We start from the raw sequence: 55,823 nt of genomic DNA on the forward strand, positions 1-55,823 counted from the left end.
GGCTACGTCGGCAACGGGGCGACGCTCGCGGTCAACGGAGTCACGGGCGGGGTGGCGAGCTTCCGCATCGCGTACGCCTCGGCTGTCGCCCGGACCGCGACGGTCAAGGTCGACAACGGCACGGCCACGTCGGTCAGCTTCCCGGCGACCGCGGACTGGAACACCGTCGGCACGGTGACGGTGAACGTGGCCATCCCATCCGGCTCCGGGCACACGATCACCATCGCCAACCCGACGGGATGGGCACCTGACATCGATCGGATCACCACCGGCTGACAGCCACGACGGCCTCGGGGAGTGCGCTCGCATCCCCGGGGCCGTCGTCGTTCAACCGCGGAGCAGCGCCTGCGTCTCCGACGGGTTCGGGAACGACTCGCGCTCGCGCACGGCTCCGTCGAGCACAGCGGCGAGGTGGTCGGCCGCCAGGCTGATGCCGCCCATCGCGACCGCCTCGGAGCCGAGCGTGGAGGCGACGACGGTCGGGGCAAGCGGCACGATCGACCGCAGCGATTCTTTGAGCCGTGGCAGGAAGACGTCGGCGCTCGGAGAGCTTCCGCCGCCGACGATCAGGAGTTCGGGATCGATCGCCAGCGTCATCGCGGCCGCGCCGGTGGCCAGGTCGTCGGCGAACTCCCGGACGGCCTCGACCGCCGCGGGGTCGCCCGAGCGCGCCAGGTCGAAGATCTGCTCCCGGCTGGGTCGCGGGCTGCCCAGCACCGCGGCTCCGTACTGCTCGTTGAGCTCCGCCCAGCGCAGTTCCGGCATCTCGCCGACGATTCCCGCCGCGCCGTGGACGCCGCGGTGGACCCGCCCGTTCACGATGGAGGCGCCACTCGTGCGGGCGCCGCAGAGGATGTAGACGACGTCCGTATGACCGCGGGCGGCTCCGATCGCGAGCTCCGCCTGGGCGCCGAGGGCGACATCCCCCTCGACCAGCACGGCCGCGTCGTACTCGCGCCGGAAACGCTCGCGCAGGTCGAGCCCGATCCACCCCGGCATGCCGGTGCCGCCGAAGTGAAGCACCTGGCCCGCCGTGCTGATGGCACCGGGGGAGCCGATGGTGACCGCCCACAGGTCGGCTCGCGTGAGGCCGAGCCCGTCGAGCAGGTCGTCTCCGACCTGGAGTGCCGTCGCGATCCGCTTCTCGGCGGCGTCCGACTCTGCCGTCGCCGTTGTGCGGTGGCCGCGCACCTGCCCGGTCAAGTCGGTGACGACGGCGTAGATGTGGTTGGCGCCGATGTCGAGCGCGAGGAAGTGCCCGAGTCCGGGTGCCGGGCGATACGTGGCCGCCGGGCGCCCCAGACGGCCGGCGGGGGAGCTGTCCGACGCGACGACCCAGCCGGCGTCCGTCAGGTCGGTGATGATCGCGTCGATGGCCGTGCGGGACAGCCCGGAGTCCGCCGCGAGGTCGCGCATCGTCTGCGGACGCTCGAGCACCGCGCGCAGGATGCCCCACGAGTTCATCCGCCGCAGCAGGGAGCGGCTGCCGACGGCGGGTTCGACACCGCGGATAAGGGCCTCTCGAGCCATGTGATCCTCACTCTTGCGCTTTATAACGGCAACTTGCATAATTAACCCGTCCACCCGACTTTACCGCGGATAGACGAACCAGCGGCCAGCGAATCGCTCGCAGGCCGATCCACCCGAATCGCGCCAACGACGGCAGCACGTCCGCGGCGCCGAGAGGATGCCATGACAGCCCTGCTCCCGAGAGCCGCGCACCGGACGGGCGGCGCGCCGACGGTACGCCGCCGGCGGGACGACCGCAGAGTCGCCTGGCTCTTCATCGCGCCGGTCCTGATCGGCTTCGCGGTCTTCTACCTCTACCCGACGGTCCGCGGAGTGTGGTGGTCGTTCACCGACTACAGCCTGCTGGGCGACCCGACGTTCGTCGGCATCGAGAACTACACCGCCGTTCTCCAGGACAAGGAGTTCTGGAACTCGATGGGCGTGACGCTCTACTACGTGATCGTCAACGTCACGACGCAGACCGTCCTCGCACTGCTCCTCGCGGCGCTCATGCACCGCCTCACCCGTTCGGTGATGCTGCGGACCACCCTGCTGCTGCCGTGGCTGGTTCCCAACGTCACCGTCGGCCTGGTCTGGCTGTGGCTGCTCGACACCAACCTCGGCTTCGTGAACCACCTGATCACGTCGATGGGCTTCCCCGCGGTCGGCTTCTTCACCAACCCGGCGCTCGGCATCCCTACCATCTCGATCGTCAACACGTGGGCCTTCACCGGCTACACGGCGCTCCTGTTCTACGCGGGGATGCTGCAGATCCCGGCCGATCTGTACGAGAGCGCCTCGCTCGACGGAGCGGGGGAGTGGCGCCTGTTCACCCGCATCACGCTCCCGCTGCTCCGCCCGGTGATGGCCCTCGTGCTCGTGGTCTCGCTGATCGGCTCGTTCCAGATCTTCGACACCGTGGCGATCACGACGAAGGGAGGCCCGGTCAACGCGACACGGGTCATCTACTACTACATCTACCAACAGGCCTTCAACTTCTTCCACATGGGCTACGCCGCGACCATGGCGATCGTCCTGGTGGTCATCCTCGGCGTTCTCACGGCCGTCCAGCTGCGCCTCCTCCGCGCCTCCGAATCCCAGCTCGCCTAGGACCACACCATGACCATGACACGACCCGTGACACCCGTCCTCACTCCCGGCGCGGAGCAGCCCTCCCGTCCCGCGCGCGACACCATCCGCCGCCGCTTTTCGATCGGTCGCGCCCTCGGCTGGGCGGTCCTGATCATCTCGCTCGTCCTGACCCTGTTCCCCTTCTACTGGATGCTGAAGACGGCGCTCACGCCCGCCGCGGACGTCATCCGGGATTCCGGTTCGCTCTTCCCCGGCAGCCCGACCCTGATCAACTTCGCGCGCGTGCTCGGCTTCCTGACGCCGGCGCAGGACCAGGCCGCCGGCGGATCCGGCGCGTCGATCAACTTCCTCCTGTACCTGTGGAACTCGATCATCTACTGCTCCCTCATCGGGTTCTTCCAGACGCTGTTCTGCGCAATGGGAGGGTACGCGTTCGCGCGGCTCCGGTTCCCCGGCCGCAACGCGCTGTTCGCCGTGCTCATCGCCGCGCTCATGGTCCCCGGCATCTTCACGCTGCTGCCGAACTTCGTCCTCGTCCGCGACCTGGGCCTCCTCAACAACATCTTCGGGATGGTCGCGCCGAGCCTGCTGATGACCCCGTTCGCGCTCTTCTTCCTGCGCCAGTTCTTCCTCAACATCCCCGTGGATGTGGAGGAGGCGGCGATGCTCGACGGCGCGGGCAAGGCTCGCGTGTTCTGGCGCATCGCCCTCCCGATGAGCCGCGGTCCGCTCATCACGATCGGCCTCATCACCGTCGTCTGGGCGTGGAAGGACTACCTCTGGCCGCTCCTGATCGGACGCGACGAGAGCGTCCGCACCATGACCGTCGCCCTCGGTGTGTACCTGCAGCAGTCGCCCAACACCCAGCCCGACTGGACGGGACTGATGGCCGGCTCGACGCTGTCCGTCATCCCCGTGCTCATCCTGCTCATCTTCCTCGGCCGGCGGATCGTCGAGTCGCTCAACTTCACCGGCATCAAATGACCAGCCCCACCTTCTGAACCCCCATCCCGATGCACCACCCACACAGAGAGAGAAACCAATGACCAAGGTCCGTCGCGTCGCCGCCATAGCCGTCGCCGCCGCACTGCTCACCGGAGTCACCGCGTGTTCGTCCAGCGGGTCCGGCTCGAACGACAAGGTGACCCTGCAGTACTGGATGTGGGACGACACGCAGGTGCCGGCCTACCAGCAGTGCGCCGAGCAGTTCACCAAGGAGAACCCCAACATCACCATCAAGATCAGCCAGTCGGCCTGGGGCCAGTACTGGACGAATCTCTCCACCCAGATTGCGGCGGGCAGCGCCCCGGACGTGTGGGTGGACCAGGCCTCGTACTATCCGCAGTTCGTGCAGGACAAGCAGATCGTCGACATCCAGCCGATGGTCGAGAAGGACACGGTCGACCTCAGCCAGTACGTCGACGGCCTCGCCGACCTCTGGAAGGTCGGGGACGCCCGCTACGGTCTGCCGAAGGACTGGGACACGATGGGCCTCGTCTACAACAAGGCCGATCTGAAGGCCGCGGGCATCGATGAGGCATCCCTGGCCGACCTCACCTGGAACCCGCAGGACGGCGGCACGTTCGAGCAGACCATCGCCAAGCTGACCGTCGACAAGAACGGCCACAACGGACTCGACCCCGCCTTCGACAAGAACAACGTCAAGGTCTACGGCTTCCTGCCGGAGTGGGCCGACGGCTCGCAGGGCCAGAACGGCTGGGGCAACTTCGCCTACTCCAACGGCTGGACCTACGCGAACAAGAACCCCTTCGGCACGAAGTTCCACTACGACGACTCCAAGCTCACCGAGACCGTCCAGTGGCTCGCCGACCTCTCCGACAAGGGGTACGCCCCGAAGCTCGACGTGCAGTCGACGCTGGCCCGGTCCGAGGTGCTCGCCAACAACGGCGGCGCTCTGACCACCCTCGGCTCATTCAACCTGTCGTCGTACAAGGGCAAGACCGACCAGTTCGGTTTCGCGCCGCTCCCGATCGGGCCCGAGGGCCGGAAGTCCGCGATCAACGGACTCTCCGACGCCATCTACGCGGGGAGCAAGCACAAGGACGAGGCCTGGAAGTGGGTCAAGTACCTCGCCTCGGCGGACTGCCAGAACACCGTCGCGGCCACCGGAGTCGTCTTCCCGGCCATCAAGGAGGCCTCGGAGAAGTCGGCGGAGGTGCGCGAGAAGGACGGCCTGAACGCCAAGGTCTTCCTCGACGAGCAGCAGGCGAAGGACGGCACGTTCATCATCCCGATCAGCTATCACGGCACCGAGATCAGCCAGATCGTTCAGGACGCGATCCAGAGCGTCGCCCTCGGCCAGCAGGACGCGAAGTCCGCGCTGGGCAAGGCGAACGACCAGGTCAACGCGCTGTTCAAGTAGCGCACGGACGGGGCGGCCACCGGGCCGCCCCGCTCCCTCCGACCGGCCCCAGGGCCCTTCCCCAGAAAGCAGAGCATGCTGTACACCTTCGACTTCGCCGGCCTCCGCATCCCGGCCAACGTTTCGGGGCAACCGGAGGCGGTGCCGGGCGGCTTCGTCGTGCCGTCCGGTCCCGTGGCGCTCCTGCATCCTTTCGGCGACACCGAGTTCTACCGGCACGGCTGGAACTCCTGGAGCCCGTCCGGATGGGCGCGAACCGACGGCGAGACCATCGGCATCAAGGACAGCCCGAACAGGCTGCTGACCGCGGACGACGCAGCGAACGAGACCCCGCACAGCCACTCGGGTGCGGCGGTCGGAGCGGTCGCGGGCAGCGACGGTGACGTCCTGCTGCTCGGGGCGCTCGGCCTCGGATCCCCGCGTGTCGGAGCCGACCGCAACGTGCTCTGGGGGCGCGCCGAGGATGACACCGCCGACTGGTTCGTCGCCTACGGTCCCGAGCGGCAGGTGTTCGCCGACTACGCCGATCTGGTGTCGCAGCGCCTCGGCCGGCGGACCGGCCGCGCCGGGACGGTGTGGAGCAGCTGGTACTCCTACTTCGAGGGGATCGACGAGGAGCTCGTCGCCCGGACGGTCACCGACCTCGCCGGGTACCCGTTCGACGTCTTCCAGCTCGACGACGGCTGGGAGCCGATCGTCGGCGACTGGACCGCCGGCCCCAAGTTCCCGTCCGGGATGGGCGCGACCGCCCGCACGATCGCCGACGCCGGATTCACGCCAGGACTCTGGCTGGCGCCGCTGATCGCGCTGCCCGGATCTGAGCTCGCCCGCAGCCGTCCCGACCTGCTCGTGCAGGGGGAGGACGGGCATCCGCTCGTCACCGGCTATAACTGGGGCTCGCACTACTACTCCCTCGACACGACGCAGGACGAGGTCAAGGACCACCTGCGCGAGGTGTTCGAGAGGGTCGTCGGCTGGGGCTACCGCTACCTCAAACTCGACTTCATGTACGCCGGCGCGGTGGCAGGACGGCGCAGCCTTCCGCTTCACCGGGAGGCCGTCTACCGGGAGGCGGTCCAGCACATCCGCTCGGTGGTCGGCGACTCGGTGTACCTGCTGGGATGCGGCGTGCCGATGATCCCGAGCGTCGGCGTCTTCGATGGCGCGCGGGTCGGGCCGGACGTCGGCGCGTTCTGGGACAACGCGGAGCGGGTCGGCGATCCCTCCGGAGTGGGCGCCCGCAATTCGATCGTGTCATCCATCAACCGCACGTGGATGAAGCGGCTCTACGAGGTCGACCCCGACGCCGTGTACTTCCGCAGCATCCGGAGCCTGCTCGACGACGCCGAGCGGCGGGCGCTGCGCGACACGGCCGCCATCCTGGAGTTCCGATCGACCTCCGACCCGATCGCCTGGCTGAACGAGAGCGAACGGGAGCAGCTGACCCGGTACATGCAGGAGACCTCCGTCATCGAGCAGACCGGCAGGTACTCGTTCCGCATCGACGGACGCGATGTGGACCTGACCCCGATCGTGACGGGCACGGCCGTGACCGACGCGGCCTCGCTCGTCGTCTAGACGTGGAGGCACGGCGCCCCTCACTTCCGCCGTGCCTCCACTGCACCCGGCGTGCTTCGCCCACGCCGAATCCGCCCGCGGGGGCTACCGTGGGACAGTGACCACGCAAGATTCCGCGAACAGCGGCCCCGAAACCGTCGACGACGCTCCGACCTTCTCGTCGCTAGGGCTGGACGGGCCCGTCCTGAAGGCACTGAAGGATGTCGGCTACGAGACGCCGTCCGCCATCCAGGCCGCGACCATCCCGCTGCTGCTGGAGGGCCGCGATGTCGTGGGCCTCGCTCAGACGGGAACCGGCAAGACGGCCGCCTTCGCGCTGCCGATCCTTTCGCGCCTGGACCTGACGCAGAAGAGCCCGCAGGCGCTCGTCCTCGCCCCCACGCGTGAGCTCGCGCTGCAGGTGGCGGAGGCGTTCGAGAGCTACGCGACGCACATGAAGGGCGTTCACCTGCTGCCGGTCTACGGCGGGCAGGGATACGGGGTGCAGCTGTCCGCGCTGCGCCGCGGCGTCCACATCGTCGTCGGAACGCCCGGCCGCATCATGGACCACCTGGAGAAGGGGACCCTCGACCTCTCCCAGCTGAAGTACCTGGTGCTGGACGAGGCCGACGAGATGCTGAAGATGGGCTTCGCGGAGGACGTGGAGACCATCCTCGCCGACACGCCGGACGACAAGCAGGTCGCCCTCTTCTCGGCGACGATGCCCGCGCAGATCCGGCGCATCTCCAAGAAGTACCTGCACGACCCCGAAGAGATCACCGTCAAGTCCAAGACGACCACCTCGGCGAACACGACGCAGCGCTACCTCGTCGTCTCGTACTCGCAGAAGGTCGACGCGCTCACGCGCATCCTCGAGGTGGAGAACTTCGAGGGGATGATCATCTTCGTCCGCACCAAGAACGAGACCGAGACGCTCGCGGAGCGGCTTCGTGCCCGCGGCTACTCGGCCGCGGCCATCAACGGCGACGTCGCGCAGGCCCAGCGGGAGCGCACGGTCGACCAGCTCAAATCGGGCAAGCTGGACATCCTGGTCGCCACCGATGTCGCGGCTCGCGGCCTCGACGTCGAGCGCATCAGCCATGTCGTCAACTTCGACATCCCGGTCGACACCGAGTCGTACGTGCACCGCATCGGCCGCACCGGGCGCGCCGGCCGGAGCGGCGCGGCGATCAGCTTCGTGACGCCCCGCGAACGCCGACTCCTGACCGCGATCGAGAAGGCTACCCGTCAGCCGCTCACGCAGATGCAGCTGCCCAGCGTCGACGACGTGAACGTCACGCGCCTCGCCCGTTTCGACGACGCCATCACCCAGGCGCTCGCCCAGGAGGAGCGGATCTCGCGCTTCCGCGACATCATCGCCCACTACGTCGAGCACCACGACGTGCCAGAAGCGGATGTGGCGGCGGCGCTCGCCGTGGTCGCGCAGGGCGACGAGCCGCTGCTGCTCAGCGAACGCGACGAGTTGTCGCAGCCGGTGGAGCGCGAGTCGCGCGGCGACCGGGCCGGCGGCGCCGACCGCGCGGGCGGCCGGGGCGCTCGCGGCGACCGTTCCGACCGTCCGGGGCGCCGGGAGCGGAACGACACGCCCATGGCGCCGTACCGCCTCGAGGTGGGCAAGCGTCAGAAGGTGGAGCCGCGCCAGATCGTCGGTGCGCTCGCCAACGAGGGCGGCCTGAGCCGCGAGGACTTCGGGCACATCCGGATCATGCCCGAGTTCTCCATCGTCGAGCTGCCGGCCGACCTCCCGGGCGACACCCTGTCGCGGCTCTCGGGCACGCGGATCGGCGGCAAGCTCATCCAGCTCCGTCCCGATCGCGGGCGAGGCGCCAGTCGGGCCGGCTCGTGGCAGGACGACGCCCGGCCGCCGCGCAAACCGCGGCGCGGCTGAGAGACGCTAAGGAGCGCCCGCCGCCCTCTTCGGCATAGGATGTCCGTCGCTCGATGCAGGGCGGAAGGCGAGGCGGGTCGGTGGGCGATGAGCGGGTGACGATCGTCGACGTCGCGAACAAGGCCGGCGTCGCGATCAGCTCCGTCTCGAGCGCGCTCAACGGGCGGCCCGGGGTCTCGGACGTCACGCGCGAGCGCATCATCCGGATCGCGTCGGAACTCGGCTTCGTCCCCTCGCTCCGGGCCAAGAGCCTGTCCGGGCGGCGCGCGTTCACCGTCGGGCTCGTCCTGCACCGGGATCCGGATGTGCTCGAGCTCGACCCGTTCTTCGGCGGGTTCATCGGCGGCATCGAGGATGCGATCGATCCCCGCGGGTACGCGCTCGTCCTCCAGATCAGCGCCGAATCCGACAAGGTGCTCCAGCGGTACGAGAAGCTCGCGGCCGACCGTCGCGTCGACGGCGTGTTCATCAACGACCTGGAGGTCGACGACCCGCGCATCGCGTTGGTCCAGCGGCTCGGGCTGCCCGCCGTCGCCATCAACCCGGGCAGCGGCTTCCCGATCCCCGCAGTACGCGAGGACCCCGATGCCGGGATCCGGGCCACCCTCCGGCACCTGGTCGACCTCGGGCACCGGCGCATCGCCTACGTCAGCGGCCGCCCGAACATGACGCACTCGGTGGAGCGCGAGAACTCCTGGCGTGCAGGCCTGCGCGAGCTGGGACTGGAGCCCGGACCGGTGGTCCCCGGCGAGTTCACCTACCTCGGCGGGGCGGCTGCCGCATCCATCCTGCTCGACTCGGCCGACCCTCCCACCGCGGTGATGTGCGCGAACGACCTGTCTGCCATCGGCCTGATCGCCCAGGCGCAGCACCTCGGCGTGGATGTGCCGGGGCAGCTGTCGGTCGCCGGCTTCGACGACATCCGGCTCGGCACCTACGTGCGGCCGTCCCTCACCACGGTGCACACCTCGCCGCGGACGCTGGGAAGGGAGTCGGGCAGGATGCTCGTCGATCTGATCGAGGAGGGCGTCGTCGACGACGTCCGGATCCCCGACGCCGAGATGATCGTCCGCGATTCGACGGGGCCCGCGCGCTCGCAGCGCTGATCGCGATACGGGCGGTCTGCCCGGGCGGCTTGCATTTGCATGCTGTGGCGTGCCACCATGTCGTCACCGAAACGTTTCGGTGATCTGCGGTCGCAGAACCGAAACGTTTTTGTAACCCGAATCACCTGCATACACATCCCGGACTCGACGAGGAGACAACACATGGCAACGAAGAGGTTGCGCGGCGCGACCCTGGGCCGGCGGCTGATCGCCGGCGCGGTCGCCGCCGCCACGATCGGCGCACTCGCCGCCTGCTCCAGCGGCGGCGGATCGACAGATGGAGAGCCGAGCGGGAAGCTGCAGCTTCTCGTCTCAAGCAGCGACGCCACGGACGCCGGCTTCCGGGCGATCAACGAGGCCTTCGAGAAGCAGTACCCGAAGGTGGACGTCGTCTTCTCCACCGTCTCGAACGACAACTACCCCGCGACCAAGTCGTCGCGGCTCACGGCGGGCAACCTCGACCTCTTCGTCGTGAAGGGCCTGATGGAGACGCCGTCGTACGCGAAGGACGCGGCCACCGATGACGCTCGTCTCGCCAAGGCGGGCGGCCTGGTCGACCTCACGGCCGAGTCGTTCCTCAAGCAGTACACGCCGACCCTGCTCGAGACGCAGGCGATCGACGGCAAGCAGTACGCGGTCCCGACCGGCGTCAGCTATTACACCGGCGTCTTCTACAACAAGAAGATCTTCGCCGACAACGGGCTCACCATCCCGACGACCTGGAGCGAGTTCACCGCTGTGGTCGACGCGCTCAAGGCCAAGGGCGTCACGCCGTTCGGCATGGGCGGAAAGGACAGCTGGCCCGCCGGGCTGCCGATGCTCGCCTCCGTCACGGCGAACTACCCGACCCTTGCCGACAAGCAGCAGCTGGCGAAGGACCTCTGGACGAACAAGGCCAAGCTCACGGATCCGACCGAGGTCAAGGTGCTGAAGCAGACCGAGTACGTGCTGCAGAACTCGCAGGAGGGAGCGGCGGGAGCCGACTACACATCCATCCCGTCGGGCTTCGCTGCAGGTGACTTCGCCATGACCGTCGACGGCACCTGGGACCAGCCGACCATCGACGCGGCCGTCGCCAAGAAGTTCGACTACGGGTACTTCCCGTTCCCGGGCTCCGACGACGCGGCGGACAACGCGCTGCTCAACGGCAAGACGGAGCTCCAGCTCGCCGTCCCGACCTCGGCGAAGAACAAGACGGCGGCGCTCGCATGGCTGAAGTTCTTCTCCGACAAGAAGAACTACGAGCTGTTCCTGCAGAAGTCGGGCTTCTCATCGGCCCAGCCCGGAATCTCCACCAGCGCGTTCCTCCAGTCGATCGGCGGCTACACCAAGTCGTACGAGCCCGCCTGGGACCAGGTCTGGTTCGCCAACAACAAGGCGGGCCAGGACGCGGTCTTCCCGTTCAACTACCCGGCGCTGAGCCCGCTCGGCTCCGCAACGCCCGAGCAGGCCGCCGAGGCCGCGCAGAAGGCGTGGTCGGCCGCCGGCTGACCCTCTGCCGGGAGGGTGGCCGACCACGGGCCGGCCACCCTCCCGGGAGTCGAGAGACACATGACTGAATCGTTCCCCTTCCCCCGTCGCACGCCGGTCCGCGTCACCTTCGGGCTCGGGATGCTGCTGCTCGGCATCTTCGGCTTCGTTCCGGCGGTCGGCGTGCTGATCGCCTCGCTCACCGACCTGCGCGGCCTCCCCGGCCTCCCGATCAACTTCGTCGGCCTGCAGAACTACGTCGACTTCTTCTCGCCCGCCAAGTGGGCGGACAGCGCGAACGCCCTGCGCAACACGATCATCTTCGCCGTCGTGAGCACGGCGCTGCAGATCGTCGTCGCCCTGGCCGTCGCGGTGCTCCTCAACCGCCGGCTGAAGGGCCGCGACTTCTACCGGGCCGTGGTGTTCATGCCCACGATCCTGGGCGTGACGGTCACTGGGCTGGTCTGGTCGCTGATCTTCAACGTGAGCGGCGGACCGGCCGCATCCGTGCTCGGCCTCTTCGGCGGCCATTCCGCGTTCTTCGGCGACCCGAAGCTGGCGCTTGCCCTGGTGATCCTCGTCCAGGTGTGGATGGTGCTCGGCGTCTCGGTCATCATCTTCCTGTCCGGCCTCCAGGCCGTTCCGGAGGAGCTCAACGAGGCGGCGGAGATCGACGGGGCGAGCGGCTGGCAGCGCTTCCGCAGCATCACCATCCCCCTGCTGGCGCCGTCCATCACCGCGAACGTCCTGCTGGGCATCGTCAACGCGCTCCAGAGCTACCAGCTCATCTACGTGCTCAGCGGTCCGAACAACCGCTCCACCCAGGTGCTCTCCCTGCTCGTCTACGTGCAGGGCTTCGGCGGCGCCTCGGGGACGACGCTGTCGCAGTCGCAGGGCTATGCGGCGGCCGTGTCGATGGTCCAGTTCTTCCTGGTGGCCATCGTCTCGATCATCGCTCTGCTGATTCTCCGCCGACGGGAGGCGAGACTGTGACGACCACCACCGAACAGGTGACGACCCCGACGACCGAGTCGCTGCAGGAGGCATCCGGCCCACACCGCACCACGGTGTCGCGCCGTCGCCGGCGCCGGCCGATCGGCGCGTACATCTGCGCGCTGATCCTCATGGTCGTGTTCCTCTTCCCGCTGCTGTACCTGCTCAACACCGCGCTGAAGTCGCAGGCCGAGTTCGTCGCGAACCCGGTCGGGATCGTCTCCAACCCGCAGTGGGGCAACTTCGCGACCGCGTGGGAGAAGGGCGATTTCGGCGCGTACATACTGAACAGCGTCCTCTATACGGCGGCCGGGTCGGCGATCGGCACCCTCCTCACCCTGGTGCTGGCGTTCCCCGTCGCACGCGGGTACGTCCGCGGCGCGAAGTACTGGTCCATCGTCTTCGTGCTGGTGCTGTTCCTGCCCAACGCCCTGATCACCCAGTTCCAGCTGCTGCTTCGGCTCGGGCTCTACGACACGCAGCTCGGTTACATCCTGCTGGTCGGTGTGGGTGTCGGCGTCGGGCCCCTGCTGCTGAGCGGGTTCGTGAAGTCCATCCCGCGCGAACTCGATGAGGCGGCCGCGATGGACGGCGTCGGCTACTGGCGCTACCTCTTCACGTTCATCCTGCCGCTGGCCCGTCCGGCGCTGGTGACCGTGTTCATCCTGCAGGCCGTGTGGATCTGGAACGAGATCATCCTCGCGACCGTCCTGCTCGCCGACCCCACCAAGTTCCCGGTGACCGTCGGGCTCTACGCCTTCAAGGGGACGTACGGCAACCAGTGGCCGCTGCTCGCGGCCGCGACTTTCATCGTCGCCGCCCCGCTGATCGTCGGTTACATCTTCATCCAGCGCTACCTGGTCAACGGCGTCGTCGGCGCCGTCAAGGGCTGACCCCGTCCACGCATCACCCCATCCGCTAGAGAGGTCCTGTTGTCCACCACCACCCCCGCCACCGCCGTCGCCATCCCCTATGCACTGGAGCGCATCGGCATCGTCATGGAGCCCGACCCGGCCGACCCGCGCCAGGTCGAGGGTGTGCTGAACCCCGCGACCGTGCAGGACCCGGACGGCACGGTGCACCTCTTCCCGCGGCTGGTCGCCGAGCACAACGTGTCGCGGATCGGGCGGGCGCGCGTCGTCGTGACGGACGGTGTGCCGACCGGCGTCGCGGACCTCGAGATCGCCCTCCAGGCGCAGCGGGGATGGGAGCACGGCACGGCCCACGGCGGCGTGGAGGACCCGCGCATCACCCCGCTGAACGACCTCGGCGTCCACGTGATGAGCTACGTCGCGTTCGGGCCGCTCGGACCGAAGCCGGCTCTCGCCGTGTCGACCGACGGCCGCGAGTGGAGGCGGCTCGGCCCCATCCAGTTCGCCTACGACGACGCCCTCGACACCGACCTCAACCTCTTTCCGAACAAGGACGTCGTGTTCTTCCCGGAGGTCGTGCCCGACCCGGAGGGCCGCCCGAGCTTCGCCATGCTGCACCGGCCCATGTGGGACTTCGGGTTCGTCCGGCCGGACGAGCAGCCGCCGCTTCCGGCGGGCGTGACGGACGACCGGGCGAGCATCTGGATCTCGTACGTGCCGGTGGACGACGCCGTGCAGGACATCACGGCGCTCACCCGTCCCGGCGGCCACCGCTTCGTCGCAGGCCCCGAATACGAGTGGGAGGCCCTGAAGATCGGCGCCGGCCCCGCTCCGCTGCGGGTACCCGAGGGCTGGCTGCTGCTCCACCACGGCGTCACCGGCACCCTGCCGGGCGGATCGTTCGTGCCCCAGGCGTTCACCGTCCGCTACGTGGTCGGCGCCATGCTCCTCGACGCCGACGACCCCTCGCGCGTGCTCGCCCGCACGAGCGAGCCCCTGATGGCCCCGGAGACCGCGGACGAGACCGCGGGAACCGTGGCGAACGTCCTGTTCCCCACGGCGATCGAGAAGATCGACGGAGAGCATGTCGTCTTCTACGGCGCAGCCGACACGCGGATCTGCGTCGCCCGGCTCGTCCGCATCCCCTGACCCACCCCCAGCGAACAAGGAGTCCAACGCAATGACGCGTCATCCCGAAGACCCGAACGCTCCACGTCCAACGCTCCTCCGCCGCTCGCGCCTCTCCGCGTTCGTGGCCTTCCTCGTCGCCGCCCTCCTGAGCGCGGCCGGTTTCGCAGCCCCCGCCCAGGCGGCGGACCTGCAGACAGACGTCTCCACGATCGTCACCCGGCTGCAGGACTACTACCTGAGCCAGGGGGATGAGGTGCAGATCGCCAACGGCATCTACCTGGCGCAGACCAGCAACGCGCTCGATTACGTCGCCTCGCAGAACGCGGACGGCTCGTGGTCCGACGTGAACTACCAGGACACGACGAGTTCGGCGAACGGCAAGACGTGGGATGCCTACAAGGCGCTCTACCGGATGGTCGCCATCGCGCAGGCCTACCGCGAGTCGTCGGCGAAGGGCTACCACGACCCCGCGCTGATCGCCGCTGAGGAGCGCGCGCTCGCGTACTGGGATCAGGCGAACCCGGGGAACACCAACTGGTGGGAGACCGAGATCGGCGAGTCGATCGCGATGGGCCGCATCTCGATCTTCGTCGGCGACGAGCTGAGCGCCGATGCCGCAGCCCTGGCGATCAAGCACAACCAGGGCAGGCTGGACCCGGCCGGGGCGAACGGCGCCTGGCGCACCTCCGACTACCTGTACAAGGCGCTCGCCACCCGCGACGCCGCCGCGATCACGGCGGGATTCGCCACGATGGTGCAGACGGTGGCGGTCGACGACTCCGGCACGGTGCAGGAGGCGGTGCAGCCTGATGCGACGTTCTGGGCGCACGGCGCGCAGCTCTACAGCGAGGGCTACGGGATGGCCCTGTTCACCATGGTGGCGATGTGGGCGGACTCCGCCCGCGGCACGAGCCTGGCCTTCACCCGCGACCAGCTGGACACGATCGCGTTCTACATCGTCGACGGCACCCGCTGGCTGATCCGCGGCGAGATCGAGATGCTGTACCTCCTCTACCGGCCGGCGACCACGGTCGACGGGGTGACCAGCTACGGCGCCGTGTTCCTCGATCCGCTCGACCGGATGGCGCGCACCGACCCGCTCTACGCGACGGCATACCGGCAGATGGCCGACAACATCCGCGGGAAGACGGCCGGCAATGGCGTCACCGGCGACAAGTACTTCTGGCGCTCCGAGTTCTCCTCGCACCAGCGGGCCGACTACGGCATCGTGACCGGTCTGAACTCGAGCCGGACCGTGGGAAGCGAGTACCGCTCCACCCTCCGCAAGGACGTCGGCAACGAGATCGTCTGGAATCGCACGGGCACGACGGCGATCCAGGTGACGAACAAGGAGTACACCGACCTCGGACCGGCGTTCGACTGGTACCACTACCCCGGCACGACCGTGCCCTACGTGAAGGAGACCACGCTCGGCAAGGACGGCCGCTCCGCCAACGGCGGCGCGTTCACCGGCGGCGTCTCCGACGGCACCTACGGCGCGAGCGTGGAGAGCCTCGACCGCGCGGGAACGCAGGCGCAGAAGAGCTACTACTACTTCGACGACGAGATGGTGGCGCTCGGCGCGGGCATCCAGTCGTCCTCGACCGCGCCCATCCACACCACGGTCAACCAGGTCGCCGCGAAGGACAACGCCTCGGTCGACGGCCAGAAGGTCGCTCCCGGCACCGACGGGAAGGTCGTCGCCGATCCGTCGTGGGCGTACAACGACAAGGTCGGGTACGTGTTCCCGTCCGACCAGGCTGTGACCGTGTCCGACAAGACGCAGACGGGCAGTTACTACGGCGACCAGCCGGAGAGCCACGACGCGTTCACGCTGTACTTCGATCACGGGACGAAGCCGAGCGCCGCCGGATACCAGTACATCGTGCTGCCGGCGAAGTCGGCCGCGCAGACCCAGGCCTACGCGGCGAACCCGGCCGTGAAGATCCTCCGCAACGACACCTCGGTGCAGGCGGTGCAGCATCCCGGGCTCAAGCGGACGATGGCGACGTTCTACCGCGCCGGCTCGCTCGACCTCGGCGACGGCCGCACGCTCTCGGTGAGCCAGCCGAGCATCGTGATGCTCGACGAGTCCACCGGCACCCCGGTCCTGAGTCTGTCGAACCCCAGTCAGCCCGGCCTGCTCGTGGATGTGGCGCTGAGCGGAAGCGCGTCGGCGTCGCGCGGCACCTTCGTGCTCGGCGCCGGTGCGAACCTCGGAAAGACCGTCACGGAGCCGCTGGTGGCGGACGACTCGGACGGCTCGCCCTACACGGCGAGCGGTTCGGTCGCGGGCCACGGCCCCTCGCGTGCGGGTGACGCCGACCAGACGACCGCGTGGCAGTCGTCCGGTGCGGCGCCATGGCTGAGCCAGCGGCTCGCCGCCGGCACCTACGCCATGGGCGCGGACATCGACTGGGGCGCCGACTACGCCACGCGCTTCCTCATCCAGACCTCTCTGGACGGGACGACCTGGACCGACCAGTCGCTGGTGCAGAACGGCACGGGAGGACACCAGCACGTCGACTTCCCGGCGGTCGCGGCGAACTTCGTCCGCATCCTGCCCTTGGACGGACCGGGAGGCGGCTCCTACACGGTGACCGAGTTCTCCGCGTTCGCCCGCGCGAACCTCGCGCTCGGCGCGCCGACTACCGCCTCGGACGGGACGAGTCCGGCGAGCGCGACCGACGGGAACGCGACCACCCGCTGGATCGCCGACAGGACCGGATCGCCGGATACCTCGTGGCTCCAGGTCGACCTCGGCAGCGTCCGGAAGATCGGCGCGGTCAGGTTGTTCTGGGAGGCGTCCTACGCCAGCCAGTACAAGATCCAGGTCTCGGATGACGGCAGCACCTGGCGCGACGCCTACACGACGCCGGCCGCCGGAAGCGATGGCGGCACGGACCTCGTCGCGCTCAACGCGACAGGACTCTACGTCCGGATGCAGACCGTGAAGCGGGCGCTCACCACCTACGGCGTCTCGGTGTGGGAGTTCGAGGTGTTCGGCGACAGTGCCATCACCACCGCACCGGTGACCACGGGGCGCGTGAACCTCGCTCTCGGGAAGCCCACCACCGCCGACAGCGTGTACAACAACCTCGCGAACGTGCAGGCGCCGGCGGCGACGGACGGCTCGAAGACCACCAAGTGGTCTTCCGCCCGGCCCTCCGGCACGGCGCCGTACACCAACCGCAACTGGCTGCAGGTCGACCTGGGCACGGTCCGTCCGGTGTCTCAGGCGGTCGTCGAGTGGGAGAGCGGCAACTCCACCGACTACCAGCTCGAGGGATCGGTGAACGGCAGCGACTGGACGCCGCTGGCGCGCGTGCAGAACACCGGCACCGCCGACCACCGCCGCGACAGCACCTCGTTCCGGACGGCAGAGGCACGGTACGTCCGCGTCATCGGGTCGCCGGCGACCAAGTACGGACTCAACATCTGGGAGTTCGAGGTCTACGGCGGATACAGCCTGGCGTGCCCGGCGCCGGTGAACGCGGACAGGGACAGCACCGCCACCCTCGCCGCGACCGTCACCCCGCTCGTCGACGGCGACTCCTTCACGGCGTACTCGCTCGACCCGTCCGTCGCGGCGGTGGCGTCCGCACCCCAGGCGGCCGCCGATGGGACGGTCTCCGTCGGCCTGAAGACCGGGGCGCCCGGCAGCACGTCCATCGTGCTCGTGCACAGTGCAGGGGACGAGTTCGTCCGCTGCCCGGTCACGGTGGCGGTCGACAAGAGCGCACTGCAGGCACAGGTGGATCGGGCAAACGGTCTCGACAGCACGGTGTACACGCCGGCCACCTGGTCGCCCGTGCTGCCCGCGCTGGAGGCTGCGAAGGCGACGCTCACGGCCGCTGACGCCACCCAGCCCGCGATCGACGCGAGCACCGCTGCGCTGAAGGCGGCTCTCGACGGTCTGCGCGCCACCGCCGTCGTCAGCGCACCCGCTGTCAGCACGACGTGGGGGACGGCGGCGACGGTCACCGTCACGGTCACGTCACCGCTCCCGGTGACCGGAAAGGTCGCTCTCACCGAGGGCGACAAGGACCGTGGGGTCGCATCCCTGACGGGCGGGGTCGCCACGTTCACCCTGCCGCCCGGTCTCGCAGCGGGTGACCACGTGCTGACCGCGACCTACAGCGGGAGTGACACGGTCGCCGGTGCCAGCACGACACTCACCGTCACGGTGGTACTGCCTGCCGCCTGGAGCAAGACGACGTCGTACAAGACGGGCGACATCGTCAGCTACAAGGGTTCCGTCTACAAGGCGGGGTGGTCCACGAGGGGCGAGCAGCCCGGGCTCAGCAACACCGGAGCCTGGCAGGAACTGGCGATGACCGAGAGCGGAGCCGCCGCGTGGACGCCGTCCCGCGTCTTCGCCGCAGGCGACACCGTCGTGTACCAGGGCAAGACCTTCCTGGCCGGCTGGTACAGCCGCGGCGATGTCCCCGGGTCGGTGACGGGACCCTGGCAGGAGATGGCCACCGCACCGGACGGCACCGCGCTGTGGACGCCGTCGCGCATCTTCTCCGCGGGAGACCGGGCCACCTATAAAGGCGTCGTCTATGTCGCGAAGTGGTGGACCCGCAACCAGGCTCCGGGTGATGCCAACGGCCCGTGGGCCGTGGCGCGGTAACGGAGGGGGCGCCGAGGTGGGAGCCGGTTCGGGTCCGGATCCCGCCTCGGGTGCCGTCCCCGTTCCGGGTGAGCGGCGCATCACCATCGCCGACGTCGCAGCCCGGGCCGGCGTCTCCAAGAGCGCCGTCTCGTTCGTCTTCAACGGTCGAAGCGGGCTCAGCCAGGTGACGACCGACCGCATCGTCCGGGCGGCGCGAGAGCTCGGCTGGCGTCCGAACTCCCGCGCCCGGGCGCTCTCGACGCGCCGGCCGCGGAGTGCGGGCGTGGTGATCCGCACAGACAGTTCGGGAGCGGACGCCGATCTGGCCGGGTTCCTCTACGGGCTCGGGGATGCGCTCGCCGCGACCGGCGCCGTCCTCGTCGTCCGCGTCGTCACGGCGGGCGTGGAGGAGCAGGAGGTCTACTCCGCCTTCGCGCGTGACTCCCAGGTCGACGTCGCCCTTCTCCTCGGCATGCGGATCGGCGACGAGCGTCCGGACGTTCTGACGGCTCTCGGTCTGCCGTTCGTGGTGGCCGACGATGCGGGGGAGCCCGAGGCCGACGCGGAGGGGATGCGGCTGGCGATCCGTCACCTGCACGAGCTGGGCCACCGGCGGATCGCTCTGGTCGCCGACGGGTCGCTCGCCCGCTCGGTCCGACGGACAGCCGCATTCGCCGAGGAGTCCTGCCTCCTCGGCCTGGACGCCCGCGTGGTTCGTGCCGACTCGTCGCCGCCCTCGGTGGCGGTCGCCACAGTGCGTCTCCTCGATGGAGGGGCCGCGCCGACCGCCATCCTCTATGAGAGCGGCATCCTCGCCGTCGGCGGGATGCAGGCTGCCCAACGTCGGGGCATCGCCGTCCCGCAGGAGCTGTCGGTCGTCGCGCTCGACGACGGCCCGATCGCCCTCGCGACCACGCCCTCCCTCTCGGCCGTGCGCAACGACGCCGAGGCCTGGGGCCGGGCGTGCGGACGCCTCCTGGCCGACCGCATCGGCGGTGGAGAACCCCACGAACCCACGCTTCTTCCCCGGGAACTCGTCGCGCGGGGGAGTACCGGCCCGCCACCCCATCCACTCGACCACGAAAGGTCCCGCTGATGCCCCGTCTCGTCGCCTTCGATCTAGACGACACCCTCGCCCCGTCGAAGTCGCCCGTCCACCCGCGGATGGCCGCGCTGCTCGGACACCTCCTCGAGGTGAAGGAGGTGTGCGTGATCTCCGGAGGCCGGTTCGAGCAGTTCCGGGACCAACTGCTGTCCCGCCTGCCCGCGTCGGCGCCGCTGGAACGCCTCCACCTCATGCCGACCTGCGGTACGCGCTACCTGAACTGGGACGGAGCCCGCTGGCGCCTCCGGTACGCCGAGAACCTGAGCGACGCCGAACGGGAGGAAGCGCTTGCCGTCGTCGAGGAGGAGGCGTCCCGCCTCGGATTGTGGGAGGCGGGCACGTGGGGGCCGGTCATGGAGGACCGCGGCTCGCAGATCACGTTCTCCGCGCTTGGCCAGTTCGCCCCCGTCGCCGAGAAGTCCGCCTGGGATCCGGCCGGAATGCGGCGCAGCAGTCTGCGCACGGCAGTGCAGTCCCGGCTGCCCGGACTCGAGGTGCGCGCGGGCGGTTCGACCAGCATCGACATCACGCGCCGTGGCGTGGACAAGGCCTACGGGATGAGGAGGCTCGCGGCGATCACGCACATCCCGTTCTCGGACATGCTCTTCGTCGGGGACCGTCTCGACCCGGACGGCAACGACTACCCGGTGCTCGCGCTCGGCATCCCGACGCGTGCCGTGAGGGACTGGACGGAGACCGCGGCGCTCATCGAGGAGGTGATCGCCGCGGCGTGATTGGCGGGGCGCCCTCAGGCCGGCTCCACCGCCCCGGCGGCCGAGAGGTAGGCTTCGCCGTCGAAGTCGTCGAAGAGCACGCTCTGGGTGACATAGCCCTGCAGCATCCCGACGTAGAGCGGCGCGAACCGGCGGGCCAGCGCGGCCGCGTCGTCGTCGCCGAGCCCGCGAGTGCGGGCGTACCAGGCGGTGAGATGCGAGGTGAACAGCTCCCTGGCGCGGTGCCCGATGGTGCGCGCGACGCCGCCCAGCTCGGGATTGACCGGGACCTGGCCCCAGATCTGCACCAGGAGCTGGAGCTCCCCGACCTGGGAGGTGAGCCCGCCGATCACGGTGCGGAGGACGTCGCCGGGGGACGGCAGGTGGCCGGTCGCGCGCTCCTGCGCCAGCTCGAGGAAGCGCGCGTCGAGGATCTCGCTGACGGCGATCTCGATCAGCTCGTCCTTGCTCTTGTAGTGGCCGTAGATCGCGCCGGCGGAGAGCCCTGACTCCTCGATGATGTCGGCCATCGAGGTGGCTGCGAATCCGGTCTGCGCGAAACGGCGGAGCGCAGCCTGAACGATCTGCTTCTTGCGCGCCGCCCGGTGTTCTTCCGTGACCTTCGGCATGCCACCCTCCTCGACCAAAACGAATGCTCGTTCTTGACACTATCGAACGCTGCTCCTCATAATAAAGAACGATCATTCGCTTTTTTTGGAGCCGCTCATGTCGCACAGCACGCTGACCACACCGCCCGACCTCGCGCCACCCACGCCTCCGTCGTCGACTCCTTCCGTCATCCCGCACACCCCTTGGGCGCGATCCGTCCTTCTCGCTCTCGGCGCGGCGGCAGCGGTGGTCGTCGTGCTGCTCGCCTTCCTGTGGCCGACCATCACCTCGTCCGTGAGGGACCTCCCCATCGCCGTGACCGGTGACTCCGCTCAGACGGCTCAGGTGGAGAAGCAGCTCGAGACGGCGGGAGACGGCGCGTTCTCGGTCACCACGACAGCATCGCGTGACGAGGCGGTGCGGCTCATCAAGAGCCGTGAGTTGTACGGCGCGATCGTGCTCGGATCGAAGCCGGAGGTCCTGACCGCGAGCGCGGCCGGCGCTGCGCCCGCGCAGATCATGAGCCAGCTGGCCGCGAACCTCCAGAAGCAGGCGAATGCGCAGGCCCAGGCCGCGGTGCAGAAGGCGATCGCCGCGGGCACGGCGCCCGCGGGCACGACCGCTCCGGAGATCACGGTGACGGTGACCGACGTCGTCCCTCTGCCTGCGGGTGACCCCCGGGGACTCGGGATCACGGCAGCCTCGTTCCCCCTCGTCCTCGGCGGGGTGCTCGGCGGCGTGCTGATCTCGCTCCTGGTCGCCGGGAGCTGGCGGCGCCTCGTCGCCGTCGTCGTCTACTCGGCGGCGGCCGGACTCGGCGTCGCCGCGATCATGCAGAGCTGGTTCGGTGTGCTCCAGGGCGACTTCGGTCTGAATGCGCTCGCCATCGCACTCTCGATGTTCGCCACGGCGGCGTTCATCGTGGGGATGAACGCCCTGATCGGCAGGGCGGGGATCGCCGTCGGGGCCGTGCTCACGATGCTCGTAGGGAATCCGCTCTCGGCGGCCACCCAGCCCGTGCAGTTCCTCGCCGGGCCGTGGGGCGCCATCGGTCAGTGGTTCGTGCCGGGAGCCTCCGCAACGTTGGTGCGCGACCTGAGCTACTTCCCCGACGCGGACGCCTCGTTCCCGTGGCTGGTGCTCGTCGGCTGGGCCGCAGCCGGACTCATCGCGATGCTCGCCGGTCACTTCCGCAATCAGGAGGTCACCGAGGCGGCTGCCTGAGCAACGTTCGCGGGGGACACGGGACCGGCCTGGTCGCTATCCTCGACGCATGACCGCCCGGATCGCGAACGTGACGTTCTTCGCCGAGAATCCCACCGAGCTGGCGCGCTTCTGGAGCGCCGTGATGGGCTACCCGGAACCCACCGGCTGGGATCCGGAGGACGTGGCAGAGCTCAAGGCCTCCGGGATGACCGACGAGGAGATCGCGGATCGCGCCGAAGCGTGGGATCAGAATCCGGCGCATCAGCGGTTCTACTTCAGCCGGTATCGGCACGAGCGACGGCAGCGCAACCGCGTGCACCTCGACATCACGCCGTTCGACGACCGCCGCGCGTCGCGTAAGGAGCTGGAAGCGGAGCGCGATCGCCTGATCGCCCTCGGCGCCACCAAGGAGAAGACGCTCCTCGGGTACTGGGGTCCCTACGAGGAGTTCGTGATCATGATGCGCGACCCGGAGGGCAACGAGTTCTGCCTGCAGTAGTTCCGCGTCGGTGAGTCGAGCTGCGCTTACGGGCGCACCGGCGTGGCCGCGTCGTTTCCGACGACGGTGCGCCAGGGGCGGGCGGTCCACGATCGGACGACGCCCTCCGTGACGTACGGATCGACGGCGGCGAAGGAGCGCGCGGTCTCGAGCGCGTCCTCGCCGGTGAAGATCAGGAGGCCGGTGAACGGACCATCCCCGGCGGCGCCTCCGAGCAGAAGCTCTCCGCGCTCGACGGCGGCCCACGCTGCTGCGAGATGAGCCGAGCGGTGCGCCTCCCGGGCGGTCAGGTAGTCGTCGCCGTAGGTGTACTCGAGCACGGCATGCATACGTCTCTTCCTCTCTGCCCACGGTCGGCTGCTGCGATCGAGCCTATCGAGGCGAGGTCGCAGAGAATCGAATCAGGAGCCGCTCCGACGGTCGCCGACGTACGCCGTCATGCGAATGGAGACCAGCACGTCGGGGATCACGGCGCCGAGTTTCGCCGCATACCGAGCGGGCGGCTCGCTCGGGAACCACGATCGGTACTCCTCGTTCATGCCGGCGAAGTCGGCCGGGTCGCTGAGGAGGATCCCCACTTCGACGACGTCGTCCAAGGTGGCATCGGCCGCCGCGAGAACGGCGCGACAGTTGGCGAGAGCCTGCCGCGTCTGCTCCTGGATCGTGGGGCCGGCGGGTCTCCCGGTGTTCACGTCGACCCCAACCAGGCCCGAGATGTAGATGAGGCTCCCCGCCTTCACGCCTTGGCTGTAGAACGGGGAGCTCGGTGCATGCGGGGTGCTGATCAGTTCGCGCATGCGCTCACTATGGCTCGTGGCGCCCGCGGCGGCCAGGGGGAGACGAGCGCCCCGGCGGGATGGCCGGGGCGCTCGTCTCGGATGGGCGGTCGCCTTACTTCAGCGGGCCGTAGAGCGGCGCGGTCGCCCGCGCGTGCGTCGCCTGCTCGAACGCGTAGGCCAGGCCGATGATGCCGCTCTCGTCGTAGTCGCGCCCGAGGAACTCGAGGTTGACGTTGGCGCCGACGACGGGGTTCGTTCCGTCGGTGGCGACGGCCTGCCCCATCGGCACCGTGATGGCGGGCATCCCGGTGTTGGGGCTGAGACGCATGTTCGTGCTGATGGTGCTGTACGGGGATCCGCTCGGATACACCAGCGAGTCCAGCGCGTTGTCGTTCATCAGCTGCGTCACGGTCGCGTTGCCGGTGGCGATCGCCGCGGTGTGCGTGCCGGTCGGGCCCGCCCACGCCTGGTACTGCGCGTCGGTCACGTTGTTGCGCGAGGTGTAGATGCTGTTGCGGGAGGTGACGTTGCGCCCGCTGGCCAGGATGTCGTCGATCGACCGCGCGGTGACGTTCGGGGCCAGGTGGTTCTGGATGTAGACGTTCAGGTCGTGCTTGAACTCGTTGGTGCTGCCGCTTCCCTCGTTCAGCGTCGCCGTGAAGGCGGCGGGAACGGTGGAGATCTCGACGACCGTCGCCCCCTGCGCTTCCAACTTCGCCTTCGCGTCCGCCCAGAGCCGGAGGACCGTCGCATTGCTGCCGAGCATGGAGGTGACGATGCCGATCCGCTTGCCCTTCAGCGCCGTCGGGTCGAGCGCCGCGGTGTACGAGGCCGGCACGTGGCCCTGCTGCTCCGCCGTGATCGGGTCGGCCGCGTCCACTCCGGTGACGGCGTCGAGCGCGACCGCCGCGTCGGTGACGCTGCGGGCGATCGGGCCGCCGGTGTCCTGGCTGAGGGCGAGCGGGATGATGCCGTCACGGCTGGTGAGGCCGACGGTGGGGCGGATGCCGACCAGCGAGTTGTAGGTCGACGGCACACGGATCGAGCCTCCCGTGTCGGTGCCGAAGCCGATGCCCGCCAGGTTCGCCGCGATAGCCGCGCCCGTCCCGCCGCTGGAGCCTCCGGCGGTCTTCGTGGTGTTCAGGGGGCTGGCGACGAGCAGCGTCTTGCCCGGGTCCTGGAACGAGGAGAACTCGGAGACGAACCCGTACGCGAACTCGTCCAGGCTGGCCTTCGCGAGGATGACGGCCCCTGCCGAGCGGAGGTTCTTCACCATGGTCGCGTCGTCGCTCGTCTGGTTGGCGTCCCAGCAGCCGCATCCACCGGTCGTGGGCATGTCGGCGGTGTCGTAGTTGTCCTTGACGGCGATCGGGACGCCCAGCAGCATGCTCGTCATCCCCCTCTGCGCACGGGTGGCGTCGGCCTGCGCCGCGATCGTCAGCGCCTGCGCGTTCGTCGAGATGATCGAGTTGAGCGCTCGCCCGCCGGCCCCCGGGTCGACCACGGTCCGGTCGAGCGCGGCGATCCGGTCGAGGTACTCCTGCGTGATCTTCACGGAGGTGGTGACGCCGGCGTTCATGGCGGCCTGCATGTCGAGAGCGGAGGCCTCGACCAACTCGAACGGTCCGTCGTCGTAGATCATCCGCTGCGACAGGGCCACGACGTCCTTGACGGTGATGACGCCGTCCGTGTCGGAGTCGGCAACCGCGACGGTGGACCAGCTCGCCGATGCAGGAGTGGCGCCGAGGTGGTCGGTCAGCACGTCGAGGTCGGCCTTCGTGACCTGCTTGTCCCCGGTCAGGTCGAGAGCCGTGTAGTACGGCGCCAGGAACGGCTCGGCGGCGCTCGCCGCGGGGGCCGCTGCGGCAGGTGCGACGACGGCGCCGGTGGCGACGAGGGCGGCCAGGGCAGCGGCCGCGCCGACGGTGGTCGTGGCGCGGCGGGCAGTGGTTCGGGTGTGCATGGCGGAGGCGCTCCTCTGGGCGGTACGGCGGGCGATCATCGGGCTTCTCCCGCACGGCGGCGGCGGACTGCGATCAGGACGACGGCCGCCCCGAGCGCGACCAGCACGGTGCCGGCGATCAGGTACGGAGCGACATCGGAGCCGGTCGAGGCCAGGTCATCCGCGGAGGTGGATGCGGACGAGCTCGTCGCCGCGCCCGAGCCGGAGCCCGAGCCCGAACCAGGCGAGGACCCGGTCGACGGACCGCCGCCTGTGGGCGGCCCCGGGACAGAGGCGGGCGAGACGACAACGGCTGGGCTCACGGCGGCGTTCGACAGCGGCGTCACGGCCGATGCGGGGTCCACCAGCGAGAGCGAGCGGAGCGTGAACGCCGTCGAGCCCGCGGCCTTCGCGGTGAACGTCAGGGTGTACGCGATGGTGCCGGAGAGCGCGGGGGAGGTGCCGAGCCGCGTGTAGACGACATCGACGGTGCCCGAGGAGGTGGTGACGGCGTCGTATCCTCCGGCCGGGACGACCGCGCTGCCGTCGACATACGCGACAACGGCGGGGTCGAACGCGAGCACCGCTTCGTAGCCGAAGACGTCGGTCGCGCCGGTCAGGGTCACGGTCACGGTGAACGAGTCGCCGGCCGTGACGGCGGACGGCGCGGAGACCGTTACGCCGGTCACCGCGGGTGCCGCGACAGCGGGCGCCGCAGCGCCGACCGCGAGGCCGAGGCCGGCGAGCGCGGCCGCCGCGACGGCGAGGAGGCGCACGAGTCGCCTGGGGGTGTGATGCATCGGGATGGTGCCTTCCTGAGCGGGCGAGGGGAGTCGCGGGCGGGTGGGGTCGGCGATGCGACCGCCGTCAGCGGCAGGAAGGGGAGACTCGCGGCGTCGAGGAGCACCACCGGCGAACGGTCCAGTGCCGGCCTCGGGGGTGGGCCGGCGGCTGAGAGAGCGGCGCCATCGACAGGGTCGACGCTAGGGGGCCGCTGTTTCGCGGAGCGGGCGAACGTGTTTCTGAACGATTACACAGAGTGGGATTCGTGCACGGCGGCGGCTCCCGACGGGAGCAGCCGGCCCGCGAGGTAGTCGTCGAGCGTCTTCCGTCGCTCCCGGAGGCGATGCTCCTGTTGGAGGAGGTCGTCGCGGACCGCCGTCACGCGGGCGAGGAGGTCCTCGGGCGGGGAGGCGGTCCCGCCCTCGGCGACGCACGGGATGATGTCGCGGAGCAGCCGCGATGGGAGGCCGACGGCGAAGAGGTCTTGGACGAACAGCACGACCTCCACGGTCTGCGGGCCGTAGTCCCGGTAGCCGTTCGGCATCCGGCGACTGTGGATGAGGCCCTGCTCCTCGTAGTAGCGCAGCGCTCGCGTGCTGACGCCGGTCCGTGAGCTCAACTCGCCGATCCGCACGATCCACCTCCGCTTGACCTTGACGTTGACGTCAATGTTTAGGTTAGCCTTCATGACATCACTGACGCAGCTGAAGGATCGACATGCCCTGGTCACGGGCGGCTCGACGGGGATCGGCGCGGCCATCGCCGCTGAACTCGCACGCAACGGGATCCACCTGGTCCTCGTCGCCCGGGATGCGCGCCAGCTGGAGGCCACGGCCGCCGATCTGCAGACGCGATTCGGCGTCGCCGTGCTCGCGATCGCCCTCGACCTCGCCGAGCCGGGGGCGGTCGCCCACCTGCTGGAGGCCGTTGAAGACGCCGGCATCGAGATCGAGCTCCTGGTCAACAGCGCGGGAATGAGCTCGCGGGGATTCGTGGCGGACTCGGATCCCGCGGTCCTCCGCCGCCTCGTCGAACTCAACGTCGGCGCGCTCACCGAACTCACCGCGTCGCTCGATGGCGGGATGGTGGAGCGCGGGCACGGAGCGGTCGTCAACATCGCGAGCACGGGCGCCTATGCTCCCGCGCCCGTCCTGGCGGCGTACGCCGCATCCAAGGCCTATGTGCTCTCCTTCACCCAGGCGCTGTGGGCGGAGACGAAGGACGCCGGGGTGCGGGTGGTCGCCGTCAGCCCGGGACCGACGCGGACGCCGATGAACTCCGCGCAGAGGAAGGGGATGCGGCAGCCCGCCGAGGTGGCGCGCACCGTCCTGCGGGCGCTGGAGGGCACGGGCCCTGCCGTGGTGGATGGCGCCGCGAACGCCGTGACCGTCGCCGCCATCCGGCTGCTCCCGGCCCGCGTCATCACGGCGATCGCCCGACGTGCGATGGGCGCCTAGCCGAGCCCGGTGGCCTCCTGCCCGTCCGTGAGGAGCCGGAGGGCGGCGGCCAGGGCGGCGCGCTGGCTCTCGTCGAGGGGTGCGAAGAGATCCTCGAGCACGCCGGCGGCGACGCGGCGCCCCGCGCGCAGCGCATCCCTCCCGGCCTCCGTGAGCGAGTGCTCGATGCGTCGCCCGCGCCCGGCGTTCCGCGTGATGAGACCCCGTTCGACCAGGCGGTTCGCCAGCGTGCCGAACGCCTGATCGCTCTGGAAGGTCGTCACGGCGAGGTCGTGGCCGGACGCGCCGGGCATCCGCTCGATGGCCCGCAGCGCGTCCCATTGCACCAGGCTCACGCCGACGTCGCGCAGGGCGGCGTCCATCGTCCGGTGGTTGCGATACTGCGCGCGCTTGATCGCCAGGCCGAGCTGTTCCAGATCCGTGGTCACGGTGCTACTGTATCAATATTCGTAGATAAACATGTTTAGATAGGCGCATCATGAATCCCACACTTCCCGAAGACCTGCCCACCACCGAGGCCGGCGACCCCGGCGGTCGCTCCGCGTTGGTGCTCCATGGCGGAGGCGGCCCGCTGACCGTCGCCCCGATCGTCGCGCATCTCAGCGCAACCATGCACGCCTCCGCGCCGACCCATCCGGGCTGGGAGGGCACCGTGCGCCCGGAGGACATCGCGTCGATCCGCGACCTCGCCTCCGCGTACCTCGCGCGTCTCCTCCACGACGGCGAGCACGGCGTCGTCCTCGTCGGATCGTCGATCGGCGGCTGGATCGCTCTCGAGATGGCCATTCAGGCCGCGGCCGACGAACGCTATGCGGGAGTCATCGGCGCCGTGATCGACATCGACGGCGTCGGCGCGGTCGTCGAGGGCGAGCCGGTCGCCGACTTCTTCGCCCTCGACGCCCGCGGACTGGCCGAGGCCGCATGGCACGATCCGGACCGCGGATACCGCGACCCGGCGCAGTTCACGGACGAGCAGCGCGCCGTGCAGCTCTCCAACGGCCGGACCATGGCCGCCATCGCCGGGGCGAGCATGAGCGATCCGACGCTCGTCGATCGGCTCTCGACGATCGCCGTGCCGACTCTCGTCGTGTTCGGCGAGAGCGACCGCATCGTCACGCCCGCCTATGGCCGTGCGGTCGCCGGTGCGATCCCCGGCGCGGAGTTCGCCGAAGTCCCTGCGGCCGGGCACCTCCCGCACCTCGAAGCGCCGGATGCGACCTGGGCCGTCATCGACCCGTTCCTCGCGCGCGCGCGGTGAGACGCCGGGCGGCCCTCGTCTAGCCGAGCGCGAGCAGCCAGCGGTTGCCGGTTCCGTCGAGCGTGTCGTGCTCGAAGCGGTCCACGAGCATGGTCACCAGCGCGAGGCCGCGGCCGGACTCTGCGAGGTCCTCCGCCTCCGGCATGGTCGGGTCGGCCACATCCACGTCGGCGGGAGGCGCGTCATCCGTGATGATCGCCTCCAGGCCACCCTCCGTGGTGCGGATCACGAGCTCCACCCGGACCGGCCGGTCGTCTCTGCTGTGCGTGACGACATTCGTCACCACTTCGACGACGGCGAGTTCGAAGGCGCCGCGGACCTGCGCGGAGAGATCCGGCCGCTGCTCCGCGAGGCGCTCGAAGGTCTCATGGACGCGCTCGATGGTCTCCAGATCGGCCGGTGCCCGGAACGCATCCCGGAACGGCTCAGTCACGGTACGCGTCATCCGGCGACGGGTAGACGCGCAGGATGCGGTCGAGGTTGGTCAGCTGCAGCACGCTGGTGACCTGCTCGGTCGCGGCGGCGAGCCGCAGATCGCCGCCGGCGGTGCGGGCGGTCTTCAGGCCGCTGATGAGGGCGCCGAGCCCGGACGAGTCGATGAACTCGACGGCGCTGAGGTCGACGGCGACGCGGGCGCTGCCGTCGTCGACGGCGCTCTGCACGGCACGCCGGAGGTCCGGAGCGCTGACGAGGTTGATCCGCCCCTCCACCGCGAGGACGGCGACGCCGTCGTCGCGGAGTGTCGTCGTGATGTTCATCGCGGGGAGTTCTCCTTCCTCGCCGCGTCGGCGGCGGGGCCTCGGTACAGGGCGGCGCGGGGGATGATGCTGAGCACGACCAGGTCGTACACGACCCACACCGTGTTGACCAGTGTCCCGACGCCGTCGGCCGTTCCCGCGATGACGCGCAGGATTCCGACGATCGCGGCGATGACGAGCAGCACCATCGCCGTCAGCTGGGGCCAGATCTCGCGCCACGGGACGGGTGCACGGCCGTTGCGCTCCTTCGGCGTCACGACGAAGCCGAGGGGACGCTTGAACCAGACGTTGGCCGCGGAGGTCCAGCACGCCTTGATCCACAGCGGGAACAGGGCGAGCGCGTACTGCTGGCCGCGCCACGTGCGGATGCCGTGCGCGCCGATCAGGAACATCAGCTGGCTCAGCACGAAGTACGGGATGAAGCGGGCGAAGAAGTCGACGCTCCAGGCGGTCACCGGCATCACGCCCGCCAGCAGGTAGATCGCGGGTGCCGCCAGGTAGACGATCGCGGCGAAGCCGGCCAGGTAGCTCCACATCGTCGCGAAGTACATGAGCCGCTGCCCGGCGTCGAGCCCGCGCTTGAAGAGCGGGTTGTCCTTGAGCATGACCTGGAGCGTGCCCTGTGCCCAGCGCAGGCGCTGCTTCAGCATCGTCCCGAGGTCCTCCGGGGCGAGCCCGGTCGCGAGCAGCTCGTGGTGGTAGACGCTGCGCCAGCCGTTGGCGTGCAGCTGCATCGCTGTCGCCATGTCCTCCGTGACGGAGATCGTCGCCATCGGCATGACCGGCTGCGCCTGGTCCGGGCGGTCGACGGCGAGGGCCTCGGTGATGCTCTGCACCGACTCGATGGCTCCGAGGGGCGACCAGTCGCGCTCCGCCAGGCGGTCGAGCGCGACCTCGTCGACGACGAACGCCGGCAGTTCGGAGTCGGCCTGGACGGGCAGCTGCGCGATCGCCGCGAGGTCCGCCTCGACCGAGGTCAGGTGGCCGCGGACGGCGGCGCGCGAGACCGCCTCCACCTGCTCCCGGAGCCGGAAGGTCACCTCACCGACGCTCTGTCCGGCGCGCAGGCTCTCGCTCGCCTCGTGCACGTGTCCGCGCAGTTCGCCGACGAGGGCGGCGGCCTCCGGGTCGAGGTGGGAGGCGCGCTCGGTCTTGCTGAGCATCCGCTCGGCGGCGCGCAGCGATGTCCGCACGGTCCGCTCGACGTCACGGACGTAGCCGGAGATGCCCAGTTGCATCAGGGCGTCGCGGCGTAGCACGGCGTTCGACCCGCAGAAGAAGGCCGCGTTCCAGCCGTCCTTTCCCTGCTGGATCGGGCCGTAGAACAGGGGTGCCTGATTGCCGAGCAGGTCGGCGTCGTCGACGTTCGAGAAGTACTGCGGCGTCTGCACCAGCGCGACCCTCGGGTCGGCGAAGTAGCCGAGCGTCCGCTCCAGGATCGCCGGCTCGGGGATCTGGTCGGCGTCGAGGATGAGGAGGAACTCGCCGTCCGTCTGCAGCAGGGCGTTGTTCAGGTTGCCGGCCTTCGCGTGGCGCGGTTTGTCGGTCCAGTCCTCGGTGCGCGTGATGTAGCCGACGCCTTCCCGAGCCGCGGCGGCGCGCATCTCCGGCCGGTCGCCGTCGTCGAGCACCCAGGTGGTGTGCGGGTATTGGATGCGCCGGGCCGCCGCCGCTGTCGTCATGACCAGGTCGACCGGCTCGTCGTAGGTGGTGATGAACACGTCGACGGTTCCGGCGGCCGGGGCGTCCGGACCGTTCCGGATGCGGATGCGCCACATGGTGAGCGCGAAGAAGAAGGTGTCGACCAGGCTGTACGTCTCGGCGATGACCAGCGGGACGGCGATCCACCACGCCTCCCAGTTGACCGACGCGAGCCACCGCCAGACCACGTAGTTCACGCCCGCGAGGACGGCGAGCAGCGCGACGACGCGCAGCAGCACCGGCCTCACCGGTCGCTCCGACGCACCACCACGGCCGTCATGTCGTCGATCGGAATGCCGGCCCGTGCGGCGCTGAGGATGCGCGAGACGGCGCCCGCCGCGGTGGCAGACCCGCGCACGATGGCCTCCAGCCGGGTCAACGCCTGGTCGCCGCCGAGCGCGTCGAGGATGCCATCGCTGACGCAGAGGAGGGCGTCGCGCGGGCCCAGCTGGATGCGTCCCGGCGTCCGCGGCTCGAACACCGGCAGGCCGAGCGGCAGGGATCCGGCGGTCAGTCGCTCGAACCTCCCGGTGTGCCGCACGACGATGGCCAGGCCGTGGCCCGCGTCCAGGTAGTCGATGGCGCCGTCGGGATGCACCCGCGCGTGGAACAGGGTGACGAACGTCGCCAGCTGGTCGAGGTCCTCCTCGACGACGCGCGAGGCCGCCTCGACGGACGCCTGCAGGTCGGCGAGGTCCATCGCGCTGCGGAGCGCAGTACGCACGGACGCGGCGACGATCGCGGCGGCAATGCCCTTGCCCATGACGTCCGCGACCGAGACGCAGAAGTCGTCGTCGACGTCGTACCAGTCGTAGAAGTCGCCGGAGACGCCGCGCGACGGTTCGCAGGCCGCGGCGACGTCGAAGCCGGGTGCGCGAGGCTGGCGCCGGGGGAGGAGCCCCTTCTGCGCGATGGCCGCGCGGTCCAACTCGTCGTCGCGGTCGAGCTCCGCCTGCACCCAGTCCGCCAGGTCGCGCAGCACCCGCTCCTGCTCGGGGGTCAGCTCCCGCGGCACCGTGTCGAGCACGCACAGCGTGCCGACGGCGTCGCCGCCCGGGGCGTGCAGCGGCTCGCCCGCGTAGAAGCGCAGGTGCGGGTCGCCCAGCACGAACGGGTTCTCACTGAACCGCTCGTCGACGGAGGCGTCGCTCACGATGAGCGCGGCATCCTGCCGCACGGTGACGTCGCAGAACGCGCCCTCGCGCGGCGCCTCGGGGCCGAGGCCGAGCTGCGACTTGCGCCACTGGCGGTTCTGGTCGATGAGCGTGATGCTCACCATTGGCACGTCGAAGAGCTGCTGGGCCAACCGCGTGATGCGATCGAACCGCGCCTCCGGCCCCGAGTCGAGGATGCCGAGACCGGCGAGCGCTCGCTGTCGTCGGAACTCCGCCTGCTGCACCGACTCCGTATCGACGACCATGCCCCCATCGTACCGAGCGGTCTACCCGGCGCCAGGCCTGCGGCCGAAGTCGATCGACGTCCGGTCTCGGCCGCGGGCCGGCGGGCTCAGGCCGTCCAGCCGCCGTCGATCGTCACCGCGGAGCCGGTCATGTAGCCCGCGGCGTCGGACGCGATCCACGACACCAGCTCGCCGACGTCGGAGCTGTGGCCGAAGCGGCCGAACGCCGTGAAGCCGGCGAGGTAGTCGCCGGACTCGCCGGAGGCCGGGTTCCCGTCGGTGTCGATCGGACCCGGCTGGACCACGTTGGCCGTGATGCCGCGCGCGGCGAGGTCACGTGCCAGACCCTTGGTGAAGCCGACCATCGCGGCCTTCGTGAGCCCATACACCGCACCCCCGGCGAACGGGATCCGCTCGGCGTTGACGCTGCCGATCGTGATGATGCGCCCGCCGTCGGGCAGGCTCTCGAGCGCCGCCTGCGTCGTGTACACGGTGCCGCGAACGTTGAGGTCGATGGTGTGCTCGATGTGCTCGTCCGGCGTCTCGGTGAACGGCTCGAACCATCCGCCTCCCGCGTTGTTGACCAGGATGTCGAGGCCGCCCAGCGCCTCGACGGCGTCGCGCACCCCCTGACGGGCCGCAGCGGCGTCTCCGTTGTTCGCACGGACCGCGACGGCCGTGCCTCCCGCGGCGGTGACCTCGTCGACCAGGGCCGTCGCGCGCTCGGGCGACGACCAGTAGGTGATGGCGACCTCGGCGCCGTGTGCGGCGAGCGAGCGGGCGATGCCGGCGCCGATGCCGCGGGAGCCACCGGTGACGAGGGCTCGCTTGCCGGCGAGGGTGAGGGGCGTGGTCGGTGCTGCGGTGGTGGATGCGGTGCTCATGATGTCCTCCGGTTCTCTGTCCTGGATTCTGTTCCAGTTGGTACAGAAAACCACCGGGTTGCCCCAGTATTCCGTCTGAGCGATAATTTTTCCAGCTCAGTACAGAAAGGGGCCGCAGATGACGGCGACGCGCGGACGCCCCCGGGGATTCGACACCGATGACGCCCTCGATCGCGCGATCGAGGTGTTCTGGCGTCAGGGGTACGAGGGGACGACGCTCGACGATCTGACCGGCGCCATGGGCATCAACCGGCCCAGCCTCTATGCGGCCTTCGGCAACAAGGAGGCCACGTTCCGTCGCGCGGTCGAGCGCTACTCCGCGGTGGACATGGCGTATGTCTCCGACGCGCTGGCCCAGCCGACGGCGCGGGCCGTCGCCGAGCACTACCTCCGCAGCAACGTCGTGGCGATCACCCGACCCGGCAAGCCGGCGGGGTGCCTCTCGGTGCAGGGCGGCCTCGCGGGCAGTCCGGAGGACGAGCGGATCGTGCGCTTCCTCGCCGACAGCAGAGCAGCAGGCGAGCGGAGGTTCGCCGAGCGTTTCCGGCGCGCGCGGTCGGAGGGCGACCTTCCGCCGGGGGAGAGCCCGACCGAGCTCGCGCGCTACCTCTCGACCGTGAGCGCCGGCCTCGCGGTGCGGGCCGCCGCGGGTGCATCCCGCCGCGCACTCATGGCGGTCGCGGAGCGCGCGCTCCGGGCTTTTCCTGGCGGCTCGGCGTGACGTCACCCTCGGCTCCGCCCTCATGCCGATCACGGCGTTGATCGACACGCCGCGGACGGAGCTCTTCGCGAGCTGAGCCGGGCGTCGCTGCTCGCCCTACGCGTTCCGCAGCCCTCGAACGACGAGGTCGAGCAGGCGCTCGACCTGCGCGGCGTCCGTCGCTTCGGCGGTGGTGAGGAAGACGCCGACCATGGCCGCGGTCACGTCGTCGGCCGTCACGTCGTCGCGGAAGAGGCCCTGCTCGATGCCGGCGGTGAGGAACGGCTGTACCGCCGTGTCGACCCGCTGCCGCGTCTGCGCTGAGGCGGCGGCGGCGCGGGCGCCTCCCGCACGGAGCGACTCGGCCATCCCGCGCTTGGTGGCGATGAACCCGGAGTACAGGCGCATGAACTCGCGGAGTGCGATATCCGGCTGGTCCGTCGGCAGCAGCGAGGCGCCGCGGTCGAGGACGGCGTTCAGTTCGTTCTCGTACACCGCGGCGACCAGGTCCTCGCGGGTCGGGAAGTTGCGGTAGAGCGTCCCGATGCCGACCCCGGCCGCGCGGGCGATGGCTTCGAGGGACGCGTCGGGGCCGTCGGTCGTGAGCGCCACTCGAGCAGCCTGGAGGATGGCCGACCGGTTGCGTGCCGCGTCGGCGCGCGGTCTGCGCGCGGCAGTCGATGTGGGATCGGCGCTCAAAGTGGAGGTGCCTCCGGTTTAGGTGGTAGCGTCACGACAGCGGAGGAGCCTCCGCTTCTGATCAGTCTAGGAGGAGACATGACCGACACGACGATCCGACCCGGGGGAACGTTCCTTCTCGGCGCCCGAGAGGTCGCCCGCGTGGGTTACGGCGCGATGTCCCTGGAGCGCTACGAGGACGACCGCGCGGCGGGCGTCGCCCTGCTCCGCCGTGCGGCCGAACTCGGCATCGACCACGTCGACACCGCCGACTTCTACGGCGCCAGCGTCTCGAACGACATCATCCGCCGCGCCTTCGGAGACTCCGACGCGGTCGCGATCGCCACCAAAGTGGGTGCCGTGCGAGTGGATGCGCCCGTGCCCCTTGCGCTCGCCCAGCGACCCGCGGAGCTGCGCGCCCAGGTCGAGGACAACCTCCGCACGCTCGGGCGGAGCAGGCTCGACGTGGTCAACCTGCGCCGCCCGGAGGTCGGGCCGGGTCTCACGGTGCCGGTCGACGAACTGGTCGACCTGGACGACCAGCTCGCCGAACTCATCGCGCTGCGAGACGACGGCCTGATCGGCGCGATCGGACTCAGCGCTGTCGGCGCGTCGACCCTGCGCCGCGCCCTCCCGGCCGGGATCGGCTGCGTGCAGAACGCCTACTCTCTGCTCAGCCGGGAGCACGAGGACCTCCTCGCGCTCTGTCTCGCCGAAGGGATCGCCTGGGTGCCGTTCTTCCCGCTCGGCAGCGGCTTCGCGCAGTACCCGAAGGTCGCCGACGACCCCGCGGTCCGGCGCATCGCGGCGGAGACGGAGACCACGCCGGCGCAGGTGGGCCTCGCGTGGCTGCTCGCGCACGCGGCGAACGTCCTGCTCATCCCGGGCACGGCGAGCATCGCGCATCTGGAGGAGAACGTCGCGGCCGGCGCGCTGGAGCTGACCGAGGAGCAACTGGCCGAACTGGACGCCGTGGCCGGAGCGACGGCCGGTCCGTCGGATTCCGCCCGGCGTTAGATCCGACGTCAGAGCACGCCGTCGAGCACCCGCGCCGCCGCCTCACGAGGCGTGAGCCGGCTCGTGTCCACCACCGGACCGGGGATGCGGGCCGCGTCGACCACCCCATCCAACTCTCCGAAGCGGTGCAGGTGCCAGGCGGCCGCTGCGTCGTCGTCCCGGTGCCGGGCGCGCAACCGGGCCTCGCCGATCGCCGGGTCGACCGTGAGGCGGACGACCGTGAGGGGGAGTCCGCCGAGTGCGTCGCGATAGCGCGGCACGTCCCGGGCGTCCTCGATGACGCCGGGGAGGATGAGGATCTGCGCGCCCGCGGCACGGTGGTTGGCCGCGACCGGGCGGAGGTTCGCGAGCTCCAGCGCGGAGTTGAACGGGTCGCCGTCCGGGGCCGGCCAGCCGGCACGGAGCGCATCCAGGTCGATGATCGCGTGCGGGATGCCGCGCTCGATCAGGAGCGCGCTGACCGCATCCGCCGTCGTGCTCTTGCCGACACCGACCGTGCCGTTGAGGAAGAGTGCCTGCTCGCGCATGGGATCAGTCAACCGCACGCGCTAGGCGAGCCACTCGAAGTAGAAGGACCCGACTCCCACGGCGATCAGCACGCCCGCGATGATCCAGAACCGCACGACGATCGTGACCTCGGGCCATCCCTTCAGTTCGAAGCTGTGGTGGATCGGCGTCATCGGGAAGAGACGCTTGCCGTGGGTCGCCTTGAAGTACGCGCGCTGCACGATGACCGACCCCGCCTCGATGACGAAGAGGCCGCCGATCAGGATCAGGAGCAGCTCGGTGTGGGTGAGGATCGCGAGAGCGCTCAGCGCTCCGCCGAGACCGAGCGCGCCTGTGTCTCCCATGATGATCTTGGCGGGACTGGTGTTCCACCAGAGGAACCCGACCAGAGCGCCGCAGATCGCCGCGGCGACGATCGCCAGCGACAGCGGGTCGCTCGTCGGATGGCACTTTGCCACGTTCGCCGGGTTGATGTTGGGGTTGAAGCAGGACTGGTTGAACTGCCAGAAGCCGATGAGTGTGTACGAGCCGATCGCGAGGACCGATGCGCCCGTCGCGAGGCCGTCGAGGCCGTCCGCGAGGTTCACGCCGTTGGTGGTCGCCGACGCCAGGAGGTTGATCCAGACCAGGTAGAGGACGAAGCCGATCACGGGCACCGCTGTGACGATCCGGGCGAAGTCGAGCGCAGGGATGTCGCGGATCGCCGAGACGGCCATGGACGCCGGCGTCGTGCCGTCGGCGGTGGGGAACTGGAGTGCGAGCACGGCGAAAACGGTCGCGACGATCGCCTGCCCGGCGATCTTCGCCCATCCGCCGAGTCCGAGGCTGCGCTGGTGGTGCACCTTCAGGAAGTCGTCGACGAACCCGACCGCCGCCATGCCGATGAACATCAGCAGCACCAGGAGCGACGACGGGGAGATGCCGTCTCCGCCGTTGAGGAGGGCGGACACGAAGAACCCGAACAGTGTCGCCAGGATGAAGACGATGCCGCCCATCGTCGGTGTTCCGCGCTTGACGTGATGCGACTGGGGGCCGTCGTCCCGGATGAACTGCCCCCACTCCAGCCGCCGGAACAACCGGATGAAGAGCGGAGTCAGGAAGAGCGAGAAGGCGAGGGCGAGACCGCCGGCCGTAAGTAAGGTCCCCACGACAGCGAGTCTGGCAGGCAGCGGCCCACCGGGCGTAATCCGCGCCGACCGCCCGAGGGCGACGCACCCGGGAGGGGCGACGGCGGCCCGATCGCCGTCGCCCCGGTCGGATGGGCTACTGGATGCCCTCGCGCACCAGCCGCCACTGCTGCGTCGCACTGCCGTCGGCGGTGCGCTGCTGGGCGAACGCACCGTCGGCCGTCGACGACCCGGCGATCTCGAGCGGCTTGCCGCTGTTCGCATTCGTCAGCGTCCACCAGCCGCCCGAGATGCTCGGCGACCACACCTGGGTGGCGTTGCCGGTCGGGCCCCACTGCGCCGCCCGCACACCGTCTGCGGTCTGAGCGCCGGGGATCTCGAGCAGCTTGCCGCTGTTCACGTTGAACAGCTGGAGGCCGTTCGACACCGGGTGCACGTTCCAGACCTGGCACGCGTTGCCGGTGTCGCCCCACTGACCGGCGCCCGCGCCGTCCGCCAGGGACGCACTCGCGATCTCGAGGTACTTGCCGCTATTGCGGTTCACGATGCGGAACTGCGGATCCAGCGCCGTCCCGGGCTTGTACAGCTGGATGGCGTCGAGCTCGGCGAACGAGGTGCCCTTCGTGAACGCGATCGTGTTCGTACCCGCGTTCAGTGTGACCGTCTTCTGCACCCAGCCGTAGCGTCCCCAGTTCACCGTCGCCGGGTAGCTGAGGGTGGATGCGGTGCCGCCGTTGACGCTGACGTTGTGCGTCGACGCCGCGCCGGTTCCGTTGTCGTAGCGGACGTTCATCGTGTACGAGCCGGCCGACGGGACCCGTACGGTGAAGGTCACCGAGCTGGTCGTGTTGTTGATGTTGCCGACCTTGCTGCCGTTGGAGGCATCCGGATCCGTGACGAGGGAGGTGTCCGACGTGCGGGCGGCTTTCTCGGCCTCGTACTGCTGGGCGTCCAGCGGAATGGAGCCGACACGGATGTCGTTGTAGGTGGTCGTGAGGTTCTCGACGTTGGTCGCCTGGTAGAGCGTGCGGCCGTCCACCGAGTAGTCGATGCTCTGCGCGAAGCCGCTGAAGGTGCCGCCTTCGGCGTCCGGTCCGTCGTACGTGACGGCCATCGGCAGTCGCTCCCACGGCCCGTCGCCGAGGTTGTAGTTGACGTAGAAGTTCTGACCGCCGTCGATGGTGCCCGTGGCGTCCAGCGACCACTTGGATGCGACGACGACCATGCCCTTCGGTCCGCCGCCCGGCACCCACTTCACGTACGGCGACGATCCGATGCCGCGACCGTTGGCGAGGGTGATGGGCGTGCCGATGCTGGTCGTCGGCGACCAGTTCAGGCCGTCGGGCGACGTCTTGAAGTACACCGGCGCGGTGTTCTTGCTCTGCGACGGGCGGTTGACCACCTCGAACGTGGCCAGGTAGCGGCCGTCGGGAAGCTTGGTCACCGTGATCATGCCGGGCCGGTCGGACTGGTTGTTCGGAGCCGACACGTTCGACTCGGCACCCCACGTCGCACCGCCGTCGGTGGACCGCCGATACGACACCGCCTGAAGCACGCCGTTCGCCTTCTGCCGCTCGTCCGAGAAGTAGGCGACCAGGCCGCCCTGACCGTCGATGGCCAGCGACGGCTCCCACACGGTCGAGGTGGTGGAGGTCGGGCTCGGGTCGTATACGGCCGGCCCGCCGGTGTCGATGGTGCTCAGGTACGACCACGACGTGCCCTGATTCGCGCTCTTGTAGACGACGAGGCGGCTGCTCGAGCGGTCCTCCGGCATGATCATCCCGGCGAGCAGGATGGTGCCGGCGGCCAGACCGCCCGTCGCCTGCGAGACCTCGAACAGGAACGGCTGGGAGGTGCGGGTCAGCGTCGGGAAGGTGGCGCTCGGCACGACGTCCGTGACGTGCGTCCAGCTGGTGCCGTCGTCGGTGCTGCGGTAGATCGGGTAGACCTGCACGCCGTTCACGAGCACCAGCTGGTCGTAGGTGACCAGCTGGGTGCCGTTCGCCGCCCCGCTGTTCTTGAGCACGATGTTCTTCGCGTACGTCGTTCCGGCCGCGCGGCCGCCCTCCGGGTTGAACGACGTCCCGGCGGCGGGGGAGTAGACGAGCGATCCGTTGCCGGTGGTCACGGCGGAGGCGGGCGCTGCGGTCAGCGTCGCCGCGACGAGGGCGCCGGCGACGAGCCCGATGGGGTGCGTGATGGAAACATTGTCGGTTCCTTCTCTCACTGGTGACCCGTCCGCGGGCGCGGGCGGGCCGTCACGACGTCGGGCTCGTCGTCACGTCTTGACGTCAGCTCAGCAGGATCTCCGTCCAGGAGATGGCCGGGAGCTCCACGATCAGGAGTGAGCCGTCGCGGCGCACCGGCAGCGCACGTGGAGCGACGCGCTCGGGGTCCTCCCGGGTGTTGGCGGCGTCCGGATCGGGGTCGCTGAGTGTCGTGGCCGTCGCGGTCAGGGAGGCGGCGTCGTCGCCGAGCACGGCCAGGTCGACGACCAGTTCCGTCGGCTGCTCGACGGAGCGGTTCACCGCGAAGAGCGCGTAGCGGCCGGCCTCCGCGTCATGAGTGGCCACGGCATCCACCAGGGGCACCGCCCCGAAGCGCTCGGTGTCGTACGTACCGCCGGCGACATCGACCCGGAGGGCGGTGCCGCGTCCGTGCGCGGCGGTGGCGGCGAACGGGAAGAACGTCGTCTGCTTCCACGCCGGGCCGCCGGGCTCGGTCATGATCGGGGCGATCACGTTGACCAGCTGGGCGAGGGATGCGCTCTTCACCCGGTCGGCGTGCTTCAGCAGGGTGATGAGGAGGCTGCCGAAGACGACGGCGTCGGAGACGGTGTACGTGTCCTCCAGCAGCCGGGGTGCGATCGGCCAGTTGTCGGTCCCGGTGATTCGGTCGACGTTCTCGAACCGGGTGTTGTACCAGATGTTCCACTCGTCGAAGGAGATGTCGATCGTCTTCGCGCTGCCGCGCACGGCCTTCACGCTGTCGGCGGTGGCGACGACGCTGCGGATGAAGTAGTCCATGTCGACCCCGGAGGCCAGGAAGCTGCCCAGGTCGCCGGTGTTCTCGTAGTACGCGTGGCACGAGATGAACTCCACGTCGTCGTAGGTGTGCGTGAGGGTCACACGCTCCCACTCGCCGAACGTGGGCATCGACGAGCTGGAGGAGCCGCACACGACGAGCTGCAGGTCGGGGTCGTACATCTTCATGGCCTGCGCGGTCTTCGCCGCGAGGCGTCCGTACTCCTCCGGCGAGCTGTGGCCGAGCTGCCACGGGCCGTCCAGCTCGTTGCCCAGGCACCACATCCTGACGCCGAACGGCTCGGTGCGGCCGTTCGCGATCCGCCGCTCGGAGAGCGTGGAGCCGCCCCGGTGATTGGTGTATTCGAGCAGGTCGAGCGCCTCCGCGACGCCGCGGGTGCCCAGGTTGACCGCGAGCATCAACTCGCCGCCGACCTTGTCGAGCCACCCCTGGAACTCGTGCAACCCGACCTCGTTGGTCTCAGTCGAGTGCCAGGCGAGGTCGAGCCGCTGCGGGCGCTGGTCGCGCGGCCCGACGGAGTCCTCCCAGCGGAAACCGGAGACGAAATTGCCGCCCGGGTAGCGCACCGTGGTCACCCCGAGCTCCTTGACGAGCTCGATCACATCGGTGCGGAACCCGTCGGCGTCGGCCGTCGGGTGTCCGGGCTCGTAGATGCCGTCGTAGACGGCGCGACCCAGGTGCTCGATGAACGAGCCGTACAGGCGCGGGTCGACCGCGCCGATCGTGGCGGCGGGCTGGAGGGAGATGTGTGCGTGATGCATCTGGTCTTCCGTCATCGGGTGGTCTTCGGTCATCGGGTCGGGTTCGTCATCGGGCGGGCAGAGGGGCGAGCCGGGCGGCGTAGGCGCGGAAGCGGTCGGCGACGGGGTTCGGCCTGCGCAGCAGACCGTCCGGCGATTCGACCAGGTCGTGGAGCCCCATCGTCAGGAGGTGGTCCGCGCGCGGGCGGTCGCTGTGCCGCCACGTCCACTCGTACATGTCGAACAGGGGCCACCAGACGTACCCGACGACGGGTGCTCCCTCGGACCGCATGCTCTCCACGAGGGCGAGCGACTCATCCAGCCAGTGGATGCGCTCCTCGACCGTTCCCGTCACGCACGTCTCGGTGACCATCACCGGTGCGCCGTACCGTGCGGCGAAACGCTCGAGCGCCTCGCGGAGGCCCTGCGTCCCGCGGTCGACGCTCGGTCGCGGGTCGGCGAAGCCGCCGCCGTGCCGAACGCCCGCCTCGAACAGCTCGGTGGAGTGCCGCGGGTAGTAGTTGACGCCCATGATGTCGGGGCGCACGGCGTGGGCGGCGAACCAGTCCAGCTCGGCGTCCGTCACCGCTGGGGCGAGCCGGTCGCGGAGCGGATGCGCGTCGTCGACGCGGCCGGTGACGAGGTCCTCGACGAGGTGCACCTGGTGGCGCAGCCGTTCCGCCTCCTCGCGATGCTCGGGCGCGACGTCGTCTCCGACGTAGCTGATGGCGGCGTCGACGTGCACGAAGGTCGCGCGGTCGCCGATGCGGGCGGCCAGCGCCTCCTGGCTGAGCACGAAACCGCGCGCCAGGTTCGCCGCGATGGTCGCGAAACCCTCTGCGCCGGTCCGGTAGGGCGGCCAGTAGCCGTACTCCCCGGAGAACAGCGCGTGGATGACCGGCTCGTTCACCGGCGTGTAGTCCACGACCCGGTCGCCGTAGCGCTCGCCGAAGCGGTCCGCGAACTCGGCGACGTGCTGGGGATAGTCAGCGGAGGCGAACTGGTCGGTCAGCCAGAGGGGCGTGCCGTAGTGGAGCAGGTCGATGATGGGCCGGAGGCTGGCCCCGAGCAGCGCATCCACCGCCCGGTCGGTCCAGTCCCAGTCCCAGCGGCCGGGCTCCGGCGCGATCCGGTACCAGGGCACGCCCCAGCGCAGCACCTCGGCGCCCACACCCGCGGCGAGGGCGAAGTCGTCGCGGTACCGGTCGTAGTGCTCGGTGAGCTCGTACTCGTCGATGGCGCGCTCGCCGGGCCGCTCCTGCGGCACGAAGGTGTCCTCGATCCCGAGTCCGAGGTGCAGGCGGCCGTCCTCGAACCAGCGCGGGGCCGTCACTTGAGCCCCGTGGTCGCGACGCTCTCGATGAAGCGGCGCTGCATGATCAGGAACATGACGGCGAGCGGCAGCACGGCGATCAGCGATCCGGCCATCATCGTGCCGTAGGGGATGATCCCGCTCGGTCCGGTCAGCAGGGTGAGGCCCGACGTGATCGTGCCCATCTCCGGCGATGTGGTGAAGACGAGCGGCCAGAGCAGGTCGTTCCAGTTGTTCACGAAGGTGAAGATGGCGAGCGTGAGGAGCGCCGGGACGGCGTTCGGGAGCACGATGCTCCGGAAGATGCGGAACTCGCCTGCCCCGTCGATCCGTGCCGCGTTGTCGAGGTCGCGGGGGAGGGCGATGAAGAACTGGCGCAGGAAGAAGATGCCGAATGCGTCGGCCGCCCGCGGGATGATCAGCCCGGCGAACGTGTTCACCCAGCCGAGCTGCGCTACCAGCTGGTAGACGGGGATGAGCGTCGCCTGGAACGGGATCATCAGGCTGGCCACGATCACGATCAGCACGACCCGGCTGCCGCGGAAGTCGATGCGGGCGAGGGCGTAGGCCGCGAGCGAGTCGAATACGAGAGCGAAGACGGTCACTCCGCCCGCGAAGACCAGGCTGTTGAGGAAGAGCCGGCCGAACGGGAGGTCGCTGAAGATCTTCGTGAAGTTGTCCAGCGTCCATGTGCCGGGGAGCAGGGTCGGCGGGTAGGCGTTGATCTCGGACGCCGGCTTGAACGCCGTGAGCACGATCACGATCACGGGGAGCAGGACGATGGCGGTCAGCACCAGCGCGGCGGCGAAGAGCAGCCAGCGCTCTGCGGTGCGGCCGACGCGCCGTCTGCGGGTCGTCGTTGCGGCCCGGGGCGCTGCGGCCGGGGCGAGGGTGGCGGTCATGCGAGGTCCTTCTCACGGCGTCCGAAGAAGCGGAACTGGATGAGGCTGAGGATGAGCGTCGCGGCCAGCAGCACGTAGGAGAGCGCGGTCGCGAGCCCGAGGTCGAGCTTCTTGAAGCCCTCCTGGTAGATCTCCATGACGACGGTCTGGGTCGAACGGTACGGACCGCCGCCCGTCATGACGTAGATCTGGTCGAAGGCCTGGAGGGCGGCGATCATCGCGAACACGACGACGAACGCGAGGGTGTTGCTGAGCTGGGGCAGGGTGATGCTGATGAAGCGTCGCCAGGCTCCCGCGCCGTCGATCTTGGCCGCCTCGTACAGCGACTCGGGGATCTCCTGCAGGCCGGCGATGAAGATCACCATGTAGAAGCCGAAGCTCTTCCAGATGGCGACGAGCACGACGGTCGGCATGGCGAGCGCCGGATCCTGCAGCACGTTTCCGAGCTGGATGCCGATGCTGCGCAGCCAGTAGTTGAGCAGGCCGACCTGCGGGTCGAGCAGGTACGTCCAGGCGAAGGCGGCGACGGCGAGCGAGACGATGAACGGCAGGAACAGTGCGGTGCGGAAGAAGCCTCGGCCGAGCAGTCGACGGTTGGTGAGGAGGAGCGCGAGCAGCAGGGCGGCGATCAGCGCCGTCGGGGTGAAGAGCACCGTGTAGAGGGCCGTGTTGCCGAGGGTGGCGAGGACGCGCGGGTCGGTGAAGACCTGGACGTAGTTGTCGAAGCCCACCCACTCCTCGAGCCCGAAGCCGCTCGCGTTCGTGAACGAGAGGCGCAGGGCCGACAGCATCGGCCACCCCACGAAGGCGATGAGGATGACCACGGCCGGGAGCATGAAGAGCAGGGCCATCGGTCCGCGACGGCCTGCCGAACGGGGCCGGCCGCCGAGCGGGGCGGGCGGACGGTACGGCCGTCGGCCCGTGCGGGAGCGGGTGAGTGTGGTCATGATCGCTTTCGAAGGAGGGCGGTGGACCGCCGGGGTGCGGCGGTCCACCGGGTGGATCACTTGCCGAGTGCCTGCTGCACCTGGGTGGATGCGGACTTCAGCAGCGCGGAGGGGTCGCCGCCGGCGAGGGCCTTCTGCGTCGCTTCGTCGACCGCCGAGAGCACGTCGGTGCTGTTCGCGACGCCGGGGAGCAGCGGGCGCGCATCCCCGACGAGGTCGGTGAGCGAGGCCACGACCGGGTTCGACGAGACGTCGGACGAGGGGATGTCGGTGCGCAGGGGCGGCCAGCCGGAGCCGAGCGACCACTTCGTGGCGACCTTCTTGGTGAAGAAGTAGGCGAAGAACTTCTCTGCCGCGGCCTTCTTGGCAGCATCGGCCTGCGCGGTCACCGCGGCCGAGATACCGATCGCGGAGGCTGCAGCGCCCTTCGGCCCGGCGGGGATGCCGGCGATGCCGTAGTCGATCTTGTTCTCGGTGGCGACGCCCGCCATCCACGGTCCGCCGATCTCCATCGCGGCCTTGCCGGAGGAGAACAGCTTGTCGGAGGCGACGCCGTCGAGCCCGGTCGGCGAGATCTTGTCGGCGGTGACGGCCTTCGCCCAGTACGACAGGGTCTCGGCGTTCTCGGAGGAGTCGAGGACCGACTTCGAGCCGTCGACGATCTTCCCGCCGTTGCCGTAGAACAGGCTCGCCCAGACGCCGTTGCCGACGGTGGCGTGGTCGGGGAGCGCGAGGCCGTACTGCTCGGGCGTGCCGTCGCCGTTCTCGTCGACGGTGAGCTTCTTGGCGTCGGCCACCCACTCGTCCCAGGTCTTCGGGAACTCGGTGATGCCGGCCTTCTCGAACAGCGCCTTGTTGTAGATGACCGAGAGCGGGACGAAGCCGGTGGGGATGCCGTAGTAGGAGTCGTCGACCTTCTCCATCTCGACCGCTGCTGGCCGCAGAGAAGCGCTCTTCGTCGCACTGCTGTCGTAGAAGTCGTCGAGCTTGGCGAAGGCGCCCTTCGACGCGTACACCGGGAGGGTCTCGGCCGGCATCGCGACGATGTCCGGCCCCTTCTTGGCGGAGAGAGCCGGGAGAAGGGTGTCGCCGATGACCGCCCACGTCTTCGTTGTGGTCTTGATCGTGATCTTGTCCTGCGACTTGTTGAAGTCGTCGACGATCGCGTCGAGCACCTTGCCGTCTGCCTCGGTGTAACCGTGCCAGAAGGTGAGGGTGACGGGGCCGGAGTCACCGGAGCCGGGGGAGGTGGAGCAGCCGGCCAGCGCGAGAGAAGCGCCGGCCGCGACGGCCAGCGTCGCAAGCAGTTTCTTCATTGAATGCCTCTCATGGGACCGACCGCTCATCGTCGATCGGATCGGGTTTACAACGATGTAATCAACGTTGTAAATGGGAGTATAGGCAGGCGGCGGAGCGGGCGTCAAGCCGAAAGTCGCTCACCCCCCGTTCGGCCGGAACCGGCACGACGCCCCGATCTGTGCCAGACTCCGCGGCAAGGGGTATGGAAGGCGAATCTCGTCGTATGCCAGGACCCCTCATTCGGGCGGGGGCCTTCGTGGCCGATTCGACATCCATTTCTTCTTCACCTTCTTTCGGCGCGCGCATCGGCGCGGGCGCGATCGCTGCGGCTCTTCTCGCGCTGCTCGGCCTGGGCTTCGGCCCGGCTGCGGCGCACGCGGACACCACTCTCGACGGACCGGTGGACATCGGAACCGCCGCGCCCTTCGGCGTACTCGGGGCGAGCGAGGTGACGAACACCGGGCCGACCGTCGTCGACGGCGATGTCGGCGTTTCTCCCGGCTCGTCGATCACCGGGTTCGGCGGCGCTCCGGACGGCGCGCTCACCGGAACCCTGCACCAGACCGACGCCGTCGCCGCTCAGGCGCAGAGCGACGTGACGACGGCCTTCAACACCGCCGGCGGCCTCACTCCGACGACCTCCGGCATCGGCGAGCTCAACGGGCTGTCGTTGACGCCCGGCGTCTACTCGGGTGGCGCGCTGTCGCTCGCGGACAACGGAGCGCTGACCCTCGCCGGCAGTGCGACCTCGGTCTGGGTGTTCCAGGCGGCGAGCACGCTCACCATCGGATCGGCGACGCACATCACGATGACCGGCGGCGCGACCGCCTGCAACGTCTTCTGGAGGGTCGGGTCGTCGGCGACGCTGGGCACGGCCGCGCAGTTCATCGGGACCGTGCTGGCCGACCAGTCCATCACCGCGACGACCGGTGCGACGATCGAGGGCCGGCTGCTGGCGAGCAACGCGGCGGTCACCCTCGACACCAACACGGTGACGGCCCCGACGGGATGCCCGCCGCCGGGCACCCCCGTCACGACCTCGAGCCCGTCCATCACCTCCGGAACGCCGACCGCCCCGGTCGCCGGGACGCCGTACGCGTTCACGGTGACCGCCTCCGGTGCCCCGTCGCCGACGTTCACCGTGACCGCCGGGGCCCTCCCGGCCGGTCTCACCCTGAACGGCACCACCGGAGTCATCTCCGGCACGCCGACCACGCCCGGTTGGTCGGCCGTGACCATCACCGCGTCCAATGGGCAGGGCCCCGACGCGTCTGCGACCTACACCTTCGTGACAGCGCCGGCGGCAGTGCTCGCCGGGGCGGAGGGGGTGCTGCCGACCGGCCCGGAAGGCGCGACCGCATCGCTCGCAGACAGTGGGAGCGACCTCGTCCTTCCGTTCGCGGCGGCTCTCGCGCTGGTCGTCCTGGGGTTCGTGGCGCGTCGGTTCGCGGTGTCCCGCTCGGTGCGCGGCCGGCTCTAAGCGGGCACGTTCGGGCTGTACGGCACGTGAAGTGTGTCGGCGAAGCGCGTGAACAGCGAGGCGTCGCCCTCCAGTTGCACCGCGCCGGTCGCGATCGCGGTGTCCGCATCCAGCTCTCCCGCGAGGAGGTCGCGGATCTGCGGTCCGGCCGTGATGATGAGGTCCGGCGCCTCGGCCGCGCCGGGGCCCACGGTGATGACGCCGTCGCGCATGATGAGGTGCGTCACCACGTCGCCGACGCGGACGGTGTAGGCCGTGTCCCACTCCTTCGGGACGACGCCGTCGCCCGCGGCGACCTTCAGTGCAGCGGCGATGGATGCGGTCGTCACGATCTCGCCTTCGCGCGGGGTCCGCATCCCGCCGGCGCCCCAACGCGACAGCGCATCCATCGCCGGGCCGAGCTCCTCGCCCCGCGGTGTGAGCCGGTAGGCGACCGCCCGCTCACCGCCCGACGGGGCCATCCGCTCGACGATGCCCTCCTCCTCGAGCTCTTTCAGCCGGGAGGCGAGGGTGTTCGTGGGGATGCCGGGAAGGCCGGAGACGAGGTCGGAGTAGCGCTGCGGGCCGACGCTCAGATCGCGGAGGATCAGCAGGGTCCACCGCTGCCCGACGATCTCGGCTGCGCGTGCGAGACCGCAGAACTGCCCGTAGTGCTGGTTCGTCATGAATCTCACTGTAGCACTTGACTTCATTATTTGCAGTGTGCTTTATTTTTTGAAGTACATCCGATGAAGGAGAACGCCATGACCGACACCATCGACCGCGCAGAGCTCGCCAGTGAGCCGATCCCGGTCGCCACCGCGGCACGCAACCGCACCGCGCTCGCCCTGCTCCTCGCCGCCGTCTTCGTCGTGTTCCTCAACGAGACGATGATGGGTGTCGCGCTCCCGCGCATCCAGGAGTCCCTCCATATCGACGCAACCCAGGGCCAGTGGCTCACGACGGCGTTCGCGCTGACGATGGCCGTCGTCATCCCCGTCACGGGCTGGCTGATGCAGCGGCTCAACACGCGGCCCGTCTTCATCGTCGCGATGTCGAGCTTCGTGATCGGAACCCTCATCGCGGCCCTGTCGCCGGTGTTCGAGACGCTCGTCGTCGGCCGGGTCGTCCAGGCCGTCGGCACCGCGATCATGATGCCGCTCATGATGACCACGGTGATGACGATCGTCGCGGAGGAGCAGCGCGGCCGGGTCATGGGACGCGTCTCGATCGTGATGTCCGTCGCACCCGCGATCGGTCCCATCGTGTCGGGCGCGCTCATCCAGGTGCTCCCGTGGCAGGGACTGTTCTGGGTGATGCTGCCGATCGGTCTCGTCATGGTCGCCATCGGTGCGCGTCGGGTCCCGAATGTGTCGGAGACGCGGAAGGTGCGACTGGACTCGCCCTCGGTCATCCTCTCGGCGCTGGCCTTCTCGGCGCTCGTGTTCGGCCTCAGCCAGATCGGCGCCGCGGCGGTCGGCTCGGCGGCGGTCCAGCCGTGGATCCCCATCGTCGTCGGCCTGATCACGCTGGCGTTCTTCGTCTGGCGGCAGCTGGTGCTGCAGCGCACGGACTCGGCGCTGCTCGACCTGCGCACCTTCCTCTCCCGCGACTTCGCGGTGTCGGTGTCGATGATGACCGCCGCCATGGTGTCCCTCTTCGGCGCCTTCATCGTGCTGCCCCAGTTCGCGCGCTACACCCTGGGTCTCGAGCCGCTCTGGGTCGGCGCGATCCTGCTCCCCGGCGGCCTGCTGATGGGGCTGGCCGGTCCGACGGTCGGCCGGCTGTACGACCGGTTCGGGCCGCGGCCGCTCGTGATCCCCGGGTCGATCGGACTCGCCGTCGCCCTCTGGACGCTGGCGCTCGGTCTCGGCGAAGGGTCGTCGTGGGTCGTGCTGCTCGGCGCGCACATCGTCCTGATGCTGTCCCTGGCGTTCCTCTTCACGCCGGCGTTCAGCTCGTCGCTGGGCTCGCTCCCGCCGCGGCTGTACTCGCACGGCAGCGCCACCATCGCCACGCTGCAGCAGGTCGCCGGCGCCGCGGGAACGGCCATCTTCGTGGCCCTGTACGCGACCGGCGTCGCCTCGACCGGAGGCGCCGACCCGGACCTGCCGACGGCCGCGGCCGCTGCTCAGGGCTCGCACCTCGCGTTCCTCGCCGGCGGCATCCTGTCGCTCGGGGTCATCGTCCTGGCGCTCTTCGTCCGGAAGCCCGCCGCGGGCGCCGAGTCGGTGCCGGAGCTGGAGGTCGCGGAGGCCTAACCGGCGGTGCGTTCGAGATAGGCACCCAGGGCGTCGAGCAGGCCCCGGGTGCCGCTCTCGCGTCCGGGGCCGTCGGCCCAGAACTGGTCGAAGAAGACGCCGTGCTCCACATGGGTGAAGCGGGTGCCCTGCTCGGTCGGCTCGAACTCCAGCGAGGCGACGGACGTCGACATGTGGTCCCCGTCGATCCACATGTCGTAGGTGGTGACGATGCGGACGTGCTCGACGATGTCGGTGTACGTCGCTTCGTACCGCGACACAGGGCCGTGGTGGAACTTCCCCTCGGCGACGTCCCTCCCGCCGACGCGGAAGTCGAAGGACCACTCGCGCGGCTCCATGGCATCGCCGGCTCCCCACCAGCTCAGCTTCTGCTGCTCGTCGGCGAAGGCGTCCCAGACGCGCTCGGGCGGGGCGGGATAGTCGCGGGTGAGGGTGAATCCGGCGCGGGCGAGGCGGCGTTCGATCGTCATGGCAGCGTCCTAGCGGGTGAGGGTGACGTGGATGGTGCCGCTCTCGGCGACCTCTGTGGTCACGGTGTGCGTCCGGTCCATGCCGGTCAGGTCGTCGAACAGCCGATTGCCGCGGCCCAGGAAGATCGGCGTGATCATGAGGTGGAGGTCGTCCACCAGTCCGGCCCGCAGGAAGGCGCGGGCCGTGCGGTACCCGCCGCCCACCCGGACATCCTGTCCGCCCGCGGCCTCGGTCGCCTCGGCGAGCACCTCCTCCGGAGAGGCGTTCCGGAAGTGGAAGGTCGTGCCGCCGTCCATCTCGATCGCGGGGCGGGGCGCGGTGCTGGTGAGTACGAAGACCGGGGTGCCGAAGGGCGGCCTGTCGCCCCACCATCCCTTCCACTCCGGGTCGTCGGGGAACGAGTGGAGGCCGAACATCCCGGCGCCCAGGATCTCGGCGCCGACGCCCTCGAAGAACTCGCGGCCGACCCGGTCGTCGACGCCGGTGGTGCCGGCCCCGCTCGTGTCGCCGAAGATGCGCTCGCGGAACGTCCGGGTTGATGCCCAGGCGGCCGTGAGGCGGCCCCAGTCCTCGCCCATCGGGTTGTCGGGAGACGCGTCGGACGGCGTGTAGCCGTCGAGCGAGGCGAAGAGGTTCATGCGGACGCGGGTCATGTCAGGTGTCCTTCGGGGTAGGCGCCGAGGCGCGGGCGAGGTGGATGCCGAGGCGGTCGGCCTGGTGCTCGGCGGGCGTGCGCTGCTCGCCGAGCCAGAGGTGCAGGATGTCGAGAGCGCCCGGCCGCAGGCTCACGGTGCGCACGCGCCCGTGCTTCTCGGAGGTGACCACTCCGGCGTTCTCGAGCACGTTCAGGTGCTGCATGAACGACGGCAGCGCCATCGGGAACGGTTCGGCGAGCTCGCTCACCACCGCCGGTGACGCCGCCAGCCGCTCCACGACGGCTCGCCGCGTGGGGTCCGCGAGAGCGCGGAGCACGGCGTCGAGCTCGTCGTGATACTTAGGCACATGCCTAAGTGTGGCGGTGACGGCCGCGTTCGTCAACCCGTGGTCAGGGTTTGGCGCCGTTGCTGAACGAACCGTGCAGGGTGGTGTCGGCGAACACCGTGGTGTCGATAACCGAGCGGACCGCATCCAGCGTCGCCGGGTCCGCGCCGTCGACGAGCACCGTCAGCGAGCCGTACTCGACGCGCATGGTGTACGGGATGGACGCCTCCAGCGAGGTGACGTGCGGCGTCGCCGCCAGGCGCGCGAGGCCCTCAGCGACGTCCGTGGAGGTCTCGATCGGGATGGTCTGGTCGAAGGTCCGGCTGTAGTGGACCATCGTCTCGATGTGCCCCGGCCCGGCCGGCACCGTCAGGGAGAGGCTCACACCAGTCCACGCCAGGTGCTGCGCCATCGTCGTCGGCACCGCCGCGGCCTGGGCGGGTGTGGCCTCCGCCTTCATCACGACGTCGACCCGGCTCGAGAAGTGGTTGGAGACGACCCGGCAGTCCGGACGGTCCGGATCGTCCGAGGCGGTTCGTGAGTTCGACGTGGTCTCGCGCACCGTATCGACGCCCGCGAGCTTTCGGACGGCCGTCACGGCGTCCCGGATCTCTCCGGCGACCTGCGGATCGAGCGTCGGAGCCGGCGTCGGGGACGGATCCGGCTCGGCGCCGCGGGGAAGGCAGGGCTCCTCGGGCGCAACGGAGTCCCGACCGGTCGCATCCCGCGCCAGCCCCTCGATCATCGAGCACCCGGACAGGAGGGCGGCGGCGCAGACGATGGCCAGGACGGTGGCGGCGCGGCGAAGCATAGGCTTGAGGCTAATGCGGTGGCCCGCCGCGGGCGTCAGCCTCCGGGATGAGCTCGGCTGAGTGCCCGGCGCACCCCCTCGACGTAGTCGGTCGGCTGCTCCCAGGCGGCGAAGTGACCGCCGTGCGGGAACTCCAGCCAGTCGACGATGGAGAAGAACCGCTCGACGAACTGCCGCGGGGCGTTGACGAGGTCGCGCGGGAACACCGTCATGACCGTCGGGATCTCGATCCGCGGCCAGTTCTTCGGTGCCGCAGCCGCGTACGGAGTGAAAGACGTGCCGATCGCGCCGGTGTACCAGTACGCAGAGATCCAGGTCAAAGCCTCGTCGGGGGTGAACGCCCGGCGGAGGTCGCCGTCGGAGTCCGTCCAGTCGATGAGTTTCTCCAGAATCCACGCGGCCATCCCCGCCGGGGAGTCGCCGAGCCCCACCGCGAGGGTGCGCGGGCGGGTGGACTGCTCGTGCATGTACCCGCCCTCGCGCTGCTGCCAGTCGCGGCCCCGCTCCACGTAAGCGCGCTCCGTCTCGTCGAGGTCGTCGGGGAGCCCGACCAGGAAGTGGTACTGCGACAGGTCGGTCAGATGCAGGGCGCTGACGTGCGAGCCGTGGCGGCCGGCGATGGCCTCCCCGACATCGCATCCCACGTCGCCCGCCGAGATCACGTACCGGTCGAACCCGAACTCGGTCATGGCGGCGGCGACGGCGTCCGCCATCTCGACCGACGACATCCCGCCGCCCTCCACGGGTGCGGCGAACGGGTACCCGGGCAGAGCGGGGAGGACGAGCGTCACATCGTCGAGCAGGGGCAGGATGCGCTCGAACCGCAGCACCGAGTCCGGCCAGCCGTGCAGGAGGAGGACGACGGGCGCATCCTCGCGGTCGGCCGGGCGGACGATCGCGCGGATGGGCACGGCGGTGTCCTCGGTCTGCACCCACGGCCACGAGGCGACTCGCCGCTCGTGCTCGCGCCAGTCGTAGTCGTCCGCCCAGTACCGCAACAGGTCGCTGAGTACCTCGGGGTCGACGCCTCCGAGGCCGTCGCGCTGCGCCAGGGGCACCCTCCGGAACCGCTCGAGGCGCGAACGCAGGTCGGCGACCGCCTCCTCCGGTACCGGCTCGAGCACGTGACGCTTCATCTCTCCTCCTCCGCAGCCGCGCTGCGCGTCGTCGCTTTCACGCCGGTGCCCTCATGCCGACGCCGTCCGGATCCTCACCTCGCGCTCCATGCGCTTCTCGTGGCGTTGCCGGCCCTTCGCGGCCTCCAGCTCGCGGCTCTTCGGCGGGGCGTTGGTCACCAGCTGGTCGAGCATCCGTCTGGTCGCCTCGGCGATCTCGTCGATCGCCTGTTCGAACGCCGCGGTGTTGGCCCGGGAGGGATGCGTCGAGCCGCTGACTTTGCGGACGAACTGGAGGGCGGCCTCCCGCACTTCATCGTCGGTCGTGGGCGGTTCGAAGTTGTGAAGGCAACGGATGTTCCGGCACATGCCGCGACGATATACCGCCCACCGCCCTCCTCCCAACCGCCCACCGTCGAGTCCGCGATCTTTGCACGCTCGGGGTGCGGAAAGCGGTAAGTCTGTGCGGACTCGACGGTGGAGGGAGGGGGCGACGGTGACCGGTCAGGGGGTGAGGACGATGCGACCGAAGACGGCGCCCTCATCCATGAGGCGGTGGGCGTGCGCCGCGCGTTCGAGCGGCATGACCTCGTGCACCACCGGGTGCAGCTCAGCGCGGGTGGCGGCCTCGAACAGCTCCGCCCGGGCGGTGGAGCGCGCGGCCGGTGTGATGGAGTCGAGGCTGAAGGCGGCGACGGATCGCGACGCCTGGAAGCCCTGCAGCAGGCGCGCCCCGAAGTCGGCCGGCGGGAAGCCCGCGACCGCGCCGACCAGGACGAGACGGCCGTTGGGCGCGAGGCGGTCGATGAACGCGGGCATGCCGTCGCCTCCGACGATGTCGACGATCACGTCGAACGGGCGGGACGCCCCGTCGGGCCCGTGCCCGGACCGGTCGAGCACGTCCGTCGCCCCGAGCGCCGCAAGCCGACGGCCCCTCTCGGCGGACGAGGTCGTCACGGCCACCGCGGAAGCGCCCCCGCGTGCTGCCAGCTCCACCGCGGCGATCCCGATGCTGCCGCTGCCACCGCGGATGAGCACCGAGTCGCCCGGCGCGAAGGGTGCGCGGGCGAGCGCGAAGCGCGCGACGGGTGCTGCGCTGCCGATCGTCACCGCATCCACGGCCGACAGGTCGTCGGGGAGCGGGGTGACGTCCTCCACCGAGGCGACGGCGCGCTCGCTGTAGCCGCCCGATCGGCCCGTGAACGCCCAGACGCGGCGACCGACCCAGGAAGGGTCGACGCCGTCGCCGACCCGGGCGACCGTACCGGCGACCTCGCTGCCCGGGATCATGCCCTGCGGGTAGCTCGAACCGAGCGTCCCGCGCCGGATCACCGCGTCGACGCCTCCGACGCCGATCGCCTCCGTCTCGATCAGCAGCTGCCCGGCGTCGGCCTCCGGCTCTGGTGCGTCGACGACCGCCATTCCGCTCGGGTCGCCGTATTCCTGAATCGCAATCGCTCGCACGTCTTCTCCTTCTCGTTGCGGTACTCTCGCACGGTAGTGGACGCCCCCGTCCACTTGATCGAAGTGAGACCGTCGGGAGGACGAATGACTCAGATCCTCCGCTCGGACGCGCAGGACAACCGCGACCGGATCCTGTCGGCGGCGCGCACCCTCTTCTCCGAGCGCGGACTCGACGTCGGGATGCGGGAGGTCGCCCGCCACGCCGAGGTCGGCCCGGCGACGCTCTACCGCCGGTTCCCGACGAAGCAGTCGCTCATCGACGAGGCGTTCCAGGTTGAGATGCAGACGTGCCGGGCGGTCGTCGAGGAGGGCTGCGCCGATCCCGATCCGTGGCACGGCTTCACGTCGGTCATCGAGCGCCTGACTGCGCTCAACGTGCGGAACCGGGGTTTCGTCGACGCCTTTCTGTCGCTCGCGACCGGCTCCGCGGCCTTCGCGCAGCACCGCCGCGAGCTGCTCGGGATGCTGGACGGTCTCGCGACCCGGGCGAAGGCGCAGGGTCGCCTGCGCCCGGACTTCGTGGTCGATGACCTCGTGCTGGTGCTGCTCGCCGGCCGCGGGCTGGGATCCGTGTCGCCCTCGCGGCGGGATGCGGCGGCGCGCCGCTTCGCCGGCCTCGCGATCGACGCCTTCCGGACGGACCGCGCCAGGTCGATCGGCGGGGCGAAATAATCGGGGAATGGACTCCTACTTCGAGCGCATCGACGACACCCGTTTCCGCCCGACCGTCGATGCTGGAGGAGCCTGGAACGACGGCGAGATCCACTTCAGTCCGCTCGGCGGTCTCATCGTGCACGCGATGGACCGCCATCGTGCCGACCGCGACGCGCCTCCTCTCTCGCTCGCGCGGGTGAGCTTCGACATCCTCGGCTTCCTCGCCGCGGACGTGTGCGACATCGCCGTGGAGACCATCCGTCCCGGCCGGACCATCGAGCTGGTGCAGGCGACCGTCGTCATCGCGGGCCGTACGGCCGTGCTCGCGGGGGCCTGGTACACCGTCGACGGCGATACGAGCGAGGTGGCGGGAGGCGAACCGGAGCGGATCGCCCTCCCCGGGCCGGATCGGCGCTGGCCGATGACGGAGACCTGGCCCGGCGGCTACGTGGCCTCGCTCGAGATGCGGGCGGCCGAGGACCCGCGCCCGGGCCGCGCGACCGCGTGGCTGCGCACCGACCGGGCGATCGTCGCCGGTGAGGAGGCCAGCCCGCACGCCGCCTTCATCGCACTGGTCGACACGGCGAACGGAATCGCCGT

54 protein-coding genes (2 of these 54 cut by a window edge) are annotated in these 55,823 nt (G+C 69.9%); 24 read left to right on the forward strand and 30 right to left on the reverse strand.

Annotation, left to right across the window (positions count from 1 at the left end; all coding sequences use genetic code 11):
* Positions 1 to 276 carry the end of a DUF4832 domain-containing protein gene (locus J2Y42_RS06855; protein WP_309856135.1) on the forward strand. The gene continues 1,518 nt to the left of window position 1, outside the view, so only the last 276 of its 1,794 coding nucleotides appear in the window; its start codon lies off the left edge, out of view; it ends in the stop codon at positions 274 to 276.
* Positions 277 to 327: 51 nt separating this feature from the next.
* Here J2Y42_RS06855 and J2Y42_RS06860 read toward each other — a convergent pair whose 3' ends face one another.
* The gene (locus tag J2Y42_RS06860) at positions 328 to 1,530 is read right to left on the reverse strand and encodes an ROK family transcriptional regulator (RefSeq protein ID WP_309856137.1); all 1,203 of its coding nucleotides are present in this window, start codon (positions 1,528 to 1,530) and stop codon (positions 328 to 330) included.
* 162 nt (positions 1,531 to 1,692) lie between these two features.
* Between J2Y42_RS06860 and J2Y42_RS06865 the strand changes: the two genes are divergently transcribed.
* From J2Y42_RS06865 to J2Y42_RS06925, 13 genes are all read left to right on the forward strand, one after another.
* Positions 1,693 to 2,619, forward strand: a complete 927-nt coding sequence (locus J2Y42_RS06865) for a sugar ABC transporter permease (RefSeq protein WP_309856139.1) — start codon at positions 1,693 to 1,695, stop codon at positions 2,617 to 2,619.
* 9 nt (positions 2,620 to 2,628) lie between these two features.
* The gene (locus J2Y42_RS06870) at positions 2,629 to 3,585 is read left to right on the forward strand and encodes a carbohydrate ABC transporter permease (RefSeq protein WP_309856140.1); all 957 of its coding nucleotides are present in this window, start codon (positions 2,629 to 2,631) and stop codon (positions 3,583 to 3,585) included.
* A 58-nt stretch (positions 3,586 to 3,643) separates the two neighbouring features.
* Positions 3,644 to 4,984 carry a sugar ABC transporter substrate-binding protein gene (locus J2Y42_RS06875; RefSeq protein ID WP_309856142.1) on the forward strand — a complete coding sequence of 447 codons (1,341 nt, stop codon included), beginning with the start codon at positions 3,644 to 3,646 and terminating at the stop codon, positions 4,982 to 4,984.
* A 75-nt stretch (positions 4,985 to 5,059) separates the two neighbouring features.
* On the forward strand, positions 5,060 to 6,562 hold the full coding sequence (locus J2Y42_RS06880) for an alpha-galactosidase (protein WP_309856143.1): 1,503 nt from the start codon (positions 5,060 to 5,062) through the stop codon (positions 6,560 to 6,562).
* 97 nt (positions 6,563 to 6,659) lie between these two features.
* Positions 6,660 to 8,450 (forward strand): DEAD/DEAH box helicase, encoded by a 1,791-nt coding sequence (locus tag J2Y42_RS06885; protein WP_309856145.1) that lies wholly within the window; start codon positions 6,660 to 6,662, stop codon positions 8,448 to 8,450.
* Positions 8,451 to 8,545: 95 nt separating this feature from the next.
* Positions 8,546 to 9,556, forward strand: a complete 1,011-nt coding sequence (locus J2Y42_RS06890; RefSeq protein WP_309856146.1) for a LacI family DNA-binding transcriptional regulator — start codon at positions 8,546 to 8,548, stop codon at positions 9,554 to 9,556.
* A 162-nt stretch (positions 9,557 to 9,718) separates the two neighbouring features.
* Positions 9,719 to 11,047 carry an extracellular solute-binding protein gene (locus J2Y42_RS06895; protein WP_309856147.1) on the forward strand — a complete coding sequence of 443 codons (1,329 nt, stop codon included), beginning with the start codon at positions 9,719 to 9,721 and terminating at the stop codon, positions 11,045 to 11,047.
* A 60-nt stretch (positions 11,048 to 11,107) separates the two neighbouring features.
* Positions 11,108 to 12,019: a sugar ABC transporter permease gene (locus J2Y42_RS06900; RefSeq protein ID WP_309856148.1), complete on the forward strand. Its 912-nt coding sequence runs from the start codon at positions 11,108 to 11,110 to the stop codon at positions 12,017 to 12,019.
* A complete protein-coding gene (locus J2Y42_RS06905) occupies positions 12,016 to 12,912 on the forward strand; it encodes a carbohydrate ABC transporter permease (RefSeq protein ID WP_309856150.1) in 897 nt (298 codons plus the stop codon). Before J2Y42_RS06900 ends, J2Y42_RS06905 begins: the two co-directional genes overlap by 4 nt.
* Before the next feature lie 39 nt (positions 12,913 to 12,951).
* A complete protein-coding gene (locus J2Y42_RS06910) occupies positions 12,952 to 14,040 on the forward strand; it encodes a glycosidase (protein WP_309856151.1) in 1,089 nt (362 codons plus the stop codon).
* A gap of 31 nt (positions 14,041 to 14,071) precedes the next feature.
* On the forward strand, positions 14,072 to 18,658 hold the full coding sequence (locus J2Y42_RS06915; protein ID WP_309856152.1) for a polysaccharide lyase family 8 super-sandwich domain-containing protein: 4,587 nt from the start codon (positions 14,072 to 14,074) through the stop codon (positions 18,656 to 18,658).
* Positions 18,627 to 19,736, forward strand: a complete 1,110-nt coding sequence (locus J2Y42_RS06920; RefSeq protein ID WP_309856154.1) for a LacI family DNA-binding transcriptional regulator — start codon at positions 18,627 to 18,629, stop codon at positions 19,734 to 19,736. The genes J2Y42_RS06915 and J2Y42_RS06920 overlap by 32 nt, the downstream gene beginning before the upstream one ends.
* Positions 19,736 to 20,479: an HAD-IIB family hydrolase gene (locus tag J2Y42_RS06925; RefSeq protein ID WP_309856156.1), complete on the forward strand. Its 744-nt coding sequence runs from the start codon at positions 19,736 to 19,738 to the stop codon at positions 20,477 to 20,479. Before J2Y42_RS06920 ends, J2Y42_RS06925 begins: the two co-directional genes overlap by 1 nt.
* A gap of 14 nt (positions 20,480 to 20,493) precedes the next feature.
* On the opposite strand, the gene J2Y42_RS06930 is transcribed toward J2Y42_RS06925, so the two are convergent.
* A complete protein-coding gene (locus J2Y42_RS06930) occupies positions 20,494 to 21,087 on the reverse strand; it encodes a TetR/AcrR family transcriptional regulator (protein ID WP_309856158.1) in 594 nt (197 codons plus the stop codon).
* A gap of 97 nt (positions 21,088 to 21,184) precedes the next feature.
* Here J2Y42_RS06930 and J2Y42_RS06935 point away from each other — a divergent pair, with 97 nt between their 5' ends.
* Together J2Y42_RS06935 and J2Y42_RS06940 are read left to right on the forward strand one after the other, a co-directional pair.
* Positions 21,185 to 22,291 (forward strand): ABC transporter permease, encoded by a 1,107-nt coding sequence (locus tag J2Y42_RS06935; RefSeq protein ID WP_309856159.1) that lies wholly within the window; start codon positions 21,185 to 21,187, stop codon positions 22,289 to 22,291.
* A 49-nt stretch (positions 22,292 to 22,340) separates the two neighbouring features.
* Entirely contained in the window at positions 22,341 to 22,772 is a 432-nt protein-coding gene (locus J2Y42_RS06940; protein WP_309856162.1) for a VOC family protein, read from the forward strand.
* 26 nt (positions 22,773 to 22,798) lie between these two features.
* Here the strand turns inward: J2Y42_RS06940 and J2Y42_RS06945 are convergent, their stop codons facing one another.
* The 5 genes from J2Y42_RS06945 to J2Y42_RS06965 form a co-directional block, all read right to left on the reverse strand.
* A complete protein-coding gene (locus tag J2Y42_RS06945; protein ID WP_309856163.1) occupies positions 22,799 to 23,101 on the reverse strand; it encodes a YciI-like protein in 303 nt (100 codons plus the stop codon).
* 72 nt (positions 23,102 to 23,173) lie between these two features.
* Positions 23,174 to 23,569, reverse strand: a complete 396-nt coding sequence (locus tag J2Y42_RS06950) for a RidA family protein (RefSeq protein WP_309856165.1) — start codon at positions 23,567 to 23,569, stop codon at positions 23,174 to 23,176.
* Between the two features lie 94 nt (positions 23,570 to 23,663).
* Positions 23,664 to 25,514, reverse strand: a complete 1,851-nt coding sequence (locus J2Y42_RS06955) for an amidase family protein (protein ID WP_309856167.1) — start codon at positions 25,512 to 25,514, stop codon at positions 23,664 to 23,666.
* Between the two features lie 35 nt (positions 25,515 to 25,549).
* Complete coding sequence (locus J2Y42_RS06960) at positions 25,550 to 26,293, reverse strand: cohesin domain-containing protein (RefSeq protein ID WP_309856168.1); 744 nt, start codon at positions 26,291 to 26,293, stop codon at positions 25,550 to 25,552.
* Positions 26,294 to 26,523: 230 nt separating this feature from the next.
* Positions 26,524 to 26,964, reverse strand: a complete 441-nt coding sequence (locus J2Y42_RS06965; RefSeq protein WP_309856170.1) for a MerR family DNA-binding transcriptional regulator — start codon at positions 26,962 to 26,964, stop codon at positions 26,524 to 26,526.
* Here J2Y42_RS06965 and J2Y42_RS06970 point away from each other — a divergent pair.
* Complete coding sequence (locus J2Y42_RS06970) at positions 26,963 to 27,733, forward strand: SDR family NAD(P)-dependent oxidoreductase (RefSeq protein ID WP_309856171.1); 771 nt, start codon at positions 26,963 to 26,965, stop codon at positions 27,731 to 27,733. The genes J2Y42_RS06965 and J2Y42_RS06970 overlap by 2 nt on opposite strands.
* On the opposite strand, the gene J2Y42_RS06975 is transcribed toward J2Y42_RS06970, so the two are convergent.
* Entirely contained in the window at positions 27,730 to 28,161 is a 432-nt protein-coding gene (locus J2Y42_RS06975) for a MarR family winged helix-turn-helix transcriptional regulator (protein ID WP_309856173.1), read from the reverse strand. The two genes, J2Y42_RS06970 and J2Y42_RS06975, sit on opposite strands and share 4 nt — an antisense overlap.
* Positions 28,162 to 28,211: 50 nt before the next feature.
* Between J2Y42_RS06975 and J2Y42_RS06980 the strand changes: the two genes are divergently transcribed.
* On the forward strand, positions 28,212 to 28,991 hold the full coding sequence (locus tag J2Y42_RS06980; RefSeq protein WP_309856175.1) for an alpha/beta fold hydrolase: 780 nt from the start codon (positions 28,212 to 28,214) through the stop codon (positions 28,989 to 28,991).
* 19 nt (positions 28,992 to 29,010) lie between these two features.
* Here the strand turns inward: J2Y42_RS06980 and J2Y42_RS06985 are convergent, their stop codons facing one another.
* From J2Y42_RS06985 to J2Y42_RS07005, 5 genes are all read right to left on the reverse strand, one after another.
* Positions 29,011 to 29,424 (reverse strand): ATP-binding protein, encoded by a 414-nt coding sequence (locus tag J2Y42_RS06985; RefSeq protein ID WP_309856176.1) that lies wholly within the window; start codon positions 29,422 to 29,424, stop codon positions 29,011 to 29,013.
* The gene (locus J2Y42_RS06990; protein WP_309856178.1) at positions 29,417 to 29,749 is read right to left on the reverse strand and encodes an STAS domain-containing protein; all 333 of its coding nucleotides are present in this window, start codon (positions 29,747 to 29,749) and stop codon (positions 29,417 to 29,419) included. Before J2Y42_RS06990 ends, J2Y42_RS06985 begins: the two co-directional genes overlap by 8 nt.
* On the reverse strand, positions 29,746 to 31,698 hold the full coding sequence (locus tag J2Y42_RS06995) for a glycosyltransferase family 2 protein (RefSeq protein WP_309856179.1): 1,953 nt from the start codon (positions 31,696 to 31,698) through the stop codon (positions 29,746 to 29,748). The genes J2Y42_RS06990 and J2Y42_RS06995 overlap by 4 nt, the downstream gene beginning before the upstream one ends.
* Positions 31,695 to 32,870 carry a SpoIIE family protein phosphatase gene (locus J2Y42_RS07000; RefSeq protein ID WP_309856180.1) on the reverse strand — a complete coding sequence of 392 codons (1,176 nt, stop codon included), beginning with the start codon at positions 32,868 to 32,870 and terminating at the stop codon, positions 31,695 to 31,697. The genes J2Y42_RS06995 and J2Y42_RS07000 overlap by 4 nt, the downstream gene beginning before the upstream one ends.
* An 86-nt stretch (positions 32,871 to 32,956) precedes the next feature.
* Positions 32,957 to 33,733, reverse strand: a complete 777-nt coding sequence (locus tag J2Y42_RS07005; RefSeq protein ID WP_309856182.1) for an SDR family oxidoreductase — start codon at positions 33,731 to 33,733, stop codon at positions 32,957 to 32,959.
* A 118-nt stretch (positions 33,734 to 33,851) separates the two neighbouring features.
* On the opposite strand from J2Y42_RS07005, the gene J2Y42_RS07010 reads away from it, so the two are divergent.
* Positions 33,852 to 34,454, forward strand: a complete 603-nt coding sequence (locus tag J2Y42_RS07010; protein ID WP_309856184.1) for a TetR/AcrR family transcriptional regulator — start codon at positions 33,852 to 33,854, stop codon at positions 34,452 to 34,454.
* Between the two features lie 96 nt (positions 34,455 to 34,550).
* Here J2Y42_RS07010 and J2Y42_RS07015 read toward each other — a convergent pair whose 3' ends face one another.
* Positions 34,551 to 35,132, reverse strand: a complete 582-nt coding sequence (locus J2Y42_RS07015; protein ID WP_309856186.1) for a helix-turn-helix domain-containing protein — start codon at positions 35,130 to 35,132, stop codon at positions 34,551 to 34,553.
* 78 nt (positions 35,133 to 35,210) lie between these two features.
* On the opposite strand from J2Y42_RS07015, the gene J2Y42_RS07020 reads away from it, so the two are divergent.
* Positions 35,211 to 36,128: an aldo/keto reductase gene (locus tag J2Y42_RS07020; protein WP_309856188.1), complete on the forward strand. Its 918-nt coding sequence runs from the start codon at positions 35,211 to 35,213 to the stop codon at positions 36,126 to 36,128.
* 8 nt (positions 36,129 to 36,136) lie between these two features.
* On the opposite strand, the gene J2Y42_RS07025 is transcribed toward J2Y42_RS07020, so the two are convergent.
* From J2Y42_RS07025 to J2Y42_RS07060, 8 genes are all read right to left on the reverse strand, one after another.
* A complete protein-coding gene (locus J2Y42_RS07025; RefSeq protein WP_309856189.1) occupies positions 36,137 to 36,655 on the reverse strand; it encodes a hypothetical protein in 519 nt (172 codons plus the stop codon).
* Positions 36,656 to 36,676: 21 nt separating this feature from the next.
* The gene (gene mraY / locus J2Y42_RS07030) at positions 36,677 to 37,783 is read right to left on the reverse strand and encodes a phospho-N-acetylmuramoyl-pentapeptide-transferase (RefSeq protein ID WP_309856190.1); all 1,107 of its coding nucleotides are present in this window, start codon (positions 37,781 to 37,783) and stop codon (positions 36,677 to 36,679) included.
* Between the two features lie 115 nt (positions 37,784 to 37,898).
* The gene (locus tag J2Y42_RS07035) at positions 37,899 to 39,989 is read right to left on the reverse strand and encodes an RICIN domain-containing protein (RefSeq protein ID WP_309856191.1); all 2,091 of its coding nucleotides are present in this window, start codon (positions 39,987 to 39,989) and stop codon (positions 37,899 to 37,901) included.
* Between the two features lie 64 nt (positions 39,990 to 40,053).
* Positions 40,054 to 41,568 (reverse strand): alpha-N-arabinofuranosidase, encoded by a 1,515-nt coding sequence (locus J2Y42_RS07040; RefSeq protein ID WP_309858059.1) that lies wholly within the window; start codon positions 41,566 to 41,568, stop codon positions 40,054 to 40,056.
* 46 nt (positions 41,569 to 41,614) lie between these two features.
* The gene (locus J2Y42_RS07045) at positions 41,615 to 42,880 is read right to left on the reverse strand and encodes a family 1 glycosylhydrolase (protein WP_309856192.1); all 1,266 of its coding nucleotides are present in this window, start codon (positions 42,878 to 42,880) and stop codon (positions 41,615 to 41,617) included.
* Entirely contained in the window at positions 42,877 to 43,761 is an 885-nt protein-coding gene (locus J2Y42_RS07050; RefSeq protein ID WP_309856194.1) for a carbohydrate ABC transporter permease, read from the reverse strand. Before J2Y42_RS07050 ends, J2Y42_RS07045 begins: the two co-directional genes overlap by 4 nt.
* Positions 43,758 to 44,708, reverse strand: a complete 951-nt coding sequence (locus J2Y42_RS07055; RefSeq protein WP_309856195.1) for a sugar ABC transporter permease — start codon at positions 44,706 to 44,708, stop codon at positions 43,758 to 43,760. Before J2Y42_RS07055 ends, J2Y42_RS07050 begins: the two co-directional genes overlap by 4 nt.
* A gap of 56 nt (positions 44,709 to 44,764) precedes the next feature.
* A complete protein-coding gene (locus tag J2Y42_RS07060; protein ID WP_309856197.1) occupies positions 44,765 to 46,024 on the reverse strand; it encodes an extracellular solute-binding protein in 1,260 nt (419 codons plus the stop codon).
* A gap of 239 nt (positions 46,025 to 46,263) precedes the next feature.
* Between J2Y42_RS07060 and J2Y42_RS07065 the strand changes: the two genes are divergently transcribed.
* Positions 46,264 to 47,487 carry an ice-binding family protein gene (locus J2Y42_RS07065; protein ID WP_309856199.1) on the forward strand — a complete coding sequence of 408 codons (1,224 nt, stop codon included), beginning with the start codon at positions 46,264 to 46,266 and terminating at the stop codon, positions 47,485 to 47,487.
* Here the strand turns inward: J2Y42_RS07065 and J2Y42_RS07070 are convergent.
* A complete protein-coding gene (locus J2Y42_RS07070; protein WP_309856202.1) occupies positions 47,484 to 48,152 on the reverse strand; it encodes a winged helix-turn-helix transcriptional regulator in 669 nt (222 codons plus the stop codon). The two genes, J2Y42_RS07065 and J2Y42_RS07070, sit on opposite strands and share 4 nt — an antisense overlap.
* A 63-nt stretch (positions 48,153 to 48,215) precedes the next feature.
* Between J2Y42_RS07070 and J2Y42_RS07075 the strand changes: the two genes are divergently transcribed.
* Entirely contained in the window at positions 48,216 to 49,727 is a 1,512-nt protein-coding gene (locus J2Y42_RS07075) for a DHA2 family efflux MFS transporter permease subunit (RefSeq protein ID WP_396427140.1), read from the forward strand.
* Here the strand turns inward: J2Y42_RS07075 and J2Y42_RS07080 are convergent.
* The 7 genes from J2Y42_RS07080 to J2Y42_RS07110 all read right to left on the reverse strand — a co-directional run bounded on the left by J2Y42_RS07080 (position 49,724) and on the right by J2Y42_RS07110 (position 54,569).
* A complete protein-coding gene (locus tag J2Y42_RS07080) occupies positions 49,724 to 50,197 on the reverse strand; it encodes an SRPBCC domain-containing protein (RefSeq protein ID WP_309856207.1) in 474 nt (157 codons plus the stop codon). The genes J2Y42_RS07075 and J2Y42_RS07080 overlap by 4 nt on opposite strands.
* 9 nt (positions 50,198 to 50,206) lie before the next feature.
* A complete protein-coding gene (locus tag J2Y42_RS07085; RefSeq protein WP_309856210.1) occupies positions 50,207 to 50,851 on the reverse strand; it encodes a dihydrofolate reductase family protein in 645 nt (214 codons plus the stop codon).
* Position 50,852: 1 nt separating this feature from the next.
* Positions 50,853 to 51,200 carry a metalloregulator ArsR/SmtB family transcription factor gene (locus tag J2Y42_RS07090; RefSeq protein WP_309856212.1) on the reverse strand — a complete coding sequence of 116 codons (348 nt, stop codon included), beginning with the start codon at positions 51,198 to 51,200 and terminating at the stop codon, positions 50,853 to 50,855.
* A gap of 43 nt (positions 51,201 to 51,243) precedes the next feature.
* On the reverse strand, positions 51,244 to 51,990 hold the full coding sequence (locus J2Y42_RS07095; RefSeq protein ID WP_309856215.1) for a hypothetical protein: 747 nt from the start codon (positions 51,988 to 51,990) through the stop codon (positions 51,244 to 51,246).
* A gap of 35 nt (positions 51,991 to 52,025) precedes the next feature.
* Positions 52,026 to 53,126: an epoxide hydrolase gene (locus J2Y42_RS07100; RefSeq protein ID WP_309856217.1), complete on the reverse strand. Its 1,101-nt coding sequence runs from the start codon at positions 53,124 to 53,126 to the stop codon at positions 52,026 to 52,028.
* A gap of 51 nt (positions 53,127 to 53,177) precedes the next feature.
* On the reverse strand, positions 53,178 to 53,474 hold the full coding sequence (locus tag J2Y42_RS07105) for a DUF2277 domain-containing protein (RefSeq protein ID WP_018189579.1): 297 nt from the start codon (positions 53,472 to 53,474) through the stop codon (positions 53,178 to 53,180).
* Between the two features lie 135 nt (positions 53,475 to 53,609).
* Complete coding sequence (locus J2Y42_RS07110) at positions 53,610 to 54,569, reverse strand: zinc-binding dehydrogenase (protein ID WP_309856218.1); 960 nt, start codon at positions 54,567 to 54,569, stop codon at positions 53,610 to 53,612.
* 84 nt (positions 54,570 to 54,653) lie between these two features.
* Between J2Y42_RS07110 and J2Y42_RS07115 the strand changes: the two genes are divergently transcribed.
* Both J2Y42_RS07115 and J2Y42_RS07120 read left to right on the forward strand, forming a co-directional pair.
* Positions 54,654 to 55,241 (forward strand): helix-turn-helix domain-containing protein, encoded by a 588-nt coding sequence (locus J2Y42_RS07115; RefSeq protein ID WP_309856220.1) that lies wholly within the window; start codon positions 54,654 to 54,656, stop codon positions 55,239 to 55,241.
* A gap of 7 nt (positions 55,242 to 55,248) precedes the next feature.
* Positions 55,249 to 55,823 carry the 5' portion of a thioesterase family protein gene (locus J2Y42_RS07120; protein WP_309856222.1) on the forward strand. It continues 223 nt past the right edge of the window, so the window shows 575 of its 798 coding nt (coding positions 1-575); it begins with the start codon at positions 55,249 to 55,251; its stop codon lies beyond the right edge, outside the window.

The organism is Leifsonia sp. 1010 (assembly GCF_031455295.1).
Taxonomy (GTDB): Bacteria; Actinomycetota; Actinomycetes; order Actinomycetales; family Microbacteriaceae; genus Leifsonia.

Excerpts from the sequence above, each read along its gene's own strand:
- J2Y42_RS06960 (WP_309856168.1), bottom strand. The coding sequence starts at position 26,293 with ATGCATCACACCCCCAGGCGACTCGTGCGCCTCCTCGCCGTCGCGGCG.
- J2Y42_RS06900 (WP_309856148.1), top strand. The coding sequence starts at position 11,108 with ATGACTGAATCGTTCCCCTTCCCCCGTCGCACGCCGGTCCGCGTCACC.
- J2Y42_RS07115 (WP_309856220.1), top strand. The coding sequence starts at position 54,654 with ATGACTCAGATCCTCCGCTCGGACGCGCAGGACAACCGCGACCGGATC.
- J2Y42_RS06965 (WP_309856170.1), bottom strand. The coding sequence starts at position 26,964 with ATGAAGGCTAACCTAAACATTGACGTCAACGTCAAGGTCAAGCGGAGG.
- J2Y42_RS06955 (WP_309856167.1), bottom strand. The coding sequence starts at position 25,514 with ATGCACACCCGAACCACTGCCCGCCGCGCCACGACCACCGTCGGCGCG.
- J2Y42_RS06930 (WP_309856158.1), bottom strand. The coding sequence starts at position 21,087 with ATGCCGAAGGTCACGGAAGAACACCGGGCGGCGCGCAAGAAGCAGATC.
- J2Y42_RS07010 (WP_309856184.1), top strand. The coding sequence starts at position 33,852 with ATGACGGCGACGCGCGGACGCCCCCGGGGATTCGACACCGATGACGCC.
- J2Y42_RS06940 (WP_309856162.1), top strand. The coding sequence starts at position 22,341 with ATGACCGCCCGGATCGCGAACGTGACGTTCTTCGCCGAGAATCCCACC.
- J2Y42_RS06920 (WP_309856154.1), top strand. The coding sequence starts at position 18,627 with ATGCCAACGGCCCGTGGGCCGTGGCGCGGTAACGGAGGGGGCGCCGAG.
- J2Y42_RS06895 (WP_309856147.1), top strand. The coding sequence starts at position 9,719 with ATGGCAACGAAGAGGTTGCGCGGCGCGACCCTGGGCCGGCGGCTGATC.
- J2Y42_RS07025 (WP_309856189.1), bottom strand. The coding sequence starts at position 36,655 with ATGCGCGAGCAGGCACTCTTCCTCAACGGCACGGTCGGTGTCGGCAAG.
- J2Y42_RS06860 (WP_309856137.1), bottom strand. The coding sequence starts at position 1,530 with ATGGCTCGAGAGGCCCTTATCCGCGGTGTCGAACCCGCCGTCGGCAGC.
- J2Y42_RS07070 (WP_309856202.1), bottom strand. The coding sequence starts at position 48,152 with ATGACGAACCAGCACTACGGGCAGTTCTGCGGTCTCGCACGCGCAGCC.
- J2Y42_RS06980 (WP_309856175.1), top strand. The coding sequence starts at position 28,212 with ATGAATCCCACACTTCCCGAAGACCTGCCCACCACCGAGGCCGGCGAC.
- J2Y42_RS06935 (WP_309856159.1), top strand. The coding sequence starts at position 21,185 with ATGTCGCACAGCACGCTGACCACACCGCCCGACCTCGCGCCACCCACG.
- J2Y42_RS07075 (WP_396427140.1), top strand. The coding sequence starts at position 48,216 with ATGAAGGAGAACGCCATGACCGACACCATCGACCGCGCAGAGCTCGCC.
- J2Y42_RS07105 (WP_018189579.1), bottom strand. The coding sequence starts at position 53,474 with ATGTGCCGGAACATCCGTTGCCTTCACAACTTCGAACCGCCCACGACC.
- J2Y42_RS06925 (WP_309856156.1), top strand. The coding sequence starts at position 19,736 with ATGCCCCGTCTCGTCGCCTTCGATCTAGACGACACCCTCGCCCCGTCG.
- J2Y42_RS06970 (WP_309856171.1), top strand. The coding sequence starts at position 26,963 with ATGACATCACTGACGCAGCTGAAGGATCGACATGCCCTGGTCACGGGC.
- J2Y42_RS07005 (WP_309856182.1), bottom strand. The coding sequence starts at position 33,733 with ATGAGCACCGCATCCACCACCGCAGCACCGACCACGCCCCTCACCCTC.
- J2Y42_RS07080 (WP_309856207.1), bottom strand. The coding sequence starts at position 50,197 with ATGACGATCGAACGCCGCCTCGCCCGCGCCGGATTCACCCTCACCCGC.
- J2Y42_RS07000 (WP_309856180.1), bottom strand. The coding sequence starts at position 32,870 with ATGGTCGTCGATACGGAGTCGGTGCAGCAGGCGGAGTTCCGACGACAG.
- J2Y42_RS07040 (WP_309858059.1), bottom strand. The coding sequence starts at position 41,568 with ATGCATCACGCACACATCTCCCTCCAGCCCGCCGCCACGATCGGCGCG.
- J2Y42_RS06915 (WP_309856152.1), top strand. The coding sequence starts at position 14,072 with ATGACGCGTCATCCCGAAGACCCGAACGCTCCACGTCCAACGCTCCTC.
- J2Y42_RS07085 (WP_309856210.1), bottom strand. The coding sequence starts at position 50,851 with ATGACCCGCGTCCGCATGAACCTCTTCGCCTCGCTCGACGGCTACACG.
- J2Y42_RS07100 (WP_309856217.1), bottom strand. The coding sequence starts at position 53,126 with ATGAAGCGTCACGTGCTCGAGCCGGTACCGGAGGAGGCGGTCGCCGAC.
- J2Y42_RS06950 (WP_309856165.1), bottom strand. The coding sequence starts at position 23,569 with ATGCGCGAACTGATCAGCACCCCGCATGCACCGAGCTCCCCGTTCTAC.
- J2Y42_RS07050 (WP_309856194.1), bottom strand. The coding sequence starts at position 43,761 with ATGACCGCCACCCTCGCCCCGGCCGCAGCGCCCCGGGCCGCAACGACG.
- J2Y42_RS06875 (WP_309856142.1), top strand. The coding sequence starts at position 3,644 with ATGACCAAGGTCCGTCGCGTCGCCGCCATAGCCGTCGCCGCCGCACTG.
- J2Y42_RS06880 (WP_309856143.1), top strand. The coding sequence starts at position 5,060 with ATGCTGTACACCTTCGACTTCGCCGGCCTCCGCATCCCGGCCAACGTT.
- J2Y42_RS06990 (WP_309856178.1), bottom strand. The coding sequence starts at position 29,749 with ATGAACATCACGACGACACTCCGCGACGACGGCGTCGCCGTCCTCGCG.
- J2Y42_RS06945 (WP_309856163.1), bottom strand. The coding sequence starts at position 23,101 with ATGCATGCCGTGCTCGAGTACACCTACGGCGACGACTACCTGACCGCC.
- J2Y42_RS06865 (WP_309856139.1), top strand. The coding sequence starts at position 1,693 with ATGACAGCCCTGCTCCCGAGAGCCGCGCACCGGACGGGCGGCGCGCCG.
- J2Y42_RS07095 (WP_309856215.1), bottom strand. The coding sequence starts at position 51,990 with ATGCTTCGCCGCGCCGCCACCGTCCTGGCCATCGTCTGCGCCGCCGCC.
- J2Y42_RS07055 (WP_309856195.1), bottom strand. The coding sequence starts at position 44,708 with ATGACCACACTCACCCGCTCCCGCACGGGCCGACGGCCGTACCGTCCG.
- J2Y42_RS06870 (WP_309856140.1), top strand. The coding sequence starts at position 2,629 with ATGACCATGACACGACCCGTGACACCCGTCCTCACTCCCGGCGCGGAG.
- J2Y42_RS07060 (WP_309856197.1), bottom strand. The coding sequence starts at position 46,024 with ATGAAGAAACTGCTTGCGACGCTGGCCGTCGCGGCCGGCGCTTCTCTC.
- J2Y42_RS07020 (WP_309856188.1), top strand. The coding sequence starts at position 35,211 with ATGACCGACACGACGATCCGACCCGGGGGAACGTTCCTTCTCGGCGCC.